This is a genomic window from Ochrobactrum sp. WV_118_8 (genome assembly GCF_039631535.1).
GTDB lineage: Bacteria > Pseudomonadota > Alphaproteobacteria > Rhizobiales > Rhizobiaceae > Brucella > Brucella anthropi.
Map to the genome: position 1 here is coordinate 590,001 of NZ_JBDIUZ010000002.1, position 57,671 is coordinate 647,671.

Genomic DNA, 57,671 nt, shown 5'->3' on the forward strand with positions numbered 1-57,671 from the left:
TCACACCGCTATATCGTCAGCGATTTGATGCATGACCGACCGCCTTGACGTCCTGCCCACTCCGACCATGAAGATGTTTGAGTTTTGAAGCCGGCATCGGCCTACCTATGAGGTAACCCTGAACTTGATCGCATCCCAACCGCTTCAGGCACTCGAACTGCTCCTCAGTTTCAATGCCTTCTGCAATTGTTACCATTCTGAGGCTGCGCCCGACCCCAGTTACGAGTTCGACAATCGCCAGTGCGTCCGGTCGCGTTGTCACATCGCGTACGAAAGATCGATCAATCTTGATCTTGTCGAAGGGGAACCCGCTGAGACTGCCAAGCGAGGAATAGCCTGTTCCGAAATCGTCCATCGCGATCTGGATACCCAATGCTTTTAGCTGGCGTAGAGTGCTCAAGGTCTGCTCATTTTTGTCCAGCAGAACTGATTCTGTGATCTCGAGCTCCAACCGATTCGCTTCGAGGCCGCTTTGCTCCAGGGCATCGATAACGCTTTGAATGAGGTTCAGGCTGCGAAACTGAACAGGAGAGAGGTTGACTGCGATCTTGAGCGGCTTATTCCAATGAGCAGCTTCAAGACAGGCCGTCTTGAGCACCCAATCCCCTAGCGCGTGAATAAAGCCAATCTTCTCGGCCACGGGAATAAACTCTACCGGTGAAACTGCCCCCCGGATAGGGTGAGTCCAACGGAGCAAAGCCTCATAACCGCATATCTCACGCGTTATGGTGCAGGCTTGCGGCTGATAGTAAACTTCCATTTCACCATTCTCCAGTGCCTTCTGAAGATCGGCCTCAAATGACTTCTTCTCCCGCAAACGCGTCTGCATCTGCGATTTGAATACGCTCGCATGACCAGGCCCGAGAGCCTTTGCCTCATAAAGCGCCAAATCGGCATGTTTGAAAAGTTCCTCCGTGTCGGGTTCACCCTCGGAGATTGCGACACCGTCACAGGTTCCGATTTTGATTTCCAGCTCGCCGACATGATAAGGCTGGCTGATCACGTCCATCAGGCGATCCGCAAGTTCCAGTGCTTCCTCTTCCCGTAATCCCGTGGAAAGCACGGCAAACTCGTCCCCGCCCAAGCGACACACCATGTCACCTCGTTCGCCGAGTTTGGTAAGACGTCGTGCAACTGCCTGCAACAGTGCGTCGCCAACATCATGCCCAAGCGTATCGTTTACGTCCTTGAACCCATCGAGATCCAGAAGAAGAATAATGGCCGACTGGCTTCCCGTCTGTGCGGCTTCAAGCCTTTTCTCCAAATCCTGCCGGAACAGGACACGATTGGGCAATCCGGTCAGCGCATCGTGATGTGCATCGTGCTCCAGTCGAAAATTCTGCGACTGCAGTTCACCTGTCGCTTGCCGAAGATCGCTTGTCAGGCGTTGCATGCTGCCATGCGCCCGATCAAGAAGCTTGTTGTGACGCAGCAGAAGAATAACGAGCACGACGCCGCAGAGAATGAGGCCCGCCGCCAATCCGGTGTAGATGAGATGCAACTGGCGAACTTCTGCCTGGGCAGCATCGATAAGTCCGACATCATACTCAACTGCAGATGACGCAAGCGCTGTCATCGGACCATCAAGCGCACTCATTAATTGCAGATGGGTTTTGACCTCGTCTGCATCAAGTTTATCCAGCTGGACGTCAAGTGCCTGAAGAACGTCGCTTAACTTCAAAAAGAGATCGCGTCGTCGCTGATCGTTTTGAATGAAGGAGCGCAGATTGCCTTGCTGCAACAGTTCCAGTCGCCCGAGCATAATATCGAGGCGAAGCCGCACTTCGTCGCGCGTTTCTTCGTTCATATCCAGGACGTATCCAGCCAGAACATGCTCAAGCCGCATATATTCCGATACTGTCTGACCAACAGCCCAGGAATCATTATAACGGGAGAATTTCTGAAGCGCTGTCTGTCGTTCGGCAATGACATAGGCGATATAGGCCGTTGCCACCACGAAACAACAGATAATGACGCCTAGAATTCGTCTCACACTTTGCCTCTATTCAACTATCAGCTTGGCAACCTGCCACGCAGAACGTGTGTAATAGGTCTGGCTTTGGAGCTGTGGGTCGCTGTCATACGGGTAAATAATAAACAATGGTCCTTTATCGCGAACCGGCATGTAATTGCCATCTCGTTTCATGGCAAGAATAACATTGAACTTCTTGAAGTCTTCCATCGGTAACGAGCTAACATAATCGTTCAACGCTACCGCAGTCACTTTCGTTCCCTTGGCGCCGACAAGCGTCATAAGCTTGTCCATCGACACGCCGTCAAAACGCACACGACCATCATACCATGGATTTGCCGTTTCTACGGTCACCAAACCCAGGGCCTCCAGCATATCCCGATCAAATTGCGCTGTATCGCCAACATTTGTATTCGAAATATTGCCGGATATGACCAGGATCGGCTTACCCGTCGGTTTGGCCAGCGGTTCAGCAGCGGCCCCGGATAGCCAGACGAAAGGCAAGAGCAGACAGGCAAGGACTCGAATTAGTTTCATTGCATTTCCCCATGATAAATTAGAACAATAAAGAGAATTGCCTAAATCAACGTGAAGATCGCATGAGTCTTGTATTTTTTCATGTTCTTATGCAATAAAAATGGAATATCGGCGTCAAGCTTGCCGCAACGTAACTTCAAACGACCGCAGTTAGTGAATTACCCTAATGTTAGATCGTTTTTATTGGATAGTAACGCTTTTAATATGCCGTATCAGCTGAGCACTAGGTCAATCAGGCTCAATTCGTGCTGTCAAAAACAAAAAGGACAACGTGTTTGACGCTGCCCTTTGGAGAAATTGGGTAGTTATTGTCGCATCAACCGACTAGTTTTCCGCCGGTCATCGGCTCAGGAACGCCGGTTGTGCTCGGAAAACTGATAGGCAAACTGCGCAAGGCTCGCACTGCGAGGAAAGCAAAACATTCAGCTTCTACAGCATCGCCTCGCCAGCCAAGCGTTTCGACAGGCACGAGTTCCACCTTGGCGCGCTCGACCAGCATATGCATCATGGTTGGATTGCGACGGCCACCGCCACTGACTGCAAGCCGTTTCGGCCGACGCGGCAGAATGTCCAGAGCCTTCCCAACCGCTGAAGTTGTGAACGCGGTCAATGTCGCCGCGCCATCTTCCTCGTTCAGGCCGTCGGCCATCGTCTCGGTAAAGTCGAAGCGATCCAACGACTTGGGATACGGAGCAGTCAAATAGGGGTGCTTGAGCAGTTCGGCGAGCCGGTCTTCGTCTACCTTACCTTTTGCTGCCAGTACCCCGTCGCGGTCCATTTCGCCCAATCCCTGCTTTTTCATAAAGTCATTGATAGGCGCATTGGCTGGACCGGTATCGAATGCCACAAGCGCATCATCACCATCCCACCAGGTTATGTTACCGACACCACCGAGATTGAGAATCGCAGTATTGCCACTCGCATCAGCACTGCGCAGCAAGGCAGCATGATAGACGGCCGCAAGCGGAGCACCCTGCCCGCCAGCCCGAATATCTGCCGTCCGGAAATCATAAGCCACTTTAGTAGCGAGCAGTTCGCTCATAAGCCTTCCATCGCCAAGCTGCCTCGTATCACCAAACCTGCCTGCCTGCGGTGCACGATGCAAAACCGTCTGCCCGTGGAAACCGACAACGCCGATATCCGCCATCGACAGCCCGCTTTCCTCAACCAGTTCGCGCACAGCCGCAGACTGAGCGCGTGTCAGCGCTTCCTCTGCCTCAGCAAAAATCGCAGGTTCCGCACCTTCAAAATTCCAGACGCGAGCCTCGGCCTGCGCCTGTTCGAGAAGATCACGAATCCAACGCGGATAAGGTTTCAACGCGTAAGCGCCGAATTCCGCAATGGTTTCGCCATCAGTTTTCAACAGGGCAACATCGATGTTTCCATCAAGAACGGTACCGGTCATCAGGCCAACGGCCCATATTGGCTGCATAGACGTCTCCTATCCCAATGAAATTGCGTCGCCGACACCCTGACGCAGCGCCAGAATACCGCTGTCAAAGTGACGTGTCGGATGAATACGATTGGTGAGCAAGGTCCATGCCCTGCCCGCTTCAAAATCAATCCACAAGCCGGTTCCCGTGAAACCGGTATGCCCGATTGTATCCTTCGAATTGAAACTGCCCCCCGACCAACCGTCATAAGGTCGTTCCCAGCCATGCGTGCGGGTGGCAGATAGTGGTCGGCGCATGTGTTCGATAACGTTTTGCGATGCACCCGTGCCGTCAAGCAAGCCAAGCGCAAAATCAAGTATGGACGCAGCCGTACCGAACAGACCCGCATGCGCCGCACCCTGCAACGCTGAACAATTGTCGTCGTGCACCTCACCGCAGAGCACACGATTGCGCCAGGTGCAATCTTCGGTAGCGGCACTAATCTCCGGCTCCGCGGAAAAGGCAAAGCCTTCGCCGGGGTCCATCTCGCGAATGGTCTTGCCGTAAAATCTTTCCATCGCAAAACCGAGCAGAATGAAATTGATGTCTGAATAAACCAGCGCGGATTCTCTCCATTCGCGTTGCAATACGAATGCGCGCAACAATTCCGGATCCCGTCCATATGTATAGATCGGTTCGACCGACGGAAATGGCGTCTGGTGGCCGAGACATTCACGAAAGGTGACTTTGCGCTCCCAGGCATCATTATCATATTGCCGAAGATCCGGAAGCAACGTGATCAATGGTGCATCGAGGTCAATGACACCTTCCTCGGCCAGCGTAAGGATGCGAGGTGTCGTGAAAATCACTTTGGTCAGCGAGGCGAGATCGAACCACGTATCGGTTGTCATCGCGCGCCGGGCCGGAATGATCTGCGCATAGCCAGTCGCCCGGACAGCCCGGTTGCCGGAGAGATCGACCATTCCAAGCACCCCTCCCGGAATACGGTCTGAGTCGCACGCACCTGTCAGAAGGCTGAAAGCTTTTTCAAAGCGAGCCGTAAAAGCAGTATCGACGGAGTGGCGGACATTCGGTTCTGCCATGATAGTTATGCCTCGGTCCGGGCCATGTGATCATGACCATATGTCTGCCAGTTTGCCGGTGCCGGCTCATATCCCAGCGGGCGTACGAGTGAAGGCACTTGTCGCGTATCGAGGGTAAAATGCTCGTTGCGCCGATCAATACTTGGAACGGCAGAGATCAGCCGCTTCGTATAGGAGTGTTTTGGTGCAGACAGGATGGAAGCGGCATCGCCAATTTCCACGATCTGCCCAGCATAAACGACGGCGATGCGGTGCGCGATACGCTCCACTACCGCCATATCATGCGACACGAACAGATAGGCGAGACCACGTTCCTTCTGGAGATCGATCAACAGCTCCAGCACTTTCGCCTGTACGGATACGTCGAGAGCTGAGACGGCTTCGTCGAGTACCACCACTGAAGGATTCAGCATCAAGGCGCGGGCAATACAAAGCCGCTGGCGCTGCCCGCCGGAAAACTCGTGCGGATAGCGTTCCAGACTGTTTGCAGGCAGCCCCACCCGGTCAAGCAACTGCAGCATCTTCTGTCGTGTTTCCGGCCCGTCGCGCCCGCCAGCAGCTATGACCGGCTCAGCAAGAATGCTATCGATACGCAGACGAGGATTAAGCGATGCATAGGGATTTTGAAAAACCATCTGCACAGAAGATGAATTTCGAGTGTCGGCGGTATCTGTTACACCGACTTCAAGCTTGCCGTGTGACGCTTTGACGAGCCCGAGAATCGCCCGCGCAGTCGTCGACTTACCCGAACCACTCTCCCCTACGACCGCCAGTGTTTCGCCCGGAACAAGATCGAAATCGACACTCTCCACGGCATGAACTGCACCAAGTCTGCGGCCAAGAATGCCGCCCTTGACTGGGAACCGGACTGTGAGCCCTTCCACAGCCAGAATTGGGTTCGTTCCGGGTTTGGCCGCTCGTACGTTATCCGTTCGTACCGCCTTGCCGCTTTCAAAATGTGGCACAGCCTTCAGGAGATGCTGCGTGTAAGGATGCTGAGGCTGATCGAGAACGACATTCAGTTCACCTTGCTCCACTGCCTCGCCGTGTTGCATGACCATGATCTTGTCGGCCATACCTGCGACCAGACCAATGTCATGAGTGATAAAGATCATCGCCATGCCGGTTTCGCGCTTCAGCTCTGCCAGAAGTGCCATGATCTGTGCCTGTACCGTAACATCGAGCGCTGTGGTCGGCTCATCGGCGATCATGAGGCGCGGATTGCAGGCAAGCGCCGTTGCAATCATCACCCGTTGCAGCATACCGCCGGAAAGCTGGTTCGGGCAGTATTTGAGACGCCGTGCAGCATCTGGAATGCGTACGCGATCAAGTACGTCCTTGGCAGCGGAAGCTGCCTGCTTGCCGGTAAGTCCGCGGTGAAGACGAAACGATTCCTCAATCTGTGTCCCGATAGTGAGCACTGGATTGAGTGACGTCATGGGCTCCTGAAAAATCATGCCGATTTCCGCGCCACGGACTTTCGTCACCTCAGCTTCATTCGCAGTCGCAAGATCGATGGTGGTACCGTTCGCGCGATTCAACTCGATCGTTCCATCGATAATGTGCCCGCCGCCAAAGTCCACAAGACGATTGATCGACAAGGCCGTTACAGATTTACCGGAACCGCTTTCCCCGACAATCGCCAGCGTTTCCCCGGCGGCGAGATCGAAACTCACACCGCGCACAATCTCATTGGCTTCAGGATTGCGCCCGAAACCGACACGAAGGTTTGAGACGGACAGAAGCTTGTTCATGCCGCTACCCTCCGCATTCTGGGATCGAGAATGTCGCGTAGAGCATCACCCAGAAGGTTGAAGCCAAGTATACCGATCATGATCGCCAGCCCCGGAAATGCCAGCAGCCATGGCGCGGTTTCCATGAGATTGCGCGCATCTGCCAGCATGAGACCAAGCGACGAAGCCGGCGGCTGCGTGCCGAGACCGAGGAAGCTCAAGCCTGCTTCAGTCAGCAGCGACCAGGCAAGCGCCAAGGTGATCTGGACGGTCAAAGGCGCGATCAGATTAAGCAGCAGATGGCGCGAAAGGATGTAACGGTTGCTACTGTGGAACGTACGCGCTGCATCAACAAATTCACGTGTTTTGATCGACAAGGCCGGACCACGCACAACCCGCGTAAAAATCGGGGTGTAGACGATGGCGATGGCGGCGATACTTGTTCCTGTTCCCGGTCCGACAACGGCAATGATCAGAAGCGCAAGCAAGATTGCCGGAAATGCCAGAAGCACGTCCATGACGCGCATGACAGTTCCATCCCACCAGCGCCCAAACCATGCCGCAGTCAATCCCAGAACGGTGCCCGCGATGGCGGCAATTCCGACCGCAGAAAAGCCAACGATGAAGGATTGCGCGATGCCTGCCATCAGGCGGCTCATGACGTCACGACCGAACAGGTCAGTTCCCATCCAGTGGGCAGTACTTGGAGGACGCAGCCTGTCTATCCGGTACTGCATCAACGGGTCATGCGGCGTAAAACCGAAATACCCCAGAAACGCGACGATCAGATAGATCAATACGATGAGCCCGCCGATACGGCCACTCGGATGAGCAAAAACGGAACGCAATATCTGCATTAGTTTTCCCCCAGACGAATGCGCGGATCGAGCGCAACGTAAAGAAGATCAACAAGCAGATTGACGATCATGAAGTTGAACGCGATGAAGAGAATACTACCCTGTACCAGCGCATAGTCGCGCTGCAATATGGCATCCAGCACCATGCGTCCGAGCCCCGGCAGAGCATAGATCTGCTCGACCAGCACAGCTCCGCCCAGAAGGTAACCGAATTCTACACCACTCAGCGTCACCACAGGGATGAGTGCGTTCGGCAATGCGTGTCGCCAGATGACAGAGCGGGCCGAGGCACCCTTGCTGCGGGCAGTGCGAACATAATCATCACTGAGAACATCCAGCATAGCCGAACGCGATATGCGTGTGACCGACGCCGCAAATGCACAGCCGAGCGTTATGGCGGGCAAAATCATCTGTAGAAAATTCTGCCACGGATTTACCCATAGTGGCGTGAATTCGCCCATAGTCGGCAACACACCGAACCCTGCCGAAAGAATATAAATGAAGAGGAGACCAAGAACGAAGCTCGGAGTCGACTGCCCGATCATTGCAAAAATGCGAACCACGAGATCGGACATTTTTTCGTTGCGCGTTGCTGCATAAACCCCAGCCGGGAGGCCGATGAGCAAGGCAATAATCATCGACATCAATGCCAGCTGCAGTGTCAGCGGGAAGCGTTCCAGAATAACTGTCAGAACTGGCTTCCCGAATGTGACCGAGACACCCAGATTACCTTGCACTACGTCACCGAGCCAACGCCAGTACTGTGTGGTCCAGCTTTGGTCGATACCAAAATATTGCGCCAGAGACTGCCGCTGTTCCGGCGTCAGCAGCCCTGCTTCCGTTCCAAGCATAGCCGTAATGGAATCACCTGGAACCATACGGATCGCGACGAAGACAAGGATCGACACCCCCAGCATAACCAGGGGAAATGTCAGCAGCCGACGTGTCAGATAATTCATGTCAGATTACTCACGGCCTGCCGTCAAGGAAGGCACTGGAAAGCCACGCCTCCATATTGAAGACGTGGCGGATTTCATGACATCACTGCCCAATCTGCAGCTTGGTTACGCCGAACAGCGAACCGGTAGCGCGAGGCTCAAAACCGGTAACGTTCTTCTGGTGGGCGACGTAATTATTGGCCGTATAAAGCCATATCCACGGAGAAACTTCTGTTATGTGCTTTTCGAAGTCAGAGAAGATAAGCTTGCGTTTTTCAGGATCAGTTTCGGCTCTTCCCTTTTGCATCAGATCGTCAAGCGTATCGTCAATATACTGTGCGACTTTCTGCAGGTTACCTGCCTTTGTCCAGTAACGGCCATACATTGTATAGGGATCAGCCGAACCACCGTTAAGCGCCACCGCCATGTCGAAGTCGCCCTTCAACCACGTATCGACATAGACGTTGAGTTCCATCATGCGGATATCGAGCTTGATGCCGATTTCGGCGAGTTGCGACTGGAGAACCTGAGCTTCAGCCGCAGCGGTTGCAGGTTCTCCATTTGCAGCAATGATAGTTGCCGAAAAACCATCCGCATAACCGGCATCCGCCATCAGCTTCTTCGCTTTTTCGACATCGCGCTTGTAGCAGAAGAGCGTGTTTGGATCGCTCGCATAGGCGGGCATTGTCAGCGGGCCCGTTACCTTGCCTTCACCGAGCAAGGCTGTATCGAGCACATCTTGACGATCAACAGCGCAGGAGATTGCCTGACGCACGGCCAGTTCCGTCATCGGCTTGCGCGACGGGTTCAACTGCAGGACATGATAAGCAAGAGCCGGAGTGCGCACCAGTTCCAGAGCGCTTTCGTTTGGCACCATCGTTGCGACCAGCGGGTCGTTGAGGAGCGCAAAGTCGATCTGCTTGGCGCGAAGCGCCGCAAGAATTGCTGTTTCGTCCGGCAGGACACTGATATTGATCCCGTCGATCGCTATTTTACCGCCCGCCCAGTCGGGATTGGCTTTCAGCACTTCCTTGGAATTCGGTTCCCAGCGCTCAAGGATGAATGGACCCGACCCAACAGTTTTCGTACCTATAGTTCCAGCCTTGATCTCGCTTTCTGGAACGACCGCCGCATTGATGCTGGCGATTGCAGCCAATAGCGGAACGTCAGGCTGGGAGAGTTTGAAGACGACCGTTTCAGCATCCGGCGTTTCAATAGCAGAAATGGAACCGAAATTCGCACGCGCGACGGCGCCTGTCTTTTCATCCAGAATGCGCTCGAAGGAGGCCTTCACATCGGCTGGCGTTACCGGCTGACCGTTCTGAAATTTCGCATTCTTGTCGAGCTTGAATGTGAGAACCTTTCCGCCTTCGGAAAATTCCCAGCTTGTGGCAATGGCAGGCGCAATCTGCAGGTCGGAACCAAGACGGACGAGCGGCTCATAGATGAGCTCGAGCAGACGAATCGATGAAAATGCTGGCTGCTTATGCGGATCGAGACCAGTGGCATCCTGCGACCAGGCCATTCGGAGCGTCGCGGCAAAAGCCGTCGAAATACCCATTCCACCAAAGCTTCCAATGCTCAACGCTATTGCGGCCGCGCCTGCAATAAGGCTTTTCTTGAAACTCGCTCCCATTTTCTTCCCTCGCAAATGACTGCAATGCTAATGTCCGACTGCTTCCCCGCTTCGGCTCACGCTTTATTGGCATTTATTGCCTGTCTAAGAAATCCCCCAGCATTCTTTAATGCCTTTCTTGCCTCATCCACTGGCATTCCGGTGATCGTGATGAGGATTGCAAGCTTGACCTCATTATCTGTCAAAGCGAGAACGCGTTTTGCCTCCCCCGCCCCGCAACCGGTTGCCTGCATGACAATTCGCGATGCCCGCGCGACAAGCTTATTGTTGGTGGCACTGACGTCCACCATGAGATTCTCGTATGTTTTCCCTATTCGGATCATACTCGCCGTCGTCAGCATATTAAGAACGAGCTTCTGCGCCGTACCGGATTTGAGCCGCGTCGAGCCCGTCAGTATTTCAGGCCCGACAACCGGCGATATCGCGATTTCAGCCATGGTCGCAATGGTCGAATCGGGATTGCAGGAGAGCGCCACGGTCGTCGCGCCGATAGATGCTGCGTAGGCGAGACCGCCTATTACATAGGGCGTTCGCCCGCTAACGGCGATTCCCACGACAACATCGTGCGAAGTCAGACCTATGTTGCGCAGATCAGATTCCCCGAGCGACGGATCATCTTCTGCCCCTTCGATCGCATGTTGCAAAGCATCCACGCCGCCTGCAATCAGCCCGATCACCATGCCTTCCGGTACGCTGAAAGTCGGAGGACATTCCGATGCATCGAGAACGCCAAGACGTCCGCTTGTTCCTGCGCCCAAATAAATCAGCCGGCCGCCAACCCGAAATGCGTCGACGATCTTATCGACGGCCTGGGCGACCTGAGGCAGCACTTGCTCAACAGCAGCGGGAACCAGATGATCCTCGTCGTTGATGCGGCATACGATAGCAAGGCTCGACAAGAGATCGATATCCATCGTGCGTGGGTTTCGCTCTTCAGAAACCAGCCTATCCAGTTCAGATAACAACGCCTGTTCCGTCATGCCTCTGCCTGCTTATCGAGCAGCGTTCAAAACGCGCCGCCTTATGGTTAATAAATGTTAGGATTATAAATTCCATCAGTCAATCAAAATAAGGAATAAATTATTCCTTATTTGCAGAAGCCATGTTTCGCGCAAGAATGATCGCACCGGAAACCGCATCACCGTCGGCAGGTTTCAACCGTCTGCGGACGTCTGGCGCCAACCACGGTTCAAGTGGGGTAGCAAGCCCGCCAAGCAAGGTCACGCGCGGCGCCCCCTTTTCGAAAAGCGCGCGTACGATAGTATCTATGTGGCCCGCAGCCGCCTGAACGATACGGCGTGCCGCTGCATCTCCCTGGTCCGCATGACGCATGACCATAGGCGCCAGAGACGCATATTCTGTAGCGGTTGCGCGGTCCATCCACGCCACAGCGTCCATCGGGGTCTGATTAAAGCGCTCCATAACCTCGTAGAGAAGCGGCGTACGCTCGATCCGATCATCATAAGCCTGAAGGGCCTGTTGAATCGCTGACAGCCCCAGAAAAGCACCACTACCCTCGTCGGAAATTGGAAAGCCGTAGCCTCCGACGCGAATGTCGATACCATTCACGAAGCCGAGACCAATTGAGCCGGTCCCGGCAATAACGATAGCCCCATCACTACCCGAATGTGCACCGAGACATGCGCCTTTGCCGTCACTCATGAAATGAATACTCGAAAAGGGATGCTGTATAGCCTGAAGTGCTTCGAGCGCACCTTGCCTGCCTATGCCCGCCAGCCCAACGCCTGCATGTGTTCTGGCCAACTCTTCAGCAACCAGGCCCGCCTCGCTGATTGCTGCGTCAAACGCACGTGCGATGGATTCCCACGCCTTGTCTATCCCGAGCCGTGTAGTTGCCGGGCCAGACAATCCTTGTCCCAGCACATTGCCGGTCTCATTTTCCAGCCGGGCTCGACAGCCCGTACCGCCGCCATCCACACCAAGATAGAACTGATCTTTCCCAACCCTGTCCGACGTCATTCTGACAGCCGTTCTATATCTGCACCGCAAAGCTTCAGTTTGCGGTCAAGCTGTTCATATCCACGATCCAGATGATAGATGCGATTAACGACAGTTTCTCCGTCGGCCACGAGTGCTGCAAGAACAAGTGACACGGACGCCCGCAAATCCGTTGCCATAACCTGTGCGCCATGCAGCGGGCGTCCGCCGCGTACCAGCGCAGTTGTTCCCTGCAGTTTGATGTCGACGCCAAGCCGCATCAGTTCCGGCACATGCATGAACCGGCTTTCGAACACTGTTTCGCGAATGAGCGATGCTCCTTCGGCACAAGCCGTCAGCGCCATGAACTGGGCCTGCAAATCCGTCGGGAAACCCGGATAGGGTTCGGTCGTCAGATCTGCGCCACGCAAGGAGCCGTTGCGCGAAACAACCAGACCGCGATCGCTTGGCCAAACGCTGACGCCCATCGTTTCAAGCACCTGCACAACAGACGCGAGATGTTCAAGACGGGCATGCGTGAGTTCGAGCGTGCCGCCTGTAATGGCGGCAGCAACAGCGTAAGTTCCGGCCTCGATACGATCCGGTATGCCGTGGTGGCGGGCAGTCCGCCAAGATGTATCGCCCTGGATCAGAATGCGATGCGTACCCGCTCCTTCAATCTGCGCACCCATGCCCCCGAGACATGCGGCGAGGTCGCCAATTTCCGGCTCACGAGCCGCGTTCAATATTTCCGTTTCGCCACGAGCGGAAGTTGCCGCCATCATCGCCGTCGCCGTCGCGCCAACAGAAGGCGCTGGCAAAACAATCCGGCTTCCGATCAGGCCGTTATCAGTCGAAGCCACGATCCAGCCGCGATCAATGGAAACATCTGCGCCAAGTGTTGCGAGCGCTTTCAAGTGCATATCCACGGGACGCGCACCGATGGCACACCCGCCCGGCAAGGAAACACGAACCTTGCCCAGTCTCGCCAACAAGGGTGCCAGCACCAGAACCGTCGCACGCATTCGTCTTACAGTGTCATAAGGAGTTTCTCCTCCGACAACATCTGTGGCGGTTATTGTCGTCGAGTGCGGCGCGCGGGAGACCTGTACTCCATGTGACTGCACGACATTGAGCATGTTTTCGACATCACTCACCGCTGGGAGGTTGGTAAGTTCAACAGGGTGAGGGCTTAACAAGGAAGCCGCGATCTGAGGCAGCGCGGCGTTTTTTGCACCGGAGATATTGACCGCTCCCTGCAATGGTCGTCCACCGACAATTCGCAATCGTTCCATGTCTCTCCACCAACTCCTCTCTTGCGGATTGTTAGCTCATTCCGTAAATTTTAAAAGATTGGAATTTTATATTCCAAATCAATTTCGGTTGTCCTATGAGGCAAGGCGACCGAATATCGAGCCCTCCGGTGCCGGAATTGGGAATAATCGCGCATGTCGATCCTGCAAAAGATCAACGCCAAACTGAACGAATTGACTGTTGCAGACCGAAGGATCGGCCAGTTCATCGTCGATCATCCAGAACAGGTATTGAAGCTTTCCTCTTCCGCGCTCGCGGTCGCAACCGGTCGGAGTCAATCCAGTGTCGTCAAGTTCAGTCAGAAGTTCGGGTTTGACGGCTATCAGGAACTTAAACTCGCCGTCAGTGAGGCGCGCGCCAAGGAATGGCAGGTTCCGGCAGGCATGGTCCATGGCAGCATTGAGACCGGGGACAGCTATATCACGGTTCTGCAGAAGCTTATCGGCAGTAAACTGCAATCCATGCAGCAAACGATTTCCGCCAACAATGAACAAGGTATCGACGGCGCTTTGCAAGCCCTGATCAGCGCCCGGCGTATCCACCTCGCCGGCGTTGGCGCATCGTCACTCGTCGCACGCGATTTTTCTTACAAGCTGATGAAGCTCGGTCGCAATGTGATGCACGACAGCGATAGTCACATCCAGATGGCCAATGTTTCCACATTGCACGAGGGTGACGTTCTGTTTGCCCTTTCCTATTCAGGAACGAGCATTGAAACCCTTCGCATTGCTGAACAGGCTAAAAAATGGGGAGCGACTGTGATTGCCGTCACAGGCCTCAACGAGAACCTGCTCAATAAGATCGCCGACATTCGTCTGTACACAGTCGCAGACGAAGAACGCGTTCGCTCATCATCGATCACCGCACGCGATGCACAACTGGTTCTGACCGATTTGCTTTTTATCCTGCTATTTCAGCGACAACAGGATGCCAATGACTACGTACATAAAAGCGAAGCGGCAGTGTCTTCGCTGAAAATATAAGCGGTTGGATCAATCAATAATAGCTGCGGCGGCGAGGCTCGCGAAGGCAGCAAGGAATGCCACTGCGACAGCACCGACCTTTGTGAAAAGATTGAACATGTCGCCAGGCGTTTCACGGTTGGACATGTTGAGATAGACCAACGCAGCGACGATGATGACAATCGAAAAACCGAAAGCGGAAACCCACTGCCATATCTCGGACATGAAACCTCACAAACGCTGAACTCATTTTGAAACTGCGCGAATTATATCAAAACATTATTACTACAGTGTGATGTCACTTAATGTTTCACATTCAAGCCTGCAATGTACCATAGGACGTTTAGTCCGGTAATCATCAATTTGTGATCGCTTACCTCTCTCATGCTGTTGCGGGAATGGTCTCGCATCTGTCGCAATAAATGCTGAAAAACGAACTCGACATCGTGTTTCGCCGATCGGCCATGCAGTCCTGCATTTTTGAACACAAGAGCAGAGAGATTACTTTCAGACGGCGCAAGCCGTGATATATCTGGCGACAAGCGAGCTGCTTTCAGACACAGGCTTGCGCACAAACAAAATCACAAAGGTATGCATTATGACTTCACCGTCATCTCCTCCGCGGATCGAACAGGAAGAGCGCCTGGAACGACTGGCATTGTTGCAAGGCAAGTTGAGAGAGCGCGGGATTGGCGGCCTTCTGCTCGGGCCAACGGCAAGTTTGCGTTATTATACCGGGCTTGTCTGGCACATCAGCGAACGTTTTCTGGGTGCCCTCGTCACACCGTCGGAAGTCATTTATATCGTTCCCGGTTTTGAACAGAGCCGCGTAGAAAGCCTGCCGCATCTGCCAGGAGAAATCCGTGTTTGGCAGGAAGAAGAAAGTAGCGCAGCGCTGATAGCATCACTCATTCCGGCAAGTGCTACACTTGCCGTGGACGATGCCGTACCGCTGTTCGTCTATAATGCCCTTAAACAGGAAATCTCGCCGGAGCGCTTGCTTGACGGTGGCGAACTGATCCGTGAACAGCGCATCTGCAAGTCAACCAATGAAATCGCTATTATTCAGCACGCGATGGATCTGACGCTTGAAGTTCATCGCCGGGCGCATGCGCTGATCAAGCCCGGCATTGCCGCAAGCGAAGTGGTGCGCTTTATCGATGAACAGCACCGTGCCCTCGGCGCCGCAGGTGGCTCGACATTCTGCATCGTCTCGTTCGGAACGGCGACTTCGTTGCCACATGGCGCAGATGGCGAACAGTTCTATCAGCCCGGTGACGTTATCCTTGTGGACACCGGATGCCGTATCGATGGCTATCACTCCGACCTCACGCGCACCTACATGCTGGACGAGCCAAGCGCAGAGTTTTCGCGCATATGGGCAATTGAACGCGAAGCACAGCAAGCCGTTTTTGATGCAGCAAAGCTTGGTGCGGCTTGTTCAACCCTTGACGATGCGGCACGCGCTACGCTCGTGAAGCATGGATTGGGACCGGATTATGCGCTACCCGGCCTTCCGCATCGAGCCGGTCACGGCCTTGGTCTGGAAATTCATGAGGCCCCATACATCGTTCGCGGCAATTCGCTCCCGCTCGCTGAAGGCATGTGCTTTTCCAACGAACCGATGATCGTGGTCCCGGGCCAGTTCGGTATTCGTCTGGAAGACCATATCCATATGACGGCGACCGGACCAAAATGGTTCACCCAGCCCGCGAAAGGCCCAACCGAACCTTTCACATAATGCCGTAACTACTGCTATCGATTGCCGGGTACTCCCGCCCAGCTTTCCGATTGCTTTTCGCCAATACCGATCAGATCAATGGCTCGCGCCGCGATCTGATCGGCTACTTCATCGACCGATTGGGGTTTGAAGTAAAAGGCCGGAACCGGCGGCATCACAATCGCGCCCATTTCTGTCACCGTGCACATGTTGCGCAGGTGGACCAGATGCAGCGGCGTTTCCCGCGCGATCAGGACCAGCCTGCGCCGCTCCTTCAAATGAACGTCCGCAGCGCGGGTTAACAGACTGTCGCTGTGCCCCGTTGCGATCGCCGCGAGCGTCCGCATGGAGCACGGCGCAACGATCATACCGGCCGTTGCGACTGATCCGCTTGCAATCAGTGCACCTATATCGCTGACGGAATAACTTCTGTGCGCCAGCCTGTGCAGAAGCGCATAGCCGTCAGGACCCAGCTCATGGCGCAATGTTTGCTGCGCTGCGTCCGATACGACCAGGTGGCTCTCGACATCGTTTAAAGTGGAAAGTTGTTCCAGCAGTTTGAGCGGGATGAGAGCGCCCGATGCGCCGGAAATGCCAACAACAACCCGTTTCATCGCATGCTTTCCTTAATCAACCCAAGCTCGCCCCACATTGCATCCACGCGGGCGATTACATCGTCGCTCATCTTCAGCACCGCACCCCATTCCCGGTCAGTTTCCGTACCGATTTTGTTGGTCGCATCAAGTCCGAGCTTCCCGCCCAGACCTGAGCGCGGCGATGCGAAATCGAGATAATCCACTGGTGTGTCGGTAAGCGTGATGACATCGCGACTGGCATCGAAGCGTGTGGCAAGTGCCCACATGACGTCATCCCAGTTGCGAACATTTATGTCGGGATCGACGGCGATTATGAGCTTCGTGTAACTGAACTGTGGCAGCATCGACCAAAGCCCCATCATCACCCGCCGCGCTTGACCGGGATAGCGTTTGTCAAGCGAAACGACTATTGCCCGATAGGAACAGGCCGCTGGAGGCAGCCACAGATCGGCGATTTCCGGGAACTGCTTTCGTACAATTGGCACGAACAGCTCGTTCATCACTTCGCCAAGTCTTGAGGGTTCATCCGGCGGGCGACCAGTATAGGTCGAAAGATAGACCGGGTTTTTCTGCATGGTCATCGCTGCCACCTGCATGACCGGAAATTCCTCGACACTATTGTAATAGCCCGTGTGATCACCATACGGACCCTCTGGCGCTGTCTCTGATGCAGAAACTCGCCCTTCCAGAATGATTTCAGCGTTAGCGGGCACGGAGAGCGGCACAGTGTGCGCATCAACGACGGAAGGCCTGCGTCCAGCAAGCAGGCCCGAGAAGGCCAGTTCGCTCATCCCTTCAGGCAAGGGCATAACGGCTGCAAGGATTGTCGCCGGATCGGCCCCGATAGCAACAGCAACAGGCATATCCTCGCCTCGCTTTTGCCACATGCGATGATGACGCGCACCGCCGCGATGGGCGAGCCAGCGCATGATCAACTTATCCCGGCCAAGCTTCTGCATCCGGTAAATTCCGACATTTACGTCGGATGGATCGTCTGGCGCCCGCGTGATAACCAGCGGCCAGGTAACAAGCGGCGCGGGCTCTCCCGGCCAACACCACTGGATCGGCAGTAGATCGAGGTTGACTGCTTCGCCTTCCAATATCGTCGCCTGCACCGATGCGCGTCGGACCTGCCGAGGACGCATATTCAATGCTGCCTTTGCCAAAGGCAGCTTGCTCCATATTTCCCCCGCTGAACGGGGCGGCTTTGGTGCACGCAGTTCCGCAAGCATCTCCGCAAGATCGGGAATTTCCTCGACGGCACGACCAAGTCCCAATGCAATACGTCGCGCGGAACCAAAAAGATTGGCCACGAGTGGAATTGAATGTTGATGACCGTCTGCATCGACCGGTTGTTCGAAGAGTAATGCCGGACCATCCACTTCGAGCACACGCTTGTGGATTTCTGTTATTTCCTGGACGAGCGAGACCGGACGTTTGATCCGAATGAGATCGTTGCGCCGTTCAAGCTCCGACAAAAAGCTTTGCAGGCAGTCGTAATGTGACGGAAGAGAGCGAGCCGTTTTCATGCCCCTAGTTTTGAATATCGAATTCTTTCGCCGTCTTTGATCTGAATCAAACTGTCATTGTATTGAATCGCCTAGTTCTGAACTCACCTTGTAAAGCTCACCGGAGCTGAATGATGATGAAGATACCTCCGGCTGTGGCTGTTCCAGCCCGGCTTGTTCCGCCTTTTCTGATCGCCCCTTTTGTCTCGCGCATTTTCTTTCAAGTAATGCGCGCGCATCCGGGCCTCTTCGAGCGTCTCGGAGACTATGCGAAGAAGCGGTTCCGTTTTCGCCCGTCCGACATACCATTCGCTTTTGTGATTGAGCCGGATAAGCCGCGCATCACAATCGTGCGCGACGACGAAGCGACGGAAGTCGATGCAGGCATCGAAGGGCCACTGGTTATGCTGCTCGCGCTTCTCGAAGGTAAGCTTGATGGAGATGCGCTGTTCTTCTCCAGGGATATTACCGTCACGGGCGACATGGAGGCCATGCTGGCGCTTCGCAATGCGCTGGATGACTGCAATATAGACCTTCCATCCGACCTCGGCACAAGTGCCGGACCGTTTGCCCCGATGGTCCGCGGCATTGCAAACTACGTACGCAGCAAGGCCCTCGGCAAGGAAGCTACCGGATGGAACTGATTTGTCCTGCAGGAACGCCATCGGCCTTGCGTGAAGCAGTGGGTGCTGGAGCGGATGCGGTCTATTGCGGCTTTCGCGACGAAACGAATGCACGCAACTTTCCCGGCCTTAACTTCAGCCGTGACGAACTGCGCGATGCAATCCAGTTCGCCCATGCCCGCAAAACACAGGTTTTCGTTGCCATCAATACGTTCATGCGCGCAGGCGATGAGCACATTTGGTATCAAGCCGTAGACGATGCGTCCTCCCTTGGTGCAGACGCAGTCATTCTCGCCGATTTCGGGCTCATGGCCTATACTGCCGAGAAGCATCCGACACAGCGGCTCCACGTATCCGTACAGGCCTCAGCTTCCAACGCAGACGCGATTCAGTTTCTCGTCAATGCATTCAAGGCTAAGCGTGTCGTGTTACCACGCGTACTGACCATCGCTGATATTGCGAAACTCGGCCGCAAGATCGGCTGCGAAATGGAAGTATTCGTATTCGGTGGACTATGTGTGATGGCAGAAGGACGATGCTCTCTGTCGTCCTACGCCACTGGCAGATCGCCCAACATGAACGGTGTTTGCTCACCGGCCAGCCACGTCCGCTACCGGCAAGACGGAGAGGAACTCGTCTCCGAGCTCGGTGATTACACGATCAACCGTTTTCCTTTGGGCGAACCCACCGGCTATCCGACACTCTGCAAAGGCCGCTTCAATATCGCAGACGATCAAGGTTATGCATTTGAAGATCCGGTTTCGCTCGATGTCATGAATCATATCGATGAGTTGCGGGCGGCAGGCGTCTCGGCGCTCAAGATTGAAGGGCGCCAGCGTGGCAAGGCTTATGTTGGTGAAGTCGTCTCCACACTTCGTCAGACACTCGCAGCAAGTCCCGAAAGCCGCGCCGCCCTTCTGTCCCGCCTCCGTCTGCTGAGCGAAGGCCAGCAAACGACTTCGGGCGCTTACGACAAACGCTGGAGATAGATATGTCAGCACCCAGCCTCAGCCTTGGTCCCGTTCTCTTCCTGTGGGACGGCCCAAAATGGCGGGATTTTTATTTTCGTATCGCCGATGAAGCCCCGATCGACCGCGTCACCGTCGGTGAAATCGTCTGCTCCAAACGGTTCCATTTCCTGACACCTTATATGGATGCTGTGATCGAGCGGCTGCAACGCGCAGGAAAAACGGTGAACGTCGGTTCGCTGGCGCTTGTCATGCTTGAACGGGAAGCAAAACAGGTTCGTCACACGATCAAGGAGGCGACACTACCGGTGGAAGCAAACGATCTGTCGGCACTGGGGCTGTTGTCCGGTGTGCCGCATATAGTCGGTCCACTGGTCAATGTTTATAATGCTGCGACTGCCAAGGTTCTTGCGGCCCGTGGTGCACAGTCTATCTGCCTGCCGCCAGAGTTACCAATCAGTTCAATCCGGGAGATCGTCAAAGCCGCGCCTGAGATTGCGTTTGAAGTATTCACGTTCGGACGAGTGCCGCTCGCCATTTCAGCTCGTTGTGCGCATGCGCGATCCAAGGGCCACATAAAGGACAACTGCCAATTTGTTTGCGGTGAAGAGCCCGACGGACTGCCAGTCAAGACCCTGGATAGCCAACCATTTCTGGCACTGAACGGTGTGCAGACGCTCTCTCATACCTGTCAGTCACTGATTGAGGACCTGCCTGAGCTGCAAGAAGCAGGGATCAGGCGTTTTAGACTGTCACCGCAGGACTGCGACATGGTGGAAGTAGCCCATATCCATGACGAGGTGCTAAACCGATCTATCAGCCCTGACGACGGCATTGCGCGCTTGAGAACTGTCTATCCGGGCGTCCCGCTCTCCAACGGGTTCTTGCATGGGAACATCGGGGCTGCATGGATCAGCCGTCAGCGGTCGGCGGCTGCAAACTAGATCGAGACCGTTCTTACTTCTATCGGAAGAACTCTAGCTCTCGCCTTCGGCAATCGATTTCAGATGCCGGAGGTCGCGAACGAGCAACGATTGTCTGCCACCTTCCACCCAGCCCTTAGTCTGCCACTGGCTGATAATACGCGAAACCGTGTGCAAAGTTGTTCCGGTCAGTTCAGCGATATCCTGTCGCGAAACCGGAAAATCGATACGCACACCGCCACTTTCTTTTACCCCAGCTTCGCGAACAAGTCTCAGCACTGCATGTGCCACGCGCGGTTCGACTTCTTGCGTTGATATCTCTCTGATGCGATTGTGCGCGGCATCCAGTCTGCGCCCGATCATCTGCATCGTATTCACAGCGAGTGCGGGGCTGCGCGCCATGAAATCAGTCATCATTTCCATCGGCCAGGCAAGGACGGAACTATCGACCGCGGCCAGAGGCGTACCGGGATAGTCTTTGCGCCCCAACGCTACCGCGAAGCCGAAAAGTTCTCCGGGATTGACGACCCGCACAATAATCTGCTGCCCATCGGCAGTAACTTGCATGACTTTCAACCGTCCATGCAACAACACAAAAAAGTGGCTTGCATCGTCACCTTGATTGAAGACGGCGGCTCCTTTCGGAACAGCGCGCCGAGTAGCCAGACCAAGAAACTGATCAAAACCCGCATCATCCATGCCGGCAAAGACCGACAGGGAGCGGATCTGTATTTTATCAAGGGGGGTAGCCATCACATCCTCATTGCCAGACCGCCGTCTGGCAAAAACTTGGCGTCAATATCAGCGGGTTCGCTGGCATCGTTATCAAACCAACCCCGTAATGAAAACATCAATCACGCTTTCTGAAGGTCGAAGCGTCAATTGCAAGCTTTTGCAGGCGGGCGTAGAGACTGCGCCGCGGCAATTGCAGCAGAACTGCAGCAACCCCTACATCACCGTTGCAACGATCCAACGTCGCGCGAATAACGCCGTCTTCAAAACGGTCCATCTGTTCCGACAGCGAAAGCGGACTGGGCTCCGTAATTGGATCGTGGCGCAATCCCAACACGACCTGCTTGGCATAATTGCGTAGTTCGCGGACATTTCCCGACCATTCGTCCGAGTTCAATCGCGCTTCAATGACTGCATCAATTGCAGGTCGCGGTTGGCTGAACTGTGCTGCCGCTTCGTCAAGAAAATAGGAGAAAAGCAGACCGATATCCTTCCGCCGCTCGCGCAGAGGCGGAACACGGAGCCTGACCGTTTCAAGGCGATAAAACAAATCGGAACGAAAGCGACCGGAAGTCACAGCTTCCTCCAGATTGCCTTTCGCAGCCGCTATGATCCTTAGATTGACCGCGCGCGGCTCTCCTGAAAGCGAAGGCAACTCACGCTCTTCGACAACACGCAGCAGCTTGCCCTGAACGGACAGTGACATGCTGTCGACTTCGTCGAGAAATAACGTGCCGCGATCCGCGTCGGCTATTCTCCCGCGCTGGATGCGACTGCCGAACAGAACCTCATCGGCAATGACGTCGGGCAAGGCGGCACAATCGATAGCAACAAAACTGCGGGCATGACGTGCGCTCCAGCGGTGCAGGAGGCGAGCCACCAATTCTTTTCCGGTCCCGGTTTCGCCTTCTATCAACACATCGACATCGACACTGGCAAGCTGGCGGATCGTGTCACGCAATCGCACCATCACCGGAGTTTCACCAAGTAGAGGATAATCCTGCTCGGCATCTGCCGCAGCCCGGCGAAGGCGGCGATTTTCCAGCACCAGTCGGCGCATTTCCAGGGCGCGGCGAACGCTCGATATCAGATGATCAGCAGCAAATGGTTTGGCTATGAAATCGAAGGCGCCTTTCTTGAGCGAGGCCACGGCCATTCCAATGTCGCCATGTCCAGTCATCAAAATAACCGGCAGTTCCGGGTCACGCGTCAACAATGTTTCCATCACCGCATGTCCATCAACCCGCGGCATGCGGATATCGGTCACAACGATTCCCGGATAGTCAGGCGTCAAACTGGTCAAAGCGGACTGACCGTCACCGTGCACTTCAATATCAAGACCTGCGATTTCAAATGAATCGGCCAAGGCCGTACGAAATGCCGCATCGTCATCGACCAGCATCACGCGCAAAGGCTCACTTTCCGTCAAGGCCACCCTCCTCTTTCGCCCGCTTCAAGGTTGCCGCAAAAGCTGCACCGCCAAGCTGCGATGGAACGACGCGTAGCGTTCCTTCCAATTCAGTCATGAGGTCTCTCGCGATGCCCAGCCCCAGACCGAGGCCGTCCGCTTTTCCTGTAACAAATGGGCTAAAAATCTCGTCAGCCAATTGGGGATCAATGCCGGGTCCGTTATCGTCCACGACAAGAGAAATCTGGTCGCTCTCGTCGCGGACGCTGAACGAAACACGTGGATTCTCGGTATTCCTCACTGCATCCAACGCGTTCTGCAGCAAATTCACAAGCACTTGCTCTGATCGGACGCGGCAGGCAAGTATCACCAAGTTGGAACGCTCGGGTATATCCAGCTGAACGTTGGCGTTGCGGAACCGGTCTCCCATTAGCAGCATTGTGCCATCCACAAGCTCATTCAGAGGGAGCGAGCGAACGACACCGCTGCGACGGCGCGCAAACCGGCGCATTTCCTGTGTGATAGAGCCTATGCGCGCTGTCAGTTCCACAGATGTATTGAGGTTTTGGGCGACCTTATCGAGCTTGCCATGTGCTAGATGATGCTGTGCGTTTTCGGTGAGCGTCCGAATGGTCGCAACAGGTTGGTTGATTTCATGCACCAGCCCTGCGGTTATCGATCCGAGGGAGGCGAGCCTGTTCGCCTGGGCGAGCTCTTCCCGCGCATCACGAAAGCGTTTGTCAGCCAGTTCACGTTCCGCCATTTCCGCGCTCAATGCGGCAGTGCGCTCTTCAACTGCAGTCTCGAGTTCGGCACGATAGGCTGCCGCACGCGCTGCGCGGCTCACTCGCCAGTAAACGGCACCGGCGATCATGACAAAAACGAGCATAACTGCCACCGTTATCAGGCGCGCAAGGTCGTTGGCAGCGCGTAGCGCCCGCCCCATAGGTTCGATATGAACCAGTTTCAGAGACGTTTCGGCAATCGGCTCGTCGACCGCAACTGAATATTGGCCGGACGGCCCGATCATCATCCCATCCGGCGCAAAACGATAATTGCTCGGCTTCATATCCGCAGCATTGAACTGTCCACTCTCGATAATCTTTGTGCGTTCTGTAGTTGATATAGTCTGAAAAGAGCGAAGGTCTTCGGCCTTATCAGTGGAGGCCAGTATGATCCCGCGAGGATCAACAACGAAGGTCTGGCCGGGGTCATTTGCCCATGTTTGCACCAGTCTGTGGAATTCAAATTTGATGACGACCACACCAACCGGATTAGCCTGATCACCGATGCGCCGCGCCAAAAAAAGGCCGAAACGCCCACTCAAATCACCTATGGCATAATATTCTGCCGAACCTCCTGCCATCGCGCCCTTGAAATAAGGCCGGAAATCGTAATTGCGTCCGACAAAGCTCTCCGGCGTATTAGCATTCGATGACGCAATAACAGTTCCGTCACGAGCGATCACATAGATGATTGGCGAACCGATCTGATGTGCAAGAAGTTCAAGCTTTTGGTTCAGACGAGTGGTCGCGTCCTCCGATCTGCCAGCAAGCACATCACGCAGATCGCTATACTCCTTCAAAACCACAGGCAACAACCGGAACTTTGCCAGTTCACTGTCTATCAGGCGGGTCTGTTGACGCGCTACAAGCGTCGCATTTTGCCGAAGTCCATCAAGCGCCTCGTTTTCCGCCCACAGCCGGGCGGAAAACCACACACCGATTGCCAGTAAGAAAGCGAGGGCAACCAAAAGGAATTTTGTAATCTTCGATGGCACCTTCATTTGTGCATATTTATGCAAATTCAAACGAATAGTCACGCAGAATCTTGCACAAGACCCGCACGAAAGTAAATCGAAATCCGCAGAAAATCATTTAATTTCAATATTTTAATCTTTTTAAATTCGCTCTCTGGTGATCATTGTTCAGCTACAGCATGTTAGCGCTACTTCGAAAAGGGAGTTTCGAAGGGAGGAGCTTAACCGTGAACCGCATCAATATAGCACCCGCATCGCAATCACTTCCAGAGCCGCTCTTATCGACCGGGTCACTGATATTGCGTGCTCGAAGCTGAAGCGGAGCGCGGAATGAGATTATTCACCAGCGCCAAGCAAGCCTTCTCTCACGAACCCAAGTGGAAGTGCAGAGAGACGAGTTGATGGCGACGGAAAAACACCCTGAAACCGTTTCGCTGATCCGGTTCCACAACAAGGGGTGAAATTCAAAAATCCAGAGATTGGAAGGAGCAACCCATGGTCTCAATTACAAGTGAACGGAGTGAAGTGCAAAGCACCAATAGCCGCCTGAAATCCATCATCGGTGGCTCGACCGGTAATCTGGTCGAATGGTTCGACTGGTATGTTTACGCAGCATTCGCGCTCTATTTTGCACCGCACTTCTTCCCGTCTGAAAGCCAGACCGCGCAGCTTATGAGTGCTGCCGCAGTCTTTGCAGTCGGCTTTGTCATGCGCCCCATCGGTGCGTGGATCATGGGTATTTACGCCGACCGCAAGGGTCGCAAGGCGGGTCTTGCACTGTCCGTGACGCTGATGTGTGCAGGTTCGCTCATCATCGCACTGACGCCCGATTACCAGACCATCGGCCTCGCAGCTCCGGCCCTTCTCGTGCTCGCACGTTTGATGCAGGGCCTGTCAGTCGGCGGCGAATATGGCGCTAGCGCCACCTATCTGTCGGAAATGGCGGGCAAGGATCGTCGCGGCTTCTTCTCCTCGTTCCAGTATGTCACGCTCATTTCAGGCCAGCTTCTCGCAATCTTGCTTTTGATTGTGCTTCAGTCGACCATGGAAACCCCGGCACTGGAGGCCTGGGGCTGGCGTATTCCGTTCTTCATCGGCGCACTGCTTGCCGTTGTAGTATTCTGGCTGCGTCGCGGCCTGGCGGAAACCGAAAGCTTCAAGAACGCCAAGACCAAAGACACTCCAAAGTCCGGTTTCTGGACGCTTATCAAGCATCATCCGAAGGAAACCGCTCTCGTCATGCTTCTGACTGCCGGCGGTACGCTCGCATTCTACGCTTACTCGATCTATATGCAGAAATTCCTAGTGAATACGTCCGGCTTCAGCCGTGAAGTAGCGAGCCAGATCAATGCCGTGACCCTTTTCGTCTTCATGTGCCTGCAGCCCATCGCTGGCGCTTTGTCAGACAGGATTGGTCGTAAGCCATTGATGATCGCGTTCGGCGCCGCAGGTGTTCTTTTCACCTATCCGATTTTCACGACGCTGGAACAGACCCGCGACCCGATCACGGCTGGTCTGCTGGTCATGGGTGCGCTCATCATCGTCACCGGCTACACCTCCATCAACGCTGTGGTGAAGGCGGAACTTTTCCCGGCGCATATCCGTGCACTCGGCGTAGCCCTGCCCTACGCACTGGCCAACACTCTCTTCGGTGGTACTGCCGAATATGTTGCACTAAGCTTCAAGAATGGTGGCTGGGAACGCGGCTTCTACTGGTACGTCACCATCATGATCGGCATTTCCCTTATCGTTTATCTGCGTATGCGGGATACGAGCAAGGACAGCATGATCAAGGAAGACTGATACTGCCTCCCAAGCGACAAAATGCCGGACTTAACGTCCGGCATTTTTATTCCTCCTGTTGTACTGTCCGAAACCGCCCAGGGCTTTGCCCCATCCATTTATGGAAGGCGCGATAAAAGGCGCTCGGCTCACTGTAGCCAAGTTCGGCAGCCACCTCCGCCACGCTCAACCTGTTTTCCTGCAAAAGCCTTTCAGCAATAACGAACCGCAACTCATCCTTGATCGTGCCGAAGCTCTGCCCCTCCCCGCGCAGCCTGCGTCGCAAGGTCGGTACGGACATGCCAAGTCCCTTCGCGAGCTCTTCAAAAGAAGGCCAGTCTGTGATTGGCAAAGCATTCAATTGTGCGCGTACCCTTGCGGAAAGATCATTATCATGACGATAGCGGATCAGAATATTGGCGGGAGCTTCTCGTAAAAAACTGTCCAGCGCTACATCGCTGCGAATGATCGGCAGTGATAGATAAGACGATGAAAAAACCAGTCGCGTCACCGGCTGGTCGAACAGGACCGGCGCTCCGAAGAACTTGTGATAGTCTTGACGGTGGACCGGTGCCGGACAAGCAAAGTCGAGCGTCCGCAACGGAATACGTCGCCCGATCAGCCAGCAGACCACACCCATCAGGATCAGCCAATAGGCACGATAAGCAAAGGCAGGTCTCGGGTGCCCGGCATCGGTCAGAACGACATGGGCCATGCCATCGCGGATCCGCAATTCGCCCCGCGGATCATCCAGCACTACATTGAGAAACTGCAAAGCCCGTCGCAAAGCCCGTTCCAGCGTGCCAGCATGCAGCACGGCATGACAAAGCAGATTGAAGCTGCCGGGGCGCATCGGCCTTGCAGCCAGCCCAAAGAATTCGTCGTTGATCGTTTCGGCAATCAGCCACCACAAACGACCATATTCCACATTAGTGACGGGTTCTGTCACTGTCTCCGGCAGGCCGATCTTCGCCATCAGGGCAGCCGTATCTATGCCCCGGACACGCACGCTTTCGAGCGCATCCTCGACAAAGCCCGGTGCAATATTATGGCGTTCCATGGCTTCTCTATGTTGCAAAATCGATCACACATTAATGCATCTAATGTCATTGTTTGCAATGCGTGACGCGTTAACCTTTAGGCATGGTTGGCCACGAGGAGGTGGCGGTCAGGGAGGTTATACTGGATGACTGAAACGTCCGTTTCAGCGCGATTGATGCGTTATGATGATGCCGTCGCGCAATTTCGCATCGAAGATGCCATTGCAAAGCTTCACGGCAATCCTGAAACAGGCATGAATGCCTGTATTGAATGCTGCGACCGGCATACGGGTGATAATCGCGTAGCCCTGCGCGCGATTGCAGCCAATGGCGAACTTTCCGAATTTACCTTCGAGAACCTGCGCGATATGGCCGCTCGTGTCGGCAATGTACTGAAAGATGCAGGTGTCGGCGCTGGTGACGTGGTCGCCAGCCTGTTGCCGCGCGCACCAGAACTCATTGCAACCATTCTCGGCGCATGGCGTATCGGCGCTATTTATCAGCCGCTTTTCACCGCTTTCGGCCCAAAAGCAATCGAACACCGCCTGAAAACCAGCGGCGCAAAACTGGTCGTCACCAACACGGCTAACCGCTCCAAGCTGACAGAAGTTGAAAACTGCTCCAAAGTCGCAATCGTGCTGGCACCCGGCGAAGACTTACCAGCCGGCGACATCGATTTTCGCGTGGCAGCGGCTTCTGCTTCAGTTGACTGCGCGCCGGTGCTTCGCAAGGGCAGCGATCTGTTCATGATGATGTCGACTTCCGGCACCGCTGGCCTGCCCAAAGGCGTACCGGTCCCGCTTTATGCGCTATTGGCGTTCGGTGCCTATATGCGCGAAGCCATCGGTCTGCGTTCCGACGATATCTTCTGGAACATTGCCGATCCGGGCTGGGCCTATGGCCTTTACTATGCTGTGACTGGTCCGTTGCAGCTTGGCATGGCAACCACGCTTTACGAAGGTGGTTTCACCGCCGAAAGCACCTACGAGATTATCGAGCGCCTTGGCGTCACCAGCCTTGCCGGTTCGCCGACTGCCTTCCGTCTGTTAATGGCCGAGGGACCGGAAGCTGCGAAACGTGTCAAAGGTCGCCTGCGTGTGGTGTCGAGTGCCGGAGAACCGCTTAACCCGGAAGTCATTCGCTGGTTCGACGTATATCTTGGCGCACCGATTTACGATCATTACGGCCAGACCGAACTCGGCATGGTGGTGAATAATCATCACGGCCTTGAACATTCCGTTCGACACGGTTCGGCTGGCTATGCAATGCCCGGCTATCGCATCGCCGTTCTGGATGAACAGAGCAATGAGCTCGGTCCTAATCAGCCCGGCATTCTTGCTGTCGATATTGCAAAATCGCCGCTTCTCTGGTTTTCCGGCTATTACAGGCAGGAAACACCAGCCATTGCGGACGGTTACTATCGCACCGGAGATACAGTGGAATTCGAGCCGGATGGTTCGATCAGCTTCATAGGCCGTGCCGATGACGTTATAACATCATCAGGTTATCGCATTGGACCCTTCGATGTCGAAAGCGCCCTTCTTGAACACGCAGCCGTCAACGAAGCAGCGGTCGTCGGCGTACCTGACCCGCAACGAACGGAAATTCTGAAGGCATTCGTTATTCTTGCACCCGGTTTCGAAGGTACGCATGAACTGAAGGATGAGCTGGCGTTGCACGTGAAGAAGCGGCTCTCCGCCCATTCCTATCCGCGCGAAATCGATTTCGTGAACGAGCTTCCCAAGACACCAAGCGGAAAAATCCAACGGTTCCTCCTACGCAAGGCGGAAATCGACAAACAGCAACAGGCGAAGGCCTGAGGACAAGAATATGCAGATTAAGGATCGGGTATTTCTGATTACTGGCGCAAGCTCTGGCCTCGGTGCAGCAGTTGCGAAAATGGCCGTCAATGCCGGTGGCAAAGTCATGCTTCTCGATGTAAATGCGGAAGCTGGCGAAGCGCAGGCCAAGACGCTTGGTTCGGCGGCGAACTTTCATCGCACCGACGTCACCAGCGATGCGGATGGCAAGGCTGCCATCGCGGCTGCGCTTGAGGCTTTCGGGCACGTCGATATACTCATCAATTGTGCGGGTGTGGCACCGGGCGAAAAAGTTCTCGGTCGCGACGGCGCACATAAGCTGGAAAGCTTCACGCGCGCAATTTCGATCAATCTGATTGGCACATTCAACATGCTGCGCCTTGCTGCCGAAGCTATGGCAAAGAACGAGCCCGGTGAAGGCGGAGAACGTGGCGTCATCATCAACACGGCGTCGGTTGCAGCCTTTGACGGCCAGATTGGGCAAGCTGCCTATTCCGCTTCCAAGGGCGGCGTTGCTGCCATGACCTTGCCTGTGGCGCGCGAGCTTGCGCGATATGGCATCCGCGTCATGACCATTGCGCCTGGAATTTTCGCCACGCCGATGATGGCGGGCATGCCGCAGGAAGTGCAGGATGCCCTCGGCGCTTCCGTGCCTTTCCCGCCTCGCCTCGGTCGCCCGGACGAATATGCGGCTCTTGCCCGCCACATCGTGGAAAACCAGATGCTCAACGGTGAAGTCATCCGTCTGGATGGCGCACTTCGCATGGCAGCAAAGTAACGAGGAACAATCATGTCCAACAGCGATCCTATTGTCATTGTCGGTGCTTCGCGTACTCCCATGGGCGGCTTTCAGGGCGATTTTGCCAACGCCCAGGCGACCGATCTTGGTGCCGCCGCCATTCGCGGCGCACTTGCGGGCGCGGGTCTTGCACCGGAAGCGGTCGAAGATGTCTATATGGGCTGTGTTCTGCCTGCCGGTCAGGGGCAGGCTCCGGCACGACAGGCCTCAATCAAAGCCGGATTGCCGGTTTCAACCGGCGCGACGACGGTCAACAAGATGTGCGGCTCAGGCATGAAGGCAACCATGCTGGCGCACGATCTGCTGCTGGCAGGTTCTGCCGATGTCATCGTGTCCGGCGGCATGGAGAGCATGACGAACTCCCCCTATCTGCTGCCAAAGGCACGTGGTGGGTATCGTATGGGACACGGCCAGATTATCGACCATATGTTCCTCGATGGGCTTGAAGATGCCTATGACAAAGGTCGTCTGATGGGCACCTTTGCCGAAGACTGCGCGGAAGCCTACCAGTTTACTCGCGAAGCTCAGGATGAGTTCGCCATTGCCTCTCTGACACGTGCGCAGAATGCTATCACGAACGGCCTTTTCGCTGCCGAAATTACCCCCGTTTCAGTGAAAGCTGGACGTAGCGAAGTTGAAATTTCCATTGATGAGCAGCCCGGCAAGGCGAAACTGGACAAAATTCCCACCCTTCGCCCGGCATTTCGTGATGGCGGCACCGTGACGGCTGCCAATTCCTCCTCGATTTCGGACGGGGCGGCAGCCCTTGTTCTCATGCGTGCTTCCGAAGCGGAAAAGCGCGGCCTCACCCCACGTGCGGTTCTGGTCGGCCATGCGACCCATGCCGACAAGCCGAATCTCTACCCGACCGCCCCGATCGGCGCCATAAACAAGCTTTCCGCGAAAATCGGCTGGAACCTGAAAGATGTCGATCTCTTTGAGATCAATGAAGCTTTTGCGGTCGTAACCATGGCGGCCATGCGTGATCTTGATCTACCGCACGACAAAGTCAACATTCATGGTGGCGCCTGCGCCCTTGGCCATCCCATCGGCGCGTCAGGGGCGCGCATACTTGTCACCCTGCTTTCAGCCCTCGAAACCCATGGTCTGAAGCGCGGTGTTGCTGGCATCTGTCTGGGCGGCGGCGAAGCGACTGCGGTTGGTATCGAGAGGATCGTCTGATGCTCTTGAGCGATACGCAGGAGCAGATTCGCGACGCCGCCCGGCAGTTCGCGCAGGAACGGCTCGCGCCGGGTGCCGCCGCACGTGACAGGGAGCACACTTTTCCACGCGCGGAGCTCGCCGAAATGGGCGAGCTTGGTTTTCTCGGAATGCTGGTGCCGGAAGAATGGGGGGGGGCCAATCTCGGTACGGTTGCCTACGCTCTGGCGCTGGAAGAGATTGCTGCGGGCGATGGGGCATGTTCGACCATCGTTTCGGTCCATTCATCCGTCGGCTGCGTTCCGATCCTGCGTTTCGGCACCGAAGAACAGAAAAAGCGTTTTTTGCCCAAGATGGCAGCCGGTGAATGGATCGGCGGGTTCGCGTTGACCGAACCACAGGCCGGCTCGGATGCGTCTGCGCTCAAAACCCGTGCACGCCGCGACGGCGATCATTACGTGATCGACGGTTCCAAGCAGTTCATCACATCGGGCAAGAATGGCAGCGTGGTGATCGCTTTTGCCATCACCGATCCATCGGCAGGCAAGAAAGGCATTTCGGCTTTCATCGTGCCGACCGATACTCCGGGCTACGAAGTTGTTTCCGTGGAACACAAGCTCGGCCAGCATTCGTCGGATACCTGTGCGCTCGCTTTCACCAACATGCGCATCCCAGTAGAGAACCGACTGGGCGATGAGGGCCAGGGCTACAAAATCGCGCTTGCCAATCTGGAAGGCGGACGCATCGGCATTGCGGCACAATCAGTCGGTATGGCTCGCGCAGCGTTCGAAGCTGCATGCGCTTACGCCAAAGAGCGCATTACATTCGGTAAGCCGATTATCGAGCATCAGGCCGTCGCTTTCAGACTCGCCGACATGGCAACGAAGATTGAGACAGCCCGTCAGATGGTTCTCCATGCAGCTGCGCTGCGCGAGGCGGGCAAACCCTGCTTGACCGAAGCATCAATGGCCAAACTCGTCGCCTCCGAAATGGCAGAACAGGTCTGCTCCGCCGCGATCCAGATTCATGGCGGCTACGGTTACCTTGCTGATTATCCGGTTGAGCGCATTTATCGCGATGTTCGCGTGTGCCAGATTTACGAAGGCACCAGCGACGTACAGCGTCTCGTTATAGCGCGAGGATTGTGACGGTCACCTGCGATAGTGTTTGCAAGTCACAGTGAAAATCGGCCAAAAGATCGTGTGCGGATACGAGGTCTATCCGCGTGCAGAATGTGAGGTCCGATGACTGTTCGCCCGATTGTATGCTATCCGGATAAACGACTGCGCGCTATTGCCGAGCCGATCACCCTGTTCGACAGCGCTTTGCAGGAATTAGGCACCGATCTTCTCGATACAATGCGCGCAGCACCGGGCATCGGTATCACCGCGCCACATGTCGGCATATCGAAACGTTTGGTGGTTTTAGAACTACCGACCGAGCCAAGCCCGAAATTCTATGTGAATCCGGAAATAGTCTGGGCTTCGGACGAAAAAATCCATCATCAGGAAGGTAGCGTTTCGATGCCGGGCGTAGTCGACGACGTCGAGCGCCACGCCCGCATCAAAATTCGCCATCAAGACCTGAGTGGCACCGAGCAAACCGAGGAATCGGAAGGCTTGCTCGCCGTTTGCCATCAGCACGAAATAGACCAGCTCGACGGTATTTTCTGGATTCAGCGCCTCTCGCGATTGCGTCGAGACCGCCTCATCAAACGTTTTGAGAAATCGCAGCGCCAGAGATAGTTGGCGCTGCGAAATACACTCAATAGAGCAGACGGGCCCGGATCGTGCCGGGAATTTGGCGAATGGCTTGCAGAACCGTTTCGCTGGCCTCACCGACGCCGTCTGCTTCCATCACAAGATAACCCACTTCGCCATCGGTTTGCAGAAACTGACTGGCGATGTTGATGTTATGCGTCGAGAAAATATTCACGAGGCTGTTGAGGATGCCCGGGCGGTTTTCATGCACGTGCATGAAGCGCGTACCCGTGGGACGCGGCGGCAGTTGGACTTGCGGGAAGTTGACAGCGCCCAGCGTGGAACCGACATCAGAATATTCGACCAGTTTTCTGGTGACTTCCAAACCGATACGTTCCTGCGCTTCTTCTGTCGATCCGCCGATGTGCGGTGTGAGAATGACGTTCTCCAGCCCCTGAATCGGGGAGACAAACCTGTCGTTGTTGGAGGCTGGTTCAACCGGGAACACGTCAATGGCAGCGCCTGCAAGGTGACCTTCCTGCAGAACCTTCGCCAGAGCCTCCAGATCAACAACCGTACCGCGCGCATTGTTGATGAGAAAGGCTCCCTTCTTCATCTTGCGCAGTTTCGCTTCGGTAATCAGCTTCGAAGTCGACTTGTTGGACGGCACGTGCAGGCTGACGACATCCGAAATCTTCAGCAGCTCATCGAGGCTCGCAGCCGGTTTGACATTACCATATTGCAGCTTGTCGGAAGTATCGAAGTAGCGCACCGTCATGCCGAGGCTTTCGGCCAGATTGCCGACCTGCGAACCGATATTGCCATAACCGATGATACCAAGCGTCTTGCCGCGCACTTCGCGGCTGCCGTTTGCCGTTTTGTCCCAACCGCCTGCATGTGCGGAGACGGAGCGTGGGAAAATCCGGCGCATCAGCATGATGATTTCGCCAATCACCAGTTCTGCGACCGAACGGGTATTCGAAAATGGTGCGTTGAAGACCGGAATGCCGCGCTTGCGGGCAGCTTTCAATTCAACCTGATTAGTTCCAACCGAGAAGCAACCCACTGCAATCAGGCGGTTAGCCGCGGCAAAAATCTCTTCAGTCAGCTGCGTCCGCGAACGAATTCCGACGATATGCGCAGACGAAATCGCTTCAATCAGATCGACTTTATCCAGCGCCTTCGGCAGATGCGTGACATTGGTGTAACCGGAAGCTTTGAAGTAATCGACGGCCGTTTGATTGATGCCCTCCAGTAGAAGAACATTGATGCGGTCGCGTGCGAGAGAGAGACGTTCAGTCATTTTGGGGATTTCCAAGCTGTAACAGCAGATAGTCGGTTTACGACATGAATGAACGCACAGCCGTCGTCAACAGGATGGACTGAAAGATTTCACCCCGATTGCAGATTCATGAAGAAAGTGAACGGAGCAGTGTCTTTTCAGAAACCTGGGCGGACCTATCTGAATATCATGGCACATTACGAAAGCTTGCATTTGACTCGTCCGCCAGCCGAGCCAAAGATGCCCTTAATGATAGCAACCAGAGGAATGCTCCCGATGAGTGAAACGATCACCCTAGATACGCATGAAGCCATTCGGGACTGGGTGGCCGCTCGCAATGGAAACCCGGCTTTTGTCAGCACTTCCATAGACCCCGATGCAGTGCCCGTTTTGCGAATTGTTTTCGAACCGGAATTCGTCGCCGATGTCGAACGACCCTTGGATGCTGGCGGTCTTGAAGTCGTGGAATGGGAAGATTGGTTTCGCGTGTTCGATCAGGAAAAACTGGTCATGCTGGTAGCCCACTCAAAGCCGGGAAAACTTGATAATTTCTACCAGATCCTCCCGTCCTGATTGCTATTTAGACAATCATTTAATGCCTGTCAGGTGGGCCGGCTTCGAACCAGCCCGCCTGATTGACAATTCAGCTTTTCAGTTTCTTGCCGACGATTTCTGCGACCAGAGCCAGTGAAATGGCGCCTGCGTCGGGATGGCCAATGCTCTTTTCTGCCAACGGTCTTGCCCGACCGAGTTTCGGAGTAAGCGGAGCTGTCGCTTCCGCAGCCACCTTGGCGACTTCAGCGGCTTGTTTCCATGCATCAGCAAGTGGTTTTCCCGATGCAAATGCGTTTTCGAGCGTTTCCACGAAAGGCACAAATGCATCCACCAATGTCTTGTCGCCGGGTTTCGCGCGGCCGAGAGTTGTTACGGCATCAAGCGCGCGCCTGCCACCGCGAACGACTGCACCATCATCAATGTTGCCATTATCGGAGAGCTCCGCACTCCACGAGCGCAACAGAAGCCCCCACAGAGCTCCGGAGGTCCCTCCGGCCCGATCTGCCCAGTCATCGCCTGCAACAGCCAATACGCTTGCGGTCCCGGCCCCAGCCTTGACGGCCTGATCAGCTGCATCTTTTGCAGCTGCAGAGCCACGTCGCATGCCCTGACCGTGATCACCGTCGCCGGCGAAGGCATCGATGCGGCCCAGTTCTTCTTCAGCCTCGACCAACACGTCTGCGACGGCGTGCAAAATTCCCTGAATGCAAACGCCACCGGCACGCCCGGCTTCATCCGCCTTAGCAAAATCGGGGGCTGCATCCTCGTTGGCAATGACATTGTTCGCAGGCTCGACTGCGATCGCTTCGCCGCGACGTAGAACCGGAGTATCGCAAGCTGCGGTCCAGTAGCGCTCGAGTTCGTCATCGAGCCAAAGAAGGGTCAGTGAACAACCTTGCATATCAAGGCTGGTTACAAATTCACCCGCTTCCGGTGCTACAGTATCGAGACCGGCTTTTTCCAGCAGCGACGCAATCGCCGTCCACAGGACAAACAGTTCTTCGTACTTGGTGGCCCCTAGGCCATTCAGGATAACGCCAACTTTTTGCGTTCCTTTTGGACGTTCCGCCAGAAGTTTTTCCACCAGCAGGCTTGCCAGACCGGAGGCAGGCAGGATCGCCTCCTCCTTGATCCCCGGTTCGCCGTGAATGCCGAGACCAAGCGCCATCTGACCTTCCGGTACCGTAAAGAGCGGATGCGGTGCGCCCGGCAAGGTGCAGCCTTTGAAGGCAACGCCAAAGGAGACAGTGTTCGCGTTCGCGTGGCGTGACAGCCGTTCGACTTCGTCCAGTGACAGACCGGCTTCGGCAGCGGCACCCGCGATTTTGAACACAACCAGATCTCCAGCAATGCCGCGCCGCTTCTCATGCATATCAGCCGGAGCGCTAGCCACATCGTCGGTTACGGGTACGATGCGGACATCAATACCTTCGGCACGCAAGCGTTCGGCAGCAACGCCGAAATTAAGAACGTCTCCGGCGTAATTGCCGAATCCCAGCAGAATACCGCCGCCCTTGTGCGCCTGTCGGCAGACGCGCGCCACTGCCGCAGTGGAAGGCGAAGCAAATACGTCACCAGCAACTGCTGCATCCGCCAAGCCCGGCCCGACGTAACCAGCAAATGCCGGGTAATGACCCGAGCCACCTCCGACAACCACAGCAACTTTACCTTGAGGCACCTTTGTGGAACGAACAACGCCGCCACGCACGTGGCGAACATAGCGGTTATAGATACTGGCAAACCCGGCAAGAGCGGTCGAGGCAAACTCCTCCGGCGCGTCGAAAATCGTCGTCATTGAAACAGTCCTTGGTCTGGGTCATTAGCCGCGTGGCAGGATGCGGCGCAGGTAGTCACGATTTGTAGCCGAAACGGAGAGCCCGTCGCCACCATAATGTTCGCATAAGAAGGGGCTGGCAAAACCGTGATCCAGCGCCATCCTGATAGCTGTGCGATAATTGATGATCCCGCTTTCAAGGGGAGCTGGATGCGTGACGGTCACACCGGATGCTGGGTCTTCCGTACGGGTGTAATTCTTGACGTGCCAGAACTTTGCGTAAGGCGCCACCTTCTCCATCATCTTCTGCCAATGTTCGACCGGACGGTGCAGACGGATGAGATTGCCAAGATCGGCATTGATCCCGACATTGTCGAGGCCAACTTCCTCAACGAAACGGACTGAACTGTCCGCAGTGCCAAGATAGGTATCTTCGTACATTTCAAGCGACAGCTCTATACCAAGCTCATCCGCATGGCGACCGAGTTCACGAATTCGCTCAACAGCCTTGTTCCACACAGCCGGATCGTCCGGGTTCTTAGCACCATCGACCGTCCAGAACCACAATGCCTGTTTTTGAGCGTCCGTCAGCGGTTCAAAAAGCCCGAAGGAAACGCAGCTCGCGCCAATTTCCTTAGCGGTGTCGATGACCCTGTGACCATAAGCCAGATATTCGTCGCCGTGTTGTGCGTCGATCACGCTGCGTCGCGACGTCGAAATTGCAGGAATAGTAAAGCCGAGCGATTTGACGACCGCCATAAATTCACTGAGACGAATCGATGACAAGTCAGCCAGTCGCAGCCAGCTGTCGGTCGGATCAAGTTCGGTAAACCCTGCATCCGCAACATCGGACAAAGTGCGGGCCCAATCTTCCACCGACTGATCCTGCACCGAACTGCCGTCCGGCAGCATATTGGGATACTGGATCATCGCTGCTGCAATTGGCCAGGTTTCGCGTGTCCATTTGGAAATCGTCTGTTGCAACTTACATTCCTGTTCTTTTGCGTGATCCATCGACATCAGGCCACGTTGCCGTTACCGGAGGGAATTTCGGGTTTCCGGCTACGCAGTTTGCCAATGCCCCAGAAGATGGCGGGTGAAACAAGCAGGAAGACGCCGAGCGTCATCAGCGATGCAACCAGGCCATTCGACCAGAATATCGAAAGCTGACCGCTGGACATCATCATCGACTGACGGAATGCATCTTCTGCCTTGTCTCCGAGAACCATGGCTAGAACCAACGGTGCCAGCGGATAGTCGAGTTTCTTGAAGATATAGCCCAGCACGCCAAATGCGATCACCAGCCAGACGTCGGTTATCGAGTTGGCGACCTGATAAGCGCCGGAGAAAATGACCGCGACAATGATCGGCCCGATGATCGAGAACGGCACGCGCAGAATAGATGCGTAGAGCGGCACGGTCGCAATGACCAGAATAACGGCGACAATATTGCCGAGATACATGGATGCAATCAGACCCCAGACGAAATCCGGGCGATCCGTGAACAATGTCGGGCCGGGAGTGAGGCCCCAGATCATCAGGCCGCCCATCATCACAGCAGCGGTAGCCGAACCCGGAACACCAAGTGCCAGCATGGGGAGAAGCGCAGATGTACCGGCAGAATGGTCAGCGGTTTCCGGAGCCACGATACCGCGGGTCCCCCTTGCCGAACTTCGATTTATCGCGGGCGGAACGACGAGCCACGCCATAGCTCATAAAGGATGCAGCCGTTGGTCCGGCGGGCGTTATGCCCATCCAGATACCGATCAGCGTTGAGCGTGCAAGCGTGAACCAGTAACGCGGTATCTCCAGTAGCGTACGCCCGATCTCACCGAGACGCACCCGTGCCTTGATGCCATCAAAGCGCAGCCCCTCCTCCGTCGTCAGCAACAGTTCGCCGATCCCGAACAGGCCCATCACTGCAATCAGAAAGGAGATACCCTTGATGAGTTCCGGTATTTCAAATGTCAGGCGCAAATTGCCGGAGATAGTGTCCATGCCCACCGAGGCAAAGGCAAAACCGATCATCATGGAAACGAGCGTCTTGAAGGGCGATTGAGCACCCATGGATATAAAGCTGGCGAAAGCCAGAAAATAAACAGCGAAATACTCTGGCGATGAAAATCGCAGGGCGAAATTGGCAACCCAACTAGAGAGCAGTGTAATCATCATCACACCAGCCAGCGCGCCGATGCCAGCCGAAACGAATGCCAGCGTCAGGGCGCGGCTCGCATGTCCGGCCTTCGCCATCGGATATCCATCGAAAGTGGTGGCAACGGACGAAGGCTCGCCCGGTATATTGAAAAGAATGGACGTGGTTGATCCACCGAACAATGCCCCCCAATACATACAGGACAACAGAATGATCGCGGAGATGGGGTCCATTGTAAAAGTCAGTGGCAAAAGCAGGGAAACACCATTGGGCGCACCCAATCCCGGCAGGACACCAACCAAAATTCCAAGCGTTACACCCAGCATCATCAGCAAAACATGATTGAAACTGAGTATGTGGGCGAAGCCATCCATCAGGAGACTGAAGTTTTCCATGTCTTTCCTCCCAAGACATCGGACTTTCCGGTATCAATAAATGCCGAAGAAAGCCTCCACCGGACCTTTAAGGAGCGGAACCTTGAAGCCGATTTCAAAAATGACGAAAAAGAAGAGGGAAACGGCAATACCGGCTGGCAATGAAGCCCACCATTTGTAGCGCCCCTGAAACATCATCGCTGCAGCGATGTAGAGCGCGGTACCGACATATAGTCCGAGAACCGTCGATATGGCAGCGAAGGCAACCAGCGGCAAGGCGAAACCGAGAACAGGTTTCAACCGAGAGAGTTCAACGAATACTTCTCCGCTACCACGATGTTTTACAAATGCCAGAACGAGATTGACCGTGCTTCCGAACATGATCAGTAGCCCGATGTAGAACGGAAAATAACCTGCATCCGGGCCCATTTCCGTCCAGCCTGTACCAGCCTGTAGTGAGCCATAACAGACCACCGCTCCCAACCCACCCGTCAAAAGAGCTACGCTCGCCTCGACGATGAAGCGGGAAATTCCGGCCTCGCCTTTGTCACTCATTGGATAAGCTCCTTCAATGAATGGTGCAGACGCCGGCGGCGTCTGCACAAATGCACGAAACGTCAGTTGGCAAGCCAGCCTTCACGCTTCAGCACGGCCGTTACCGCTGTTTCATCGTTCTTGATAAAGGATGAGAGTTCATTACCGCTCATATAGGCGGCAGATTGCGAACTATCGGCAAGATACTTCGCCCATTCAGGTGTTTCGGCAACCTTCTTGAGTACGCCTGCATAGTAATCAACGACGTCCTGATCAACGCCCGCAGGAAGCCATACAGTACGCGGCATGGCGTAATTTTCGATTGTAATCCCCGCTTTCTTGCAGGTTGGGATGTCGCTCCACCCCATATCGCCAGCAATCTTGCCGTCACCTTTGAGCTTTTCGCCCTTGAAGACGCAAAGCGGCTTCACCATGCCTGCCTGCCATTGGCCAAGATTCTCGCTGGGATTGTTGACGTTGGCAGCAATGTGCTCCCCCGCGAGCTGGACGGCAGCTTCGCCACCGCTTTTGAACGGGATGTAGCCGAGCTTCGAGCCCGTGGCATCGTTGATCATGGATGTCAAAATCTGGTCAACGTCCTTGGACTGGCTGCCGCCAACCTTCAGGCCTGCATCATCTTTCGCCTTGGCGATGAACTCTGCGGCTGTCTTGAATTCAGACTTTCCGTTGACCCAAAGAATGAATTCATCCGAAGCCAGTGCCGAAACCGGGACCAGATCTGCCGATTTATAAGGAACCTTTGCGCGCACCGGCAAAAGATAGGCGTTGTTCGTGCCGAAAGCGAGCTTGTATGGATCGCCCTTATAGCCGGCAGTGTAAACAAAACCTTCTGCTCCGCCCGCGCTGCCCTTGTTTGTGACGACGATTGGCGCACTCATCAGGTCATACTTGCCGATGATCGACTGGATCGTACGCGCGAAAATATCCGTGCCGCCGCCCGGTCCTGCAGTCACTACAAACTCCACCGGCCGTGTCGGCTCGAATGCCAGAGCGGATGATGCGATTATTGCCACTCCTGCTGCCAGGCAGGCAATGTGCAAAGACTTCTTCATGGTCTATCCTCCCAGTTAAGCGGCATGGGCCTCCCCCCATGCCGATAGTGTCAAAATGACGAAAATCAGGCAGCGTCTGAAAGTGCTGCTGCTCTTTTCGCCATTCGTGCCGCGAGCAGGATCGCTTCGCGCGTGGCTCCCACGTCGGCGACCCCCCTTCCAGCAATATCGTAGGCTGTTCCGTGGGCCGGCGTGCAAAGCGGGAATGGCAATCCGCCCATCATTGTCACACCTTTGTCGAAGCCCATCAGCTTCATCGCGATCTGACCCTGATCGTGATACATGGTCAGTACCGCCTGAAAATCATCTTTCAGCGCACGCAGGAACACTGTGTCAGCCGGAAACGGGCCATCGACGTCGAAACCCTTGGCTTTCGCTGCCCTTACTGCAGGCTCAATAATGTCGATTTCTTCCATGCCAAAGCTACCGCCATCACCGGCATGTGGGTTGAGCCCGGCCACTGCAATCTTCGGATTGTCGTATCCCGCTTTCTTCAGGCACACCCAAGCCAGTTCCAGCTCGGCGAGAATTCCTTCAACAGTCAGGGTCGAGGCTACATCCTTGAGCGGAATATGCGAAGTCACGCGCGCGTTCCAGACTTTCTCCAGAACGTTGAACTCACGCACCCTGCCTGTGAAGCTCAGCACATCGGCAACAAAGCGGATTTCGTCGTCGTAACCCGGATAAGCGAACCGCATCGCCTGCTTGTTGAACGGCGTAAAACAAACAGCCTGCGCATGTCCAGCATCAGCAAATTTCAGTGCGGTACGAAAGTTCTGGGTTGCGAAAGTTCCGCCAACCAGCGTGGCTTCGCTACGCACAACGTCCTTCGGATCGAGATTCTTCAAGTCAACGAAGACATGTTTGCCGACCGGCATGTTAGGCGCATTTTCGAGGTTGGCATCCTGCAGATCAAGCTTAACACCCGCAATATGCGCACCTTCGTCCAGAATGCGGCGATCACCGAAGACGATGATATGCGCTTCTTTTCTGACATCCGGCAAAGCGAGCAGACGGGCTGTCAGCTCTGGACTGACACCAGCTGGATCCCCCATTGCAAGCGCGATCACGCTCGGTTCAGCGCCAGTAACGGTCATTAGCATCCTCCTCGTCTGCATTCTGTATGCAGCGTTCATAAGGCAGCCCTCCGCACGGCGCAAGCATTTTGTATTCTGTATGCAGCATTTTATGTTGACGGTTGAAAGCTGGCCAGCCATCTTCGCCTCAGTTGGTGCGATGAGGATTCGAAACCACTCTTTGAGAAAAAGGCCGATGGACGAAATTCAGAAAACCGGGCAAGCCGACAACGGCTCACAAGCGTTCCGCCGCACTGCCTTGCACGATATGCTCGTCAACCATCTGCGCGACATGATTATCGAAGGGCAGCTGGAACCCGGCACGCGCCTGCATGAAGGCCAGCTCGGAGAACAACTCGGCGTGTCCCGGACACCGCTGCGTGAGGCGATCAAATATCTGGCCAGCGAGGGACTCGTCGAGCTTGTTCCAAGCCGCGGTGCTGTTGTGAAACGGTTCAGTGCAGCTGATGTCAGGGACATGCTCACCGTCCTGCGTACTTTGGAAGAACTTGCTGGGAAACTCGCCTGCGAGCTTGCGACCGACAAGGAAATCGCCGAGGTTCGTTCGCTACACGATGAAATGATCGAACGCTACAAGCATGCTGACCGACTGCAATATTACAAACTGAACCAGCAGATTCATCTTGCCATCGTTCGTCTTGCCAAGAACCCCACGCTGGCTGACATTCACCAGATGCTGCAGACGAGATTGAAGCGGATCCGTTTCGTCGGCCACGAAGGCTCCGAGAAATGGGCGGCGGCTGTATCTGAGCACCAAGAAATGATCGAGGCGCTGGAAGCCCGCGACGCAACCCGACTGTCTGAAGTATTGGGACGCCATTTGACCAAGGCATGGGAGCGCGTACGCGACTCGATGTAAAGGCAATCAGGTGGGTAGTTCTATCTGTTTATCACTATCAGTCAGATTATCGTTTGATCGAAAACATCGGATGGGTTCTAACTCAATGGAGCCGGATCGCGTTATAAATCAGGGCGGGATCATTTTCGCTTATCCGATGCATTGGTACAGACTATGGAACTAAAATGGCTGGAAGATTTCGTCAGCCTCGCGGAACACAGGAGCTACTCCCGTGCTGCAGGTGACCGCAATATCACGCAGTCCGCTCTCAGTAAGCGCATCAAGCAACTGGAAGACTGGGTTGGTCTGCCACTAATCGATCGCTCATCCAACCCGATATGCCTGACAAAGGCAGGAGAATGCTTTCTTCCGCGGGCACAAGATGCTCTCGAAATGCTGCTCAGTGCTCGCAAGAGTGTCAGCGACGGCTACAGCGCAACGTGGGAAATCATTTCTTTCGCAACACTCAACACGCTGTCGCTCACATTCTTCCCGCATTGGATGGCACAGATTGAAGCTTCTGGGGCTTCATTCCGCGCCCGTTTTGCCGATCCGCATTCATCGTTCGTCGGTAATATCTCCACACTCGTCAGCGGGCATTGCGACTTCTTCCTGACTTATGCGCATCCGGCTGTTCCGCAGATGGACGATCTTGGCGGTTATCCGTTTTTGGCACTGGGCACCGAGAGGGTCATCCCTGTATCCGCTCCTGCGCCGAATGGACAGGCCCTGCATAGCCTGAAGGAAAAGTCGCTACCGATCGACTTCCTCAGCTATCGTGGCAACTCGTTCTTTTCTCTCGCTCTGCCCTGGCTGTTTGAGAAACATGGTTTCGAATTGAACACGGTTTACGAAAACGGAATGTCTGTTGCGCTCAAGGCAATGGCGGTCTCCGGACATGGTGTTGCATGGATACCGGAAAGCCTTGTCGATGATGAACTCAAGCGTGGCGTGCTGGTCCGCGCCGGTGAAACAAACACCGATCTGTTGATTGAAATCCGCGTGTACCGAACACCCCAATTCAGGAACAAGCAGGCGGAACTCTTCTGGCGCCGCGCCTCACAACTGGTTTCCCAGAAAAGTGGCCACAACGCCGGAAGTCTTGCGCCGAGTTAAAACATCAAGGCCGCGTGAAAAGTGCCGCAACAGCTTTCAGGTTCTCTGCATCGTCAAGATCGCGTAAATCCAAATAGATTTGATCCGCCGCCGGAATCGCCGCACAACAATCCAGAAATTTCCGCGTCCGATCATCGGCACTGAAAGGTTGCTGCAGAGTACCAACAGCGAAGCTGCGCGACGCCTGCAAAACACGTCCGTTTTTCAGTGTAACGGTTGCGACATGCGGCAGCTTTTCCGCTGATACCCGTTCTTCCTCCATCGAATAACTTCGCATGGCGATAACATCGAGCAGTGGGTCGTCCCGGAAAGCACCAACAGTCTCTGGGGTGAAATCTGCAAGTGCAAGATAGCCCTGCCGCAAGGCGCGTGCGACGCAATATTGCATTGAGAAGCGTGCCTGCATCTGGTCGGTCGGCTGCGTATATGCGAGATTGCGATAGTTCGCGATCCCGACCAAAGCGTCTACAGCCACAACATCCTCGGCATCAAACCCGTGATCTTCCTTAAGATCAAGCAATGCGTCGGCGATCATATGGGTGGACCCACAGCAAGGATGCCGTTTCGGCATGACACCAACCGTTTCGATCACATGCGCCTTATCGGTGAGGATATCATCGATATCCCAACCGAGACGTGAATCCCCTGCAAATAACTCACGAATACCCTGCTCACCTTCCAGAATATCGGGCCGTGCCTCCATTCCAGCTTTTGCGAGCAATGCAGCCTCAACAGCATTGCGCGCGGCCATGCCCGCATGAAACGGCTTGATCAGCGTGCCGAACTGACCTTTCGTGCCGGATGCGAAACTGGCAGCGATAGTAATCGCCTGTGCGGTCGCCTGGATGTCGAGACCAAGCATTTGAGCCGTGGCGACAGCAGTGCCAATACTCCCCACCGTTGAGGTGCCATGCCAGCCAGCTGTGTAATGTGCCTGTCCCAGGCCGTTGCCTACCAGCGCCTGCGCCTGCAGTCCTGCCAGATAAGCGTCGATCAGACGCCCCCCTGCGGTTTCATCTAGATCGGCCAACGCCAGGATAGCGGGCACGATCACCGCCGAAGCATGGCTCATGCCGGGCAGAAAATTATCGTCGAAATCGAGCGCATGTGCTGCTGTACCATTGACCAGCGCAGCGAACATCGGGCTGCCTGTTCCTCCCGCAACCGACAAAGCAATTCCACCAGCGCTGAATTCTGCAAAGGCTTTCACAACGCTTTGCGTGCTGTCGTCGTCACGGCCTGCCACCATACAGGCCAAGGTATCTAAAATGGCGTCACGCGCCAGTTTCCGCGCATTGGTGCTCAACACTGGTTTTGCGCATGCCGAAGCTATCGCGAGTGCGACCGTCATTTCCTCCTGCGGCATGATTTCACCCCTGAAATGCGTCGAGAATGAGCTTCAAAAGACGCCCGAACTTGTGTCGATTGAGCTGGCGCCCAGCAATGTCAGTATCCACGCGATGCACGATCACCATGTCAAGGGCAGGCAAGACAACGCAGAAATGGCCACCTGCACCGAAGCCTGCATAACTGCCTTTCGGCGTCACCACACCGGGGAAAAACACGCCATCACGCTCCAGCCACCACATATAGCCATAAGCGCCACGTGCACCAGCATAAGAGTAAGGCATCACACATTCCTGCCCCCACCCATCAGGTAGAACGGATGCACCATTCCAGCGGCCATTGCGCAGATAAAGCTGGCCGAAGCGGGCCAGATCACGTGTCGACAGACGGAACGGGTAGGCGGCGTGCCGGCTTTCCGTAAAGTGATCATGCCAGCCATCCGGCTTGCCACCATCCAGTCTGAAATCCTCAAGCCCGAGCGGCTTTGCGATACGCTCATCGAAAGCCTGGTGTACGGTCTTGCCGGTCAACTGCTCGAAAATAGTGCCGAGCGCATTGAAATCCCAGTTGTTGTAACACCAGAAGGTGCCCGGCGCATGGGAATGGCGCTTTTCCTTGATCATCCGCATCCATGGCGTCTCGTAGCCCGCGGGATGATAGACGCCGGAACGCGCAGTCAGGAGATCATAAACCGTCGCCTGCTTTTCGACTTCGCTCAAGCCTTCATTGTCATCAATACCTAGCTGTTCCAGCGTCAGGCTGAGATCAATGGTGCCATCGGCGACATCCTGCCCCATCAGTGCGGCAAGGATGCTCTTGCGAATGGAATGGCAGAGATATTTGTGTGTGATGTCACCATATGTGTGGACGATCTTGTTACCTTGGACGATCATCAACGCATCGGTTTCCTGTTGGTCCGCGCAAGTATCAACAGCACGAAGTCCAGCTTCCGACCAACCCGCCGCGGCAGGACTCTTCAAACGTTCCCATTTCTGTCCCGGATTAGCCGCCGAATGATAGTTCATACCCCTATTTCCCTAGCCTGATTATGTGCGACGGCTTCCACGCTGGCCTGCAGGAATTCCTGCGTATATTCAGCCTTGGCGCGCAAATGACGAAGATCGTCTGCCGTCAGTTCTTCCAGAATGATGCCCTTGTGCATGACCCCGACACGCTCGCAGATATGCGCCACTACGGCGAGGTCGTGCGAAACCATGAGATAGGTGAGATTGCGCTCGCGGCGCAGGACCTTGAGCAGATTGAGAATTTCCGCCTGCACGGAAACATCGAGCGCGGATGTTGGTTCATCCAGAAGAAGCACATCCGGCTCGATGATAAGCGCACGCGCTATTGCGACGCGCTGACGCTGACCACCGGACAATTCATGAGGATAGCGATAAAGGAAACTTGGGCCGAGACCGACCGCCTGCAATACGTCACGAATACGCTCGTCTTTGCGATCCATGTCGTGAATGGCAAGCGATTCCGCCAACACCTTGTGCACCTGCTTGCGCGGGTGCAGCGAAGCATAGGGGTCCTGAAACACCATCTGCACACGACGGAAAAACGCTTTGTCGCGCTCGCCGCCCATCTTCTGTTCATCAAAAACGAAGTTGCCTTGATGGTGCGGGATGAGGCCTGCGAGAGCGCGCAGGATCGTGGATTTGCCACAACCGGATTCACCGATCAGGCCATAGGCCGCGCCGCGCTCGATATGAAACTTTACCTTCCTGACGACAGTGGCGCGCTTGCGCCCTTTGCCGAAGCTGATGGAAAGGTCCGAAACATCCACAAAGGGAGAGTTGCCTACATGTATCATGAGTTTTCTCCCACCAGCGTCGGCTCGGTGAGCCAGCTTTTGTCGCGTTCGGGCACCTTCAGCATATCGACCGGTTGATCCAGCCGAGGAAGACTTGCCAGAAGCGCCTGCGTGTAGGGATGACGGGCCTTGTGCAGGTCCTTGGCCGGCAGATCTTCCATGATGCGCCCCGCATACATAACCAGTACCCGGTCGCAGAAATCCGCCACCAGATTGAGGTCATGGCTGATGAACATCAACCCAGTGCCTGAACGGCTGACCAATTCATCGAGCACAGTCAAAACCTGACGCCGCACAGTCACGTCGAGCGCGGAGGTCGGTTCGTCAGCAATAATCATGTCCGGTTCAGGGATCAGCATCATGGCGATCATCACACGCTGGCCCATGCCACCGGAAATCTCATGCGGGAACAGACGCATGACACGCTCGGGATCGCGTATATGCACGGCCTCCAGCATGGCAATTGTCTTCTGTCGTGCCGCCGCCGATTTCACCCGATGATGTAGCCGATAGGCTTCCATGATCTGATCACCGATACGGATCAGCGGGTTGAGTGAATATTTCGGGTCCTGAAGGATCATCGAAATGCGGTTGCCACGTACACCGCGCATCTGACGTTCGCTGGCCGACAGCAGGTCGATCTCACCGAAACGCAGGCTCTTGGCGCGGATTTGTGCCACCTTTGGTGTTAGCTTGAGGATCGAACGCCCAGTCATCGACTTACCGGAACCGGATTCGCCTACAATACCGACTTTTTCACGCCCTATGGAAAAGCTGATGCCGCGAACAACATCGATGTTGCGGTCAGCGCCGGGAAACGACACCCACAGATCATCAACTTCAAGCAATGGTTTTGTCATCGATCTTATCCGTTTCTGGGGTCGAGAACGTCGCGCAAACCGTCGCCGAACAGGTTGAAGGCGAGGCTCGCGATCAAGATTGCAGTGCCGGGTACAGCGGCAAGCCACCACGAAGTCATCATGAATTCGCGACCACTGGAAAGCATCGCGCCCCATTCCGGGCTTGGCGGCTGTGCACCAAGACCGAGAAAGCCAAGGCCGGCGGCCGTCAAAATGATCGAAGACATGTTGAGCGTGATGCGGATCACCACCGACGGAATGCACATCGGCACGACATGTTTCGTAATCACCCGCATCGTGGAAGCCCCCTGCAGACGAATGGCGGCCACATAGTCAGACGAGCGGATGGTCAGTGTTTCGGCGCGAGCAAGACGGGCTATCGGTGGCCATGCGGCGAGCGAAATGGCGATGACGGCATTTTCGATGCCTGGCCCAAGCGCTGCAGCAAAGGACAGCGCGAGCACGAGACTAGGAAAAGCAAGGAAGATATCGACAATACGCATCAGTGCCGTATCAACCCAGCCGCCCATATAGCCTGCAGTGGTGCCAACGACGAGACCAATAGGCGCAGCGATGACAGCAGTCAGCGTCACGATGTAAAGCGTGATGCGCGAGCCATAGACAAGGCGGCTGAAAATATCGCGCCCCAGTTCGTCTGTGCCAAAGAAGTGTCCCCATGACGGGGGTTGAAGCCGGTTCGCGAGATTGTTTGTACCAATGTCGTGCGTCGCGATTAGAGGCGCAAGAATGGCTACCAGTACCAAAAGCACGATTACGGCCAGACCGAATACGGCAGACGTATTGGCCATCAGCTTGAACCAGGAACGGCGTAACTGCTGGATATTGGCCTGAAAGGCAGATGTAGGCACGGGGGCAGTCAGCCAACCCCGCAGAGAATTGGAAGTTTGGGCCGACGATGTGCTGGTGTGGGTGTTCATCGGCAGTGTCCTATCGTGTGCGAGGATCAAAAACGCGATACAGAAGATCGCTGATCAGGTTGATACCAACAAACAGGATGCCGACGATCAGCGTGCAGCCGACCACCGCGTTCATGTCACCAGCCAGAAGCGCATTGGTGAGGTAGCGCCCAAAACCCGGCCATGCGAACACCGTTTCAGTCAGCACAGCGCCTTCCAGCAGAAAGGCATAGGATAGCGCCACGACCGTCACGACCTGAACCGCAACATTGCGGAATGCATGCCCCCAAACGGTGCGCGCCCAGGACAGCCCCTTGACGCGCGCAGTGATAATATATTCCTGATTGAGCTGCTCGATCATGAAGCCACGCGTCATGCGGCTGATATAAGCCATAGAACCAAAAGCGAGGATCAGGGCCGGCATGATGATATGGCTTACAGCGTTCCAAAAAGCATCCCACTGCCCCTGCATTGCGCTGTCGAGAAGCAAGAATCCGGTCGTCGGTTCGACGGAATATTCGTAGATGAAGTCGATCCGCCCCGGCCCACCGATCCAACCCAACGTGGCGTAGAAGATCAGCAGCGCCATCAAACCGAGCCAGAAGTTCGGCGTAGAATAACCAAGCAAACTGACCATACGCACAGCATGGTCCAGCGGCGAATTGCGATACATGGCAGAGAAAACACCAAGCGGAATACCAAGCGTGGTGCCGATGACGATAGCCACGGTCGCCAGTTCGATGGTGGCGGGGAAGACGCGTGCAATATCTTCCAGTACCGGACGACCGGAAGTCAGCGCGTTGCCAAAATCAAACATAAGCGCATTCTTGAGGTATAGGCCGTATTGCACGATTAACGGCTGGTCGAGACCCAACTTACGATACATCGTGTCATAGGCTTCTTGGGAAACATTGTCCCCCAGCATGGCAATAACCGGATCGAGCGGCAAAAGGCGGCTGATGAAAAAGGTCAGTGTGACCAGTCCCAGAAGCGTAATCGCCACTGAAATGATCAGGCGCACTGTGGCGGCGAGAAACTGAAGCACCGGACCGGCTTCCCTGTCGCGGTCCGCCTCCTCCACGTCTTCCATGATTTCGTGCGTCGTCATCTGCAAATTCCCGAAAGAGAAAAACGGGATGCCGGGCCAGGATCGCACTGCGAGCCACAAGCGGTCACACGGTCATCCATCGAAGCGAAGAACGCCCGGCGACTACGAGGAAGCCACCGGGAACGCTATTCTCGCTATTTCGCGGCCAGATCGTAGTAGACGCGGAAGCCGTTCCAGCTCCAGTTCTTCATAGCCTTGTTAACGCCAGCGACATTATAGATCTGGAAAATGAAGGCGTGCGGCCCCTTCTCCATCATCTCCTTCTGCAGATCGATATACATCTGTTTGCGTTTGGCCTCGTCCTTCTCGAACAAAGCCGTGTCGACTTCCTTGTTTACGGCTTCGTTGAAGTAGCTCGCGCGCCAGCTCGGATACATGGTCTGCTTGGCCTCAGCCCGGTTATCAGGATTGAAAATCTGACGCGAAGCATTGCCATGCGCGTCCGGAACGGTGGTCTGCCAGCCCATCAGCGACGTCTGGAACTCACGACCGCGAATGCGGCTGAACAATTGCGCGTTGGCCATGCGTTCGATCTTGATCTTCACGCCGACCTTGGTGGCGGCATCCTGAATGCTCTGGGCAATCGGAGCCGCATAAGGCGCAGTACTGATAAACATCGTCGTCTCGAAGCCCTTCTCGTAACCGGCTTCCTTCAGTAGTTCACGAGCCTTTTCCACATCGAGTTTGAAGGGCTGCCCTTCCTTCTCATCCAGTGCACCGAAAGCACCTAGCTGCACGAAGCTCGCACGCGGCACGCCGACATTGTTGATGACCGTCTTGCCGAGGCCCTCGTAATCAATGAGATAGCGCATCGCGAGGCGCACCTTTTCATTGGCGAAGATCGGATCGGCATTGTTGAAATTCCAATAGAACAGCGAAGGCTTTAGCGAGCGTGAAGCGGTCACCTTGTCCTGGGCTTCGAGATCGCGCAGGTCCTCCGGCGTCAGATCGCGAGCAATGTCTATGTCACCTTTTTCAAGCAGAAGCCGTTGAGTTCCCGCTTCTGAAACATGGCGGATCAGCACCTGTTTGAGCTTCGGTGCTTCTCCCCAGTAATTGTCGGTTGCCTGGAGGAGGACCACTTCGGCGGGGTTCCACCGCACCAGCTTGTAGGGGCCGACGCATTCCGACCGAGTGGCCAGATATTTGTTGCCCATGTCATTATCGACCTGGTTCTCCATCAACACCTTCTGATTAAGAAGGCTGGCAACCCGGTTGGCGGCAATCGCCGCCAGAATGAGATTGACCGGATAAGGCTTGTCCAGCTTGAAAACGACCGTGTTGTCATCTGGCGCCGAGATGGTCTGATCCACATTCTCTTTGGTGAAACCGTACTCCGTCAGTGTCGCAGCATTGCCGAAACCGAGCTTGACTGCGCGCTGGAGCGACCAGGCCATATCGCCCGCCGTCGCCTTGTCGCCATTGTCAAACTTCAGGTCATCGCGCATGTGGAACGTGATCTGCAGACCGTCCTGCGAGACGTCCCAGCTTTTGGCGAGTTGCGGCACGATCTTGGTCTCGTCAGCCGGATCGAAATCAACCATGGGGTCGCAGATATTCTGGATGATCTCGTTGGTAGCCGCCTCACCGATCTGTGCTGGGTCAAAAGTGCTGATAGCGTCGATGTTCCACGCCATGACAAGTGCGTTCGGTGGCGACGCGGCCTCAGCAGGGAACGTCGCAGCACTCATACCGGCGACAAGTGCGAGTGCTGTGGTACGGCGCAAGATGGTTGTCTTTTGTTTTTGCATTATTATCCCCTTTTATGGTTGAGCATTTTTAAAAGGTGCCGCGCGAGTCCGCGCGGCACGAAATGCAATTATTCAGCCAGTCAGTCTGCCGGACGCGGCTGGAGCGGCGGATTGACGTCTGACGGGATCGGGCAGGTATAGGGCGTCGTTGCCGTACGAGCCTTGTGATCAGCCTTGGCGTCGTTCAGGGTTTTCTCGTTCTGAAGAACATCAAGCGCAGTGCCCGCCATCACCTTGGCGGCGTAGACCATGCCCTTATGCGCGGCTGGCATCTTGCCTTGTGCCGTGATCTGCCACGAATGACCGGGCGAGCCGATCGCATGTGTTGCCACGCGCGCCTGAACGGTCGGGACGACCCAGCTTACATCGCCCAGATCGGTGGAGCCGATCATCGGCACGCCCTTCTGTTCACGTGGCAAGACGTAGTCGCAAAGAGGTTCATTTGCTGCCAGCGGCTGGCCGACGCGCAAGTAATCGGTTTCAATGTCTTCCTTCGAAAGCGTTGCCTGAATCTCGGCTGCGAAGGCACGGTCCACATCGTCAAACGGCACACCGCCCAGACGTTCCATGTTCGAATGCATCGCGATTTCCAGCGGCGTATTACCGAGCAAGTTCGACACCGCGCTCATAATGGAGATGTTGACGGTCGTTTCCGTCATCATCGCAGCGCCTTCTGCAACCTTCTTCACCCGGTCGTTGAGAGCGAACATACCCGGAAGATCGGTTGCCCGGATGGCGTAGCGCACCTTGGCTTTGGCTTGAACGACATTCGGCGCGATACCGCCCGCATTGAGATAGGCATAGTGAAGACGGCAATCAGAAGGGATGTGTTCACGTAAATAATTGCAACCGACGCTCATCAGCTCCACCGCATCCAGAGCCGAGCGCCCCAGATGCGGTGCCGCGGCGGCGTGGGAGGCCCGTCCGGTAAACTCGAAATCCATGCGCGTATTGGCGAGCGACTGCGCGTCATCTACCTGGGTGAACGAAGCCGGATGCCAGCAGATGGCAATGTCGACATCATCGAAAGCGCCAGCACGCGCCATGAACGACTTCGCCGCCCCACCTTCTTCCGCCGGGCAACCGTAATAGCGTACACGTCCCTTCTTGCCGGTCTGTTCTAGCCAGTCCTTAACCGCCGTCGCAGCCAAAATGGCGGCGGAACCCAGAAGATTGTGGCCGCAACCATGGCCATGTCCCGTGCCAGGGATCGGACGGGGTTCCGCAATACCCGCTTCCTGGCTGAGGCCCGGAAGGGCATCGTATTCACCCAAGATTGCGACGACCGGTCCACCATCTCCGGCTTCACCCATCACGGCGGTGGGAATGCCCGCTACGTTCTCGGCAATACGGAACCCCTGTTCCTTCAACATTGCAGTATGCTCGGCACAGGACTTATATTCGGTATAAGCGATCTCCGGCATGCCCCAGACGCGGTCACTCAAGGCTTCAAAATCAGCCTTCTTCGCGTCCACCAGATCCCAGATATCTTCACCATTCTTCACGGTGTTCTCTCCCAACAATGCTCTTAAAGATTCTCGTCAATGAAACGGGCCAGCGCGCCAAACACGCGGCGCCGATTTTCGATACGCGCGAAGCCATGGCCCTCATGCGGTACACGCAGATATTCGATCGGTTTGCCGAGGCCGCGCAGGCACGAATAAACCATCTCGCTTTCGCACGGCGTGACACGCGGGTCTTCCAGACCATGCGCGATCATCAATGGCGCGGCGATATTGCCTATGCGATTGATGGGCGAGAACCGCTCCAGCTCATCCCGCATGGTTTCGACATCACCATATTCGATGGCGCGCAGTTCCTTGCGCCACGGTCCCGTTGTCTGCAGCAGAGTGAGAAAATTGGCGATCCCGTAATACTCGACACCAAGCTTCCACAGGTCGGGATACTCTGTCATGGCCGAGAGGACCATGAATCCACCATAAGACCGGCCAAACACGCCAATACGACTTTCATCTACGTCACTACGTGCTGCGACCGCCATGCGCACCGCTTTGAGATCGGCGACGCTGTCCATGCGCAGTTCACGGTCGTCGAGATGCTGGTAGTCGCGGCCATAACCGGTGCTGCCGCGAATATTCGGCGCGATGACCATGATGCCCCGTGCCAGCATGTACTGGATGTCCGCCCGGAAATCCGGCTTCCACTGGGCTTCAGGACCGCCATGCACAATGATCATAACTGGATAACCATCACGACCCGGTGCACGCTCCGGCTTGTAGACGAAATACGGAACGTCCAGACCGTCGAAACTTGCAACGCTCGTTACCGTTGGTTCCAGAAAGGCCGGTAATTTCACCTTGGCTTTCGGCGCATCTGTCAGGCGTGTAAAAACACCGCTTTCAACATCGCAGCGCCAGATATCGCCCGACGTCGCAGCACCTTCCACAGGCATGATCAACGACATGCCATCGGGCGTCCATGCAATCGAAGCAACGACCCCGACAACCGGCATCTCTAGCTGTTTCAGCACCGCTCCGTCGCGACCGATCAGAACCAGATCATTCCAGCCCTGACGGTTCAGGACGAGTGCTATCCTGTTCTGATCAGGTGAGATTGCGAGCGCTTCAACATCCTGCCCTTCAAAAGCGGCGAGTTCGGTCAGCGATGCCGCGTCATGCGGCTTGACCATGACCGAGAGATATTCGCGTTCCTGATCGGCAATCAACAGAATACCGGAGCCATCCTTGAAGAATTTCGGCGCCTGATAGTGCGCCCGGCCTTCATGCGGCAGAATATTTTCATAGGCGCCTGTTTCGAGATCGAGGCGGCAGAAGTCCTGATCCGTCATGGCACGCTGGCAATCATTGACCAGAAGCGACTTGCCATCGGGCACAAAAGCTGCCGGGCTGCGCCAGCCGATACCCTCGTAGACGCATTTCGTCTCGCCCGTTGCAACGGTCATCACATGAATATCCATGTGCGAACGGTCGCGATAATTAGCGCTATAGGCGATCCGGGTGCCATCCGGCGACCAGCAGCCCCAGGCGTGCACCACCGTAGTATCGGTGGTGAGGAGGCGCGGCTCACCTTCGGCGTCTTCGATCAGCCACAGCTGGTGACGTTCGTCGCCACCCCAGTCTGTGGTGATCAGCAGATCACGGTTCTTGGGATTGAAGGCAAGATTGCCGACCGGTTCCGGCAGATTGGTGAGTTGGCGTGGCTTGCCACCTGCAAGCGAGCGCGCCCAAACCTGTGCCGTACCGCTTTCATCGCTGAGATAGACCAGAAGTTCACCGTCCGGCGACACGGCGGGCTTCACCGCCTTGCAGATATCGACGTAGTACGTCATCGAAAGCGATGTATCGGCGGTCCTTGTATCGAACATCGAATTGTCCTCAATTCCAAGCATTGATGAATTGGATTACACCAACTGCCGCGCCAGCCGGGCAGATGCAGCTGCTAGCGCATCAGCCATCGGGCCGATTGTCGACTGGTGATTGGCAAGTGTGACGATGGTGAATCCGGCCTCCGGCCAGGCTTCCTTGAGTTTCCAGGCCGTCATCATCGGCGTCACCGTATCGTATCGCGCCTGCACGATTTCGGCTGGCAGGTGACGAATACGATCAATACTCCCGATGAGATAATTCTCCGGCAAGAAAGCGCGGTTGATGCAATAGTGGGTAAAAATGCGTGATACGGCCAAGGCCGCTTCCGGCTTCAGAAGTTCGGAGACGTGGTTCGTGTCCGGTTCGAAGGTCTGCGTGCGCGCCGAAAATCCGCGCAGGCTCTGGGCCGCCGTCTGTTCTTGTACCGGATCCCCAGACGTTAGCCGCGTATAGTAGGCGGCGAGCAGGTCGGCGCGCTCACTTTCCTGTACGAATTCGGCGAATTCCTGCCAGTGATCCGGGAAAATGGCACGGCAGCCATGGAACCACCAGTCAACATCCTCCTGCCCGCCCAGAAATATTCCGTGCAGCCGAAACCCGAGACAGTGCTGCGGATGCGCTATTCCATAGGCAAGCGAAAGACACGATCCCCAAGAGCCTCCGGCCACGAGCCAACGTTCAATACCCAGTTTCCTGCGCAGGATTTCTATGTCCGCGATCAGATGCTGCGTGGTGTTTTCAGCAATTTCCGCGATAGGGGTGGAACGGCCCGCACCGCGCTGATCGAAGGTAATGACACGATAAGTGTTGAGATCGAAACTCGCAATCTGCTTGGCCGAGACACCTGCACCGGGACCGCCATGTAGAAAGACAACTGGGATCCCTTTTGGATTGCCATATTCCAAAACGGAAAGTTCATGCAGATCGCTGACCGGCAAGCGAAATTCCTGCACTGGTTGCGCAAGACTTGCCGCTCCACTGGCACTGCTTTGCGGCTCCATATTGTTGAATAGCTGCGCCTTTTCGTCAGAAGGGTAAATCTTCCCCTCCAGAACGCGCTTGGCTTCCGTCATTCATTTCCCCATTTTCGCGCTCGTTTGAAAGGCGCACCAGCCATCGTTACCCGAAGCCAATCTTCTTGCTTTTTCAAGAGCTTGAAGAAAAGCCGAGGAGTAATCTCCCTTGACCGTCAATTTTATTATTTGAAATTTATAGGCAGCAAATTTAGGCTTTGGCCAATGCAATTTTAGACTTGCCATTCCAATATGGAATAGAAAAGCTGACGCTTGTTGAACAAGCCCTGTTAAAAACAGGCAAGCGCTTCGACCCTATCTATATATACCCGTATTTATCTCCCCGTCCAAACCGCACCATGCACGATACATGCCTGGGCTGTTGAACGGCAGGCTGACATTGCCTTTGCGATCCACCGCAACAAGACCGCCAGAGCCACCGATTTCACCCAGCTCGCGGACAACCGCGCCAGCTGCCTCATTGAGCGATTGCCCTGCCCAGCGCATCCGTGCATCCACTTCGTGACCCACCGCCCAGCGAATGAAATATTCTCCGTGACCTGTGGCGGAAAGCGCTACCGTCTCGTCATCCGCCCAGGTTCCAGCACCGATGACCGGGCTGTCGCCAACGCGTCCCGGTGTCTTGGCGGTCATGCCGCCCGTGGATGTGGCTGCCGCCAGATGACCGAAACGATCCAGTGCAACTGCTCCGACAGTGCCATGTTTGCGGGCAGGATCGCCATCGTCGGCGGCACCACTGCGACGACGTGCCATTTCGTCGTGCAAGGCCTTGCGACGCTGTTCCGTCGAGAACCATTCCGGCGCCATCATTTCCAGACCGGCAGCTTCGCAAAATCGCTTTGCCCCTTCGCCTGCGAAAAATACGTGTTCGGTCTGCTCCATGACTGCACGTGCCGCCAGAACAGGATTGCGTGGCCCGCAAATTCCGGAGATGGCACCGCATGCCCGCGTTGCACCATCCATGATGGCCGCATCCATCTCATGCGTTTCATCCGTCGTGAAAACGGCTCCGTGCCCGGCGTTGAAAAGCGGATTTTCTTCCAGGGCAATCACAGATGCCGTCACGGCATCGAGTGCTTTGCCACCTTTACGCAGAACATCCAGTCCAGCCTGCAGGCATTCCCGCAGGCCGGCATGATAGGCTGCTTCCTTCTCTGGCGTCATATTGGCTTTAAGAATGGTTCCAGCGCCGCCATGCAACGCGATGACAGGTACAAATTCGGGCATCTGCATTAACTCGCTGTTGACGTCGCTATTGCGGATCGGAATTATGTGAAGAAGTACGCAAACTATCGAAATGTATCAGCTGGTTTTGATTGGTTCGTTTCGTTTTGTGTATTTTCGAGCTCTCTCGGAAGAGGCAAACTTGAGCAGCGCAGGTGCATCTCGCGAACGAACACTTTTCGCCGCTTCTCGTCATTCTCCTTTATTGCCGCCGCTATACCCAGCCCATACGGGCCGATGAGAAGTCCGGGAGCCAGGTCGGAAACCTTCTTTTCTCTCGCCTCATAATTCGCGGCCTCCGCACGAATTTCTTCGCACTGTGGCGACTGCCATTTGGGATCCTGAATTGAAAGCGAAGACGCATAATTCTGCGGCGATGTCGTGCATCCAACCAAAGTCATTGACAGCAGGCCAGCAATCCCTGCCCCTAAACGTTCGAATACCATTTCATTCCGTTTCTTTATGCGACAGGCTTCACGTGCGATGCCACCGCTTAATCTGAAATATTGCTATTGCCTGCAAGTATTGCATCCGCAACCAATCCACCTGCCATGCGGTATTCATCCG

General features: G+C 55.4%; 51 protein-coding genes and 1 pseudogene (1 of these 52 only partly in view). 14 read left to right on the plus strand and 38 right to left on the minus strand.

Translation table 11 applies throughout. The features are described 5' to 3' along the window. Positions 1 to 16: 16 nt before the first annotated feature. The 11 genes from ABDF71_RS16845 to murA form a co-directional block, all read right to left on the minus strand. A complete protein-coding gene (locus ABDF71_RS16845) occupies positions 17 to 1,993 on the minus strand; it encodes a putative bifunctional diguanylate cyclase/phosphodiesterase (protein ID WP_500061692.1) in 1,977 nt (658 codons plus the stop codon). A gap of 9 nt (positions 1,994 to 2,002) precedes the next feature. Then, positions 2,003 to 2,509, minus strand: coding sequence for a putative pterin-binding protein (locus tag ABDF71_RS16850; RefSeq protein ID WP_010661764.1), 507 nt, complete (start codon positions 2,507 to 2,509; stop codon positions 2,003 to 2,005). A 316-nt stretch (positions 2,510 to 2,825) separates the two neighbouring features. Continuing rightward, complete coding sequence (locus tag ABDF71_RS16855; RefSeq protein ID WP_036589174.1) at positions 2,826 to 3,941, minus strand: anhydro-N-acetylmuramic acid kinase; 1,116 nt, start codon at positions 3,939 to 3,941, stop codon at positions 2,826 to 2,828. Positions 3,942 to 3,950: 9 nt separating this feature from the next. Further along, complete coding sequence (locus tag ABDF71_RS16860; RefSeq protein ID WP_258125169.1) at positions 3,951 to 4,985, minus strand: serine hydrolase domain-containing protein; 1,035 nt, start codon at positions 4,983 to 4,985, stop codon at positions 3,951 to 3,953. A gap of 5 nt (positions 4,986 to 4,990) precedes the next feature. Next, a complete protein-coding gene (locus tag ABDF71_RS16865; RefSeq protein WP_258125168.1) occupies positions 4,991 to 6,739 on the minus strand; it encodes an ABC transporter ATP-binding protein in 1,749 nt (582 codons plus the stop codon). Next, positions 6,736 to 7,575 carry an ABC transporter permease gene (locus ABDF71_RS16870; RefSeq protein ID WP_029929943.1) on the minus strand — a complete coding sequence of 280 codons (840 nt, stop codon included), beginning with the start codon at positions 7,573 to 7,575 and terminating at the stop codon, positions 6,736 to 6,738. Before ABDF71_RS16870 ends, ABDF71_RS16865 begins: the two co-directional genes overlap by 4 nt. Then, positions 7,575 to 8,534 carry an ABC transporter permease gene (locus ABDF71_RS16875; RefSeq protein ID WP_012092570.1) on the minus strand — a complete coding sequence of 320 codons (960 nt, stop codon included), beginning with the start codon at positions 8,532 to 8,534 and terminating at the stop codon, positions 7,575 to 7,577. The genes ABDF71_RS16870 and ABDF71_RS16875 overlap by 1 nt, the downstream gene beginning before the upstream one ends. Before the next feature lie 82 nt (positions 8,535 to 8,616). Beyond that, positions 8,617 to 10,149 (minus strand): ABC transporter substrate-binding protein, encoded by a 1,533-nt coding sequence (locus tag ABDF71_RS16880; protein WP_258125167.1) that lies wholly within the window; start codon positions 10,147 to 10,149, stop codon positions 8,617 to 8,619. 56 nt (positions 10,150 to 10,205) lie between these two features. Then, on the minus strand, positions 10,206 to 11,129 hold the full coding sequence (murQ, locus tag ABDF71_RS16885; protein ID WP_029929939.1) for an N-acetylmuramic acid 6-phosphate etherase: 924 nt from the start codon (positions 11,127 to 11,129) through the stop codon (positions 10,206 to 10,208). A 100-nt stretch (positions 11,130 to 11,229) separates the two neighbouring features. Continuing rightward, positions 11,230 to 12,129 (minus strand): glucosamine kinase nucleotide-binding domain-containing protein, encoded by a 900-nt coding sequence (locus tag ABDF71_RS16890; RefSeq protein WP_036589183.1) that lies wholly within the window; start codon positions 12,127 to 12,129, stop codon positions 11,230 to 11,232. Further along, entirely contained in the window at positions 12,126 to 13,382 is a 1,257-nt protein-coding gene (gene murA, locus ABDF71_RS16895) for a UDP-N-acetylglucosamine 1-carboxyvinyltransferase (RefSeq protein ID WP_029929934.1), read from the minus strand. The genes ABDF71_RS16890 and murA overlap by 4 nt, the downstream gene beginning before the upstream one ends. Positions 13,383 to 13,535: 153 nt before the next feature. Between murA and ABDF71_RS16900 the strand changes: the two genes are divergently transcribed. After that, entirely contained in the window at positions 13,536 to 14,384 is an 849-nt protein-coding gene (locus tag ABDF71_RS16900) for a MurR/RpiR family transcriptional regulator (protein ID WP_036589189.1), read from the plus strand. Between the two features lie 9 nt (positions 14,385 to 14,393). On the opposite strand, the gene ABDF71_RS16905 is transcribed toward ABDF71_RS16900, so the two are convergent. Further along, positions 14,394 to 14,588: a hypothetical protein gene (locus ABDF71_RS16905; RefSeq protein ID WP_010661753.1), complete on the minus strand. Its 195-nt coding sequence runs from the start codon at positions 14,586 to 14,588 to the stop codon at positions 14,394 to 14,396. Positions 14,589 to 14,961: 373 nt separating this feature from the next. On the opposite strand from ABDF71_RS16905, the gene ABDF71_RS16910 reads away from it, so the two are divergent. Continuing rightward, positions 14,962 to 16,104: a M24 family metallopeptidase gene (locus ABDF71_RS16910; RefSeq protein ID WP_258125166.1), complete on the plus strand. Its 1,143-nt coding sequence runs from the start codon at positions 14,962 to 14,964 to the stop codon at positions 16,102 to 16,104. Positions 16,105 to 16,118: 14 nt separating this feature from the next. On the opposite strand, the gene ABDF71_RS16915 is transcribed toward ABDF71_RS16910, so the two are convergent. Together ABDF71_RS16915 and ABDF71_RS16920 are read right to left on the minus strand one after the other, a co-directional pair. Continuing rightward, a complete protein-coding gene (locus ABDF71_RS16915) occupies positions 16,119 to 16,697 on the minus strand; it encodes a UbiX family flavin prenyltransferase (RefSeq protein WP_029929930.1) in 579 nt (192 codons plus the stop codon). Further along, complete coding sequence (locus ABDF71_RS16920) at positions 16,694 to 18,208, minus strand: UbiD family decarboxylase (protein WP_258125165.1); 1,515 nt, start codon at positions 18,206 to 18,208, stop codon at positions 16,694 to 16,696. Before ABDF71_RS16920 ends, ABDF71_RS16915 begins: the two co-directional genes overlap by 4 nt. Before the next feature lie 113 nt (positions 18,209 to 18,321). Between ABDF71_RS16920 and ubiT the strand changes: the two genes are divergently transcribed. Genes ubiT through ABDF71_RS16935 form a run of 3 tightly spaced genes read left to right on the plus strand, consistent with a single transcriptional unit; the run spans position 18,322 to position 20,722 of the window. Further along, positions 18,322 to 18,831 carry a ubiquinone anaerobic biosynthesis accessory factor UbiT gene (gene ubiT, locus ABDF71_RS16925; RefSeq protein WP_258125164.1) on the plus strand — a complete coding sequence of 170 codons (510 nt, stop codon included), beginning with the start codon at positions 18,322 to 18,324 and terminating at the stop codon, positions 18,829 to 18,831. After that, positions 18,822 to 19,799 carry a ubiquinone anaerobic biosynthesis protein UbiU gene (gene ubiU, locus ABDF71_RS16930; protein ID WP_029929923.1) on the plus strand — a complete coding sequence of 326 codons (978 nt, stop codon included), beginning with the start codon at positions 18,822 to 18,824 and terminating at the stop codon, positions 19,797 to 19,799. The genes ubiT and ubiU overlap by 10 nt, the downstream gene beginning before the upstream one ends. Positions 19,800 to 19,801: 2 nt before the next feature. Beyond that, the gene (locus ABDF71_RS16935) at positions 19,802 to 20,722 is read left to right on the plus strand and encodes a U32 family peptidase (protein WP_029929921.1); all 921 of its coding nucleotides are present in this window, start codon (positions 19,802 to 19,804) and stop codon (positions 20,720 to 20,722) included. A gap of 33 nt (positions 20,723 to 20,755) precedes the next feature. Here ABDF71_RS16935 and ABDF71_RS16940 read toward each other — a convergent pair whose 3' ends face one another. From ABDF71_RS16940 to ABDF71_RS16950, 3 genes are all read right to left on the minus strand, one after another. Continuing rightward, positions 20,756 to 21,454 carry a Crp/Fnr family transcriptional regulator gene (locus ABDF71_RS16940; RefSeq protein WP_258125163.1) on the minus strand — a complete coding sequence of 233 codons (699 nt, stop codon included), beginning with the start codon at positions 21,452 to 21,454 and terminating at the stop codon, positions 20,756 to 20,758. 97 nt (positions 21,455 to 21,551) lie between these two features. After that, a complete protein-coding gene (locus tag ABDF71_RS16945) occupies positions 21,552 to 22,862 on the minus strand; it encodes a sigma-54-dependent transcriptional regulator (RefSeq protein ID WP_258125162.1) in 1,311 nt (436 codons plus the stop codon). Continuing rightward, a complete protein-coding gene (locus ABDF71_RS16950) occupies positions 22,849 to 24,627 on the minus strand; it encodes a sensor histidine kinase (RefSeq protein WP_258125161.1) in 1,779 nt (592 codons plus the stop codon). The genes ABDF71_RS16945 and ABDF71_RS16950 overlap by 14 nt, the downstream gene beginning before the upstream one ends. Positions 24,628 to 25,095: 468 nt before the next feature. On the opposite strand from ABDF71_RS16950, the gene ABDF71_RS16955 reads away from it, so the two are divergent. After that, the gene (locus ABDF71_RS16955; RefSeq protein ID WP_010661743.1) at positions 25,096 to 26,403 is read left to right on the plus strand and encodes an MFS transporter; all 1,308 of its coding nucleotides are present in this window, start codon (positions 25,096 to 25,098) and stop codon (positions 26,401 to 26,403) included. Between the two features lie 46 nt (positions 26,404 to 26,449). Here ABDF71_RS16955 and ABDF71_RS16960 read toward each other — a convergent pair whose 3' ends face one another. Next, positions 26,450 to 27,442: an AraC family transcriptional regulator gene (locus ABDF71_RS16960; protein ID WP_500061693.1), complete on the minus strand. Its 993-nt coding sequence runs from the start codon at positions 27,440 to 27,442 to the stop codon at positions 26,450 to 26,452. A gap of 126 nt (positions 27,443 to 27,568) precedes the next feature. On the opposite strand from ABDF71_RS16960, the gene ABDF71_RS16965 reads away from it, so the two are divergent. From ABDF71_RS16965 to ABDF71_RS16985, 5 genes are all read left to right on the plus strand, one after another. Further along, positions 27,569 to 29,242 (plus strand): acyl-CoA synthetase, encoded by a 1,674-nt coding sequence (locus tag ABDF71_RS16965; protein WP_258125160.1) that lies wholly within the window; start codon positions 27,569 to 27,571, stop codon positions 29,240 to 29,242. Between the two features lie 10 nt (positions 29,243 to 29,252). Next, positions 29,253 to 30,020: a 3-hydroxyacyl-CoA dehydrogenase gene (locus ABDF71_RS16970; protein ID WP_010661740.1), complete on the plus strand. Its 768-nt coding sequence runs from the start codon at positions 29,253 to 29,255 to the stop codon at positions 30,018 to 30,020. 12 nt (positions 30,021 to 30,032) lie between these two features. Then, positions 30,033 to 31,223, plus strand: a complete 1,191-nt coding sequence (locus ABDF71_RS16975; RefSeq protein WP_125335720.1) for an acetyl-CoA C-acyltransferase — start codon at positions 30,033 to 30,035, stop codon at positions 31,221 to 31,223. Then, the gene (locus ABDF71_RS16980) at positions 31,223 to 32,350 is read left to right on the plus strand and encodes an acyl-CoA dehydrogenase family protein (protein ID WP_258125159.1); all 1,128 of its coding nucleotides are present in this window, start codon (positions 31,223 to 31,225) and stop codon (positions 32,348 to 32,350) included. The genes ABDF71_RS16975 and ABDF71_RS16980 overlap by 1 nt, the downstream gene beginning before the upstream one ends. 96 nt (positions 32,351 to 32,446) lie before the next feature. Then, entirely contained in the window at positions 32,447 to 32,947 is a 501-nt protein-coding gene (locus tag ABDF71_RS16985; RefSeq protein ID WP_010661737.1) for a peptide deformylase, read from the plus strand. 19 nt (positions 32,948 to 32,966) lie between these two features. On the opposite strand, the gene serA is transcribed toward ABDF71_RS16985, so the two are convergent. Then, positions 32,967 to 34,205 carry a phosphoglycerate dehydrogenase gene (serA, locus tag ABDF71_RS16990; protein WP_258125158.1) on the minus strand — a complete coding sequence of 413 codons (1,239 nt, stop codon included), beginning with the start codon at positions 34,203 to 34,205 and terminating at the stop codon, positions 32,967 to 32,969. 255 nt (positions 34,206 to 34,460) lie between these two features. Between serA and ABDF71_RS16995 the strand changes: the two genes are divergently transcribed. Next, positions 34,461 to 34,757, plus strand: a complete 297-nt coding sequence (locus tag ABDF71_RS16995) for a hypothetical protein (RefSeq protein WP_010661735.1) — start codon at positions 34,461 to 34,463, stop codon at positions 34,755 to 34,757. 70 nt (positions 34,758 to 34,827) lie between these two features. On the opposite strand, the gene ABDF71_RS17000 is transcribed toward ABDF71_RS16995, so the two are convergent. From ABDF71_RS17000 to ABDF71_RS17025, 6 genes and pseudogenes are all read right to left on the minus strand, one after another. Beyond that, positions 34,828 to 36,534 (minus strand): dihydroxyacetone kinase family protein, encoded by a 1,707-nt coding sequence (locus tag ABDF71_RS17000; protein WP_151616513.1) that lies wholly within the window; start codon positions 36,532 to 36,534, stop codon positions 34,828 to 34,830. 24 nt (positions 36,535 to 36,558) lie between these two features. After that, complete coding sequence (locus tag ABDF71_RS17005) at positions 36,559 to 37,533, minus strand: sugar phosphate isomerase/epimerase family protein (RefSeq protein WP_010661733.1); 975 nt, start codon at positions 37,531 to 37,533, stop codon at positions 36,559 to 36,561. After that, positions 37,533 to 39,060: pseudogene (locus ABDF71_RS17010) on the minus strand (tripartite tricarboxylate transporter permease). The gene ABDF71_RS17005 and the pseudogene ABDF71_RS17010 overlap by 1 nt, the downstream one beginning before the upstream one ends. 33 nt (positions 39,061 to 39,093) lie before the next feature. Further along, positions 39,094 to 39,594, minus strand: coding sequence for a tripartite tricarboxylate transporter TctB family protein (locus tag ABDF71_RS17015; RefSeq protein WP_010661731.1), 501 nt, complete (start codon positions 39,592 to 39,594; stop codon positions 39,094 to 39,096). A 62-nt stretch (positions 39,595 to 39,656) separates the two neighbouring features. Then, a complete protein-coding gene (locus tag ABDF71_RS17020; RefSeq protein ID WP_258125157.1) occupies positions 39,657 to 40,646 on the minus strand; it encodes a Bug family tripartite tricarboxylate transporter substrate binding protein in 990 nt (329 codons plus the stop codon). 65 nt (positions 40,647 to 40,711) lie between these two features. Next, the gene (locus tag ABDF71_RS17025; RefSeq protein WP_258125156.1) at positions 40,712 to 41,743 is read right to left on the minus strand and encodes a 4-hydroxythreonine-4-phosphate dehydrogenase PdxA; all 1,032 of its coding nucleotides are present in this window, start codon (positions 41,741 to 41,743) and stop codon (positions 40,712 to 40,714) included. Positions 41,744 to 41,918: 175 nt separating this feature from the next. On the opposite strand from ABDF71_RS17025, the gene ABDF71_RS17030 reads away from it, so the two are divergent. Both ABDF71_RS17030 and ABDF71_RS17035 read left to right on the plus strand, forming a co-directional pair. Then, positions 41,919 to 42,602, plus strand: coding sequence for a GntR family transcriptional regulator (locus ABDF71_RS17030; protein WP_194531663.1), 684 nt, complete (start codon positions 41,919 to 41,921; stop codon positions 42,600 to 42,602). Positions 42,603 to 42,755: 153 nt separating this feature from the next. Beyond that, the gene (locus ABDF71_RS17035; RefSeq protein ID WP_012092540.1) at positions 42,756 to 43,697 is read left to right on the plus strand and encodes a LysR family transcriptional regulator; all 942 of its coding nucleotides are present in this window, start codon (positions 42,756 to 42,758) and stop codon (positions 43,695 to 43,697) included. A gap of 4 nt (positions 43,698 to 43,701) precedes the next feature. On the opposite strand, the gene ABDF71_RS17040 is transcribed toward ABDF71_RS17035, so the two are convergent. From ABDF71_RS17040 to ABDF71_RS17100, 13 genes are all read right to left on the minus strand, one after another. Next, positions 43,702 to 45,063: an MmgE/PrpD family protein gene (locus ABDF71_RS17040; protein ID WP_500061694.1), complete on the minus strand. Its 1,362-nt coding sequence runs from the start codon at positions 45,061 to 45,063 to the stop codon at positions 43,702 to 43,704. A gap of 4 nt (positions 45,064 to 45,067) precedes the next feature. Continuing rightward, complete coding sequence (locus tag ABDF71_RS17045; protein ID WP_194531665.1) at positions 45,068 to 46,069, minus strand: serine hydrolase domain-containing protein; 1,002 nt, start codon at positions 46,067 to 46,069, stop codon at positions 45,068 to 45,070. Beyond that, entirely contained in the window at positions 46,066 to 46,863 is a 798-nt protein-coding gene (locus ABDF71_RS17050; RefSeq protein ID WP_258125154.1) for an ABC transporter ATP-binding protein, read from the minus strand. The genes ABDF71_RS17045 and ABDF71_RS17050 overlap by 4 nt, the downstream gene beginning before the upstream one ends. Continuing rightward, the gene (locus ABDF71_RS17055) at positions 46,860 to 47,723 is read right to left on the minus strand and encodes an ABC transporter ATP-binding protein (RefSeq protein ID WP_036578794.1); all 864 of its coding nucleotides are present in this window, start codon (positions 47,721 to 47,723) and stop codon (positions 46,860 to 46,862) included. The genes ABDF71_RS17050 and ABDF71_RS17055 overlap by 4 nt, the downstream gene beginning before the upstream one ends. Positions 47,724 to 47,728: 5 nt before the next feature. Next, on the minus strand, positions 47,729 to 48,661 hold the full coding sequence (gene nikC, locus ABDF71_RS17060; protein ID WP_036578793.1) for a nickel transporter permease: 933 nt from the start codon (positions 48,659 to 48,661) through the stop codon (positions 47,729 to 47,731). Positions 48,662 to 48,671: 10 nt separating this feature from the next. Next, positions 48,672 to 49,748 (minus strand): ABC transporter permease, encoded by a 1,077-nt coding sequence (locus ABDF71_RS17065; RefSeq protein WP_036578792.1) that lies wholly within the window; start codon positions 49,746 to 49,748, stop codon positions 48,672 to 48,674. A gap of 134 nt (positions 49,749 to 49,882) precedes the next feature. Then, positions 49,883 to 51,499 (minus strand): ABC transporter substrate-binding protein, encoded by a 1,617-nt coding sequence (locus ABDF71_RS17070; RefSeq protein WP_258125153.1) that lies wholly within the window; start codon positions 51,497 to 51,499, stop codon positions 49,883 to 49,885. A gap of 80 nt (positions 51,500 to 51,579) precedes the next feature. Next, positions 51,580 to 53,004: a M20 family metallopeptidase gene (locus tag ABDF71_RS17075; RefSeq protein WP_029929879.1), complete on the minus strand. Its 1,425-nt coding sequence runs from the start codon at positions 53,002 to 53,004 to the stop codon at positions 51,580 to 51,582. A 23-nt stretch (positions 53,005 to 53,027) separates the two neighbouring features. Continuing rightward, positions 53,028 to 54,845: a S9 family peptidase gene (locus ABDF71_RS17080; protein WP_036578790.1), complete on the minus strand. Its 1,818-nt coding sequence runs from the start codon at positions 54,843 to 54,845 to the stop codon at positions 53,028 to 53,030. A gap of 36 nt (positions 54,846 to 54,881) precedes the next feature. Continuing rightward, positions 54,882 to 55,919 carry a prolyl aminopeptidase gene (gene pip, locus ABDF71_RS17085; RefSeq protein WP_258125152.1) on the minus strand — a complete coding sequence of 346 codons (1,038 nt, stop codon included), beginning with the start codon at positions 55,917 to 55,919 and terminating at the stop codon, positions 54,882 to 54,884. Positions 55,920 to 56,174: 255 nt separating this feature from the next. Further along, entirely contained in the window at positions 56,175 to 57,107 is a 933-nt protein-coding gene (locus ABDF71_RS17090; RefSeq protein ID WP_040128753.1) for an isoaspartyl peptidase/L-asparaginase family protein, read from the minus strand. 62 nt (positions 57,108 to 57,169) lie between these two features. Continuing rightward, complete coding sequence (locus ABDF71_RS17095) at positions 57,170 to 57,550, minus strand: hypothetical protein (RefSeq protein ID WP_010661047.1); 381 nt, start codon at positions 57,548 to 57,550, stop codon at positions 57,170 to 57,172. Between the two features lie 47 nt (positions 57,551 to 57,597). Further along, on the minus strand, positions 57,598 to 57,671 hold the final stretch of the coding sequence (locus ABDF71_RS17100) for a hypothetical protein (protein ID WP_258124433.1). Its footprint extends 259 nt past the window's final position; only the last 74 of its 333 coding nucleotides appear in the window; its start codon lies off the right edge, out of view; its stop codon occupies positions 57,598 to 57,600.

Excerpts from the sequence above, each read along its gene's own strand:
- ABDF71_RS16850 (WP_010661764.1), bottom strand. The coding sequence starts at position 2,509 with ATGAAACTAATTCGAGTCCTTGCCTGTCTGCTCTTGCCTTTCGTCTGG.
- ABDF71_RS16855 (WP_036589174.1), bottom strand. The coding sequence starts at position 3,941 with ATGCAGCCAATATGGGCCGTTGGCCTGATGACCGGTACCGTTCTTGAT.
- ABDF71_RS16860 (WP_258125169.1), bottom strand. The coding sequence starts at position 4,985 with ATGGCAGAACCGAATGTCCGCCACTCCGTCGATACTGCTTTTACGGCT.
- ABDF71_RS16865 (WP_258125168.1), bottom strand. The coding sequence starts at position 6,739 with ATGAACAAGCTTCTGTCCGTCTCAAACCTTCGTGTCGGTTTCGGGCGC.
- ABDF71_RS16870 (WP_029929943.1), bottom strand. The coding sequence starts at position 7,575 with ATGCAGATATTGCGTTCCGTTTTTGCTCATCCGAGTGGCCGTATCGGC.
- ABDF71_RS16875 (WP_012092570.1), bottom strand. The coding sequence starts at position 8,534 with ATGAATTATCTGACACGTCGGCTGCTGACATTTCCCCTGGTTATGCTG.
- ABDF71_RS16880 (WP_258125167.1), bottom strand. The coding sequence starts at position 10,149 with ATGGGAGCGAGTTTCAAGAAAAGCCTTATTGCAGGCGCGGCCGCAATA.
- murQ (WP_029929939.1), bottom strand. The coding sequence starts at position 11,129 with ATGACGGAACAGGCGTTGTTATCTGAACTGGATAGGCTGGTTTCTGAA.
- ABDF71_RS16890 (WP_036589183.1), bottom strand. The coding sequence starts at position 12,129 with ATGACGTCGGACAGGGTTGGGAAAGATCAGTTCTATCTTGGTGTGGAT.
- murA (WP_029929934.1), bottom strand. The coding sequence starts at position 13,382 with ATGGAACGATTGCGAATTGTCGGTGGACGACCATTGCAGGGAGCGGTC.
- ABDF71_RS16900 (WP_036589189.1), top strand. The coding sequence starts at position 13,536 with ATGTCGATCCTGCAAAAGATCAACGCCAAACTGAACGAATTGACTGTT.
- ABDF71_RS16905 (WP_010661753.1), bottom strand. The coding sequence starts at position 14,588 with ATGTCCGAGATATGGCAGTGGGTTTCCGCTTTCGGTTTTTCGATTGTC.
- ABDF71_RS16910 (WP_258125166.1), top strand. The coding sequence starts at position 14,962 with ATGACTTCACCGTCATCTCCTCCGCGGATCGAACAGGAAGAGCGCCTG.
- ABDF71_RS16915 (WP_029929930.1), bottom strand. The coding sequence starts at position 16,697 with ATGAAACGGGTTGTTGTTGGCATTTCCGGCGCATCGGGCGCTCTCATC.
- ABDF71_RS16920 (WP_258125165.1), bottom strand. The coding sequence starts at position 18,208 with ATGAAAACGGCTCGCTCTCTTCCGTCACATTACGACTGCCTGCAAAGC.
- ubiT (WP_258125164.1), top strand. The coding sequence starts at position 18,322 with ATGATGAAGATACCTCCGGCTGTGGCTGTTCCAGCCCGGCTTGTTCCG.
- ubiU (WP_029929923.1), top strand. The coding sequence starts at position 18,822 with ATGGAACTGATTTGTCCTGCAGGAACGCCATCGGCCTTGCGTGAAGCA.
- ABDF71_RS16935 (WP_029929921.1), top strand. The coding sequence starts at position 19,802 with ATGTCAGCACCCAGCCTCAGCCTTGGTCCCGTTCTCTTCCTGTGGGAC.
- ABDF71_RS16940 (WP_258125163.1), bottom strand. The coding sequence starts at position 21,454 with ATGGCTACCCCCCTTGATAAAATACAGATCCGCTCCCTGTCGGTCTTT.
- ABDF71_RS16950 (WP_258125161.1), bottom strand. The coding sequence starts at position 24,627 with ATGAAGGTGCCATCGAAGATTACAAAATTCCTTTTGGTTGCCCTCGCT.
- ABDF71_RS16955 (WP_010661743.1), top strand. The coding sequence starts at position 25,096 with ATGGTCTCAATTACAAGTGAACGGAGTGAAGTGCAAAGCACCAATAGC.
- ABDF71_RS16960 (WP_500061693.1), bottom strand. The coding sequence starts at position 27,442 with ATGGAACGCCATAATATTGCACCGGGCTTTGTCGAGGATGCGCTCGAA.
- ABDF71_RS16965 (WP_258125160.1), top strand. The coding sequence starts at position 27,569 with ATGACTGAAACGTCCGTTTCAGCGCGATTGATGCGTTATGATGATGCC.
- ABDF71_RS16970 (WP_010661740.1), top strand. The coding sequence starts at position 29,253 with ATGCAGATTAAGGATCGGGTATTTCTGATTACTGGCGCAAGCTCTGGC.
- ABDF71_RS16975 (WP_125335720.1), top strand. The coding sequence starts at position 30,033 with ATGTCCAACAGCGATCCTATTGTCATTGTCGGTGCTTCGCGTACTCCC.
- ABDF71_RS16980 (WP_258125159.1), top strand. The coding sequence starts at position 31,223 with ATGCTCTTGAGCGATACGCAGGAGCAGATTCGCGACGCCGCCCGGCAG.
- ABDF71_RS16985 (WP_010661737.1), top strand. The coding sequence starts at position 32,447 with ATGACTGTTCGCCCGATTGTATGCTATCCGGATAAACGACTGCGCGCT.
- serA (WP_258125158.1), bottom strand. The coding sequence starts at position 34,205 with ATGACTGAACGTCTCTCTCTCGCACGCGACCGCATCAATGTTCTTCTA.
- ABDF71_RS16995 (WP_010661735.1), top strand. The coding sequence starts at position 34,461 with ATGAGTGAAACGATCACCCTAGATACGCATGAAGCCATTCGGGACTGG.
- ABDF71_RS17000 (WP_151616513.1), bottom strand. The coding sequence starts at position 36,534 with ATGACGACGATTTTCGACGCGCCGGAGGAGTTTGCCTCGACCGCTCTT.
- ABDF71_RS17005 (WP_010661733.1), bottom strand. The coding sequence starts at position 37,533 with ATGTCGATGGATCACGCAAAAGAACAGGAATGTAAGTTGCAACAGACG.
- ABDF71_RS17015 (WP_010661731.1), bottom strand. The coding sequence starts at position 39,594 with ATGAGTGACAAAGGCGAGGCCGGAATTTCCCGCTTCATCGTCGAGGCG.
- ABDF71_RS17020 (WP_258125157.1), bottom strand. The coding sequence starts at position 40,646 with ATGAAGAAGTCTTTGCACATTGCCTGCCTGGCAGCAGGAGTGGCAATA.
- ABDF71_RS17025 (WP_258125156.1), bottom strand. The coding sequence starts at position 41,743 with ATGACCGTTACTGGCGCTGAACCGAGCGTGATCGCGCTTGCAATGGGG.
- ABDF71_RS17030 (WP_194531663.1), top strand. The coding sequence starts at position 41,919 with ATGGACGAAATTCAGAAAACCGGGCAAGCCGACAACGGCTCACAAGCG.
- ABDF71_RS17035 (WP_012092540.1), top strand. The coding sequence starts at position 42,756 with ATGGAACTAAAATGGCTGGAAGATTTCGTCAGCCTCGCGGAACACAGG.
- ABDF71_RS17040 (WP_500061694.1), bottom strand. The coding sequence starts at position 45,063 with ATGCCGCAGGAGGAAATGACGGTCGCACTCGCGATAGCTTCGGCATGC.
- ABDF71_RS17045 (WP_194531665.1), bottom strand. The coding sequence starts at position 46,069 with ATGAACTATCATTCGGCGGCTAATCCGGGACAGAAATGGGAACGTTTG.
- ABDF71_RS17050 (WP_258125154.1), bottom strand. The coding sequence starts at position 46,863 with ATGATACATGTAGGCAACTCTCCCTTTGTGGATGTTTCGGACCTTTCC.
- ABDF71_RS17055 (WP_036578794.1), bottom strand. The coding sequence starts at position 47,723 with ATGACAAAACCATTGCTTGAAGTTGATGATCTGTGGGTGTCGTTTCCC.
- nikC (WP_036578793.1), bottom strand. The coding sequence starts at position 48,661 with ATGAACACCCACACCAGCACATCGTCGGCCCAAACTTCCAATTCTCTG.
- ABDF71_RS17065 (WP_036578792.1), bottom strand. The coding sequence starts at position 49,748 with ATGACGACGCACGAAATCATGGAAGACGTGGAGGAGGCGGACCGCGAC.
- ABDF71_RS17070 (WP_258125153.1), bottom strand. The coding sequence starts at position 51,499 with ATGCAAAAACAAAAGACAACCATCTTGCGCCGTACCACAGCACTCGCA.
- ABDF71_RS17080 (WP_036578790.1), bottom strand. The coding sequence starts at position 54,845 with ATGTTCGATACAAGGACCGCCGATACATCGCTTTCGATGACGTACTAC.
- pip (WP_258125152.1), bottom strand. The coding sequence starts at position 55,919 with ATGACGGAAGCCAAGCGCGTTCTGGAGGGGAAGATTTACCCTTCTGAC.
- ABDF71_RS17090 (WP_040128753.1), bottom strand. The coding sequence starts at position 57,107 with ATGCCCGAATTTGTACCTGTCATCGCGTTGCATGGCGGCGCTGGAACC.
- ABDF71_RS17095 (WP_010661047.1), bottom strand. The coding sequence starts at position 57,550 with ATGGTATTCGAACGTTTAGGGGCAGGGATTGCTGGCCTGCTGTCAATG.